Origin of the sequence: Staphylococcus simulans, assembly GCF_047037175.1 — a bacterium.
Lineage (GTDB): Bacteria > Bacillota > Bacilli > Staphylococcales > Staphylococcaceae > Staphylococcus > Staphylococcus simulans_C.
In genome coordinates this window covers 2,015,149-2,072,819 of the sequence record NZ_CP178241.1, presented here as the reverse complement: position 1 = coordinate 2,072,819, position 57,671 = coordinate 2,015,149, and the positions used below count along the sequence as shown (strand labels likewise).

General features: G+C 35.0%; 51 protein-coding genes and 2 tRNA genes (2 of these 53 only partly in view). 26 read left to right on the top strand and 27 right to left on the bottom strand.

Features of this window, described 5'->3' with window-relative positions:
- On the top strand, window positions 1–277 hold the 3' portion of the coding sequence (gene serS, locus ACFCT9_RS10015) for a serine--tRNA ligase (protein ID WP_412519019.1). Its footprint begins 1,010 nt before the window's first position; 277 of the gene's 1,287 nt are visible here — the last part of the coding sequence; its start codon lies off the left edge, out of view; its stop codon occupies window positions 275–277.
- A 277-nt stretch (window positions 278–554) separates the two neighbouring features.
- On the opposite strand, the gene ACFCT9_RS10010 is transcribed toward serS, so the two are convergent.
- Window positions 555–785 carry a hypothetical protein gene (locus ACFCT9_RS10010; RefSeq protein WP_412519018.1) on the bottom strand — a complete coding sequence of 77 codons (231 nt, stop codon included), beginning with the start codon at window positions 783–785 and terminating at the stop codon, window positions 555–557.
- A gap of 138 nt (window positions 786–923) precedes the next feature.
- Window positions 924–1,115: a hypothetical protein gene (locus ACFCT9_RS10005; protein ID WP_412519016.1), complete on the bottom strand. Its 192-nt coding sequence runs from the start codon at window positions 1,113–1,115 to the stop codon at window positions 924–926.
- Between the two features lie 216 nt (window positions 1,116–1,331).
- Here ACFCT9_RS10005 and ACFCT9_RS10000 point away from each other — a divergent pair, with 216 nt between their 5' ends.
- The 5 genes from ACFCT9_RS10000 (at window position 1,332) to ACFCT9_RS09980 (ending at window position 7,782) form a co-directional block, all read left to right on the top strand.
- Window positions 1,332–2,258 carry a DUF2232 domain-containing protein gene (locus ACFCT9_RS10000; RefSeq protein ID WP_412521658.1) on the top strand — a complete coding sequence of 309 codons (927 nt, stop codon included), beginning with the start codon at window positions 1,332–1,334 and terminating at the stop codon, window positions 2,256–2,258.
- 14 nt (window positions 2,259–2,272) lie between these two features.
- The gene (locus tag ACFCT9_RS09995; protein WP_412519015.1) at window positions 2,273–4,240 is read left to right on the top strand and encodes a DHH family phosphoesterase; all 1,968 of its coding nucleotides are present in this window, start codon (window positions 2,273–2,275) and stop codon (window positions 4,238–4,240) included.
- On the top strand, window positions 4,237–4,683 hold the full coding sequence (rplI, locus tag ACFCT9_RS09990) for a 50S ribosomal protein L9 (protein WP_412519014.1): 447 nt from the start codon (window positions 4,237–4,239) through the stop codon (window positions 4,681–4,683). The genes ACFCT9_RS09995 and rplI overlap by 4 nt, the downstream gene beginning before the upstream one ends.
- Window positions 4,684–4,717: 34 nt before the next feature.
- Window positions 4,718–6,115: a replicative DNA helicase gene (gene dnaB, locus ACFCT9_RS09985; RefSeq protein ID WP_412519012.1), complete on the top strand. Its 1,398-nt coding sequence runs from the start codon at window positions 4,718–4,720 to the stop codon at window positions 6,113–6,115.
- 380 nt (window positions 6,116–6,495) lie between these two features.
- Complete coding sequence (locus ACFCT9_RS09980; RefSeq protein WP_412519010.1) at window positions 6,496–7,782, top strand: adenylosuccinate synthase; 1,287 nt, start codon at window positions 6,496–6,498, stop codon at window positions 7,780–7,782.
- Window positions 7,783–7,873: 91 nt separating this feature from the next.
- Here the strand turns inward: ACFCT9_RS09980 and ACFCT9_RS09975 are convergent, their stop codons facing one another.
- On the bottom strand, window positions 7,874–8,767 hold the full coding sequence (locus ACFCT9_RS09975) for a YitT family protein (protein WP_412519008.1): 894 nt from the start codon (window positions 8,765–8,767) through the stop codon (window positions 7,874–7,876).
- A gap of 122 nt (window positions 8,768–8,889) precedes the next feature.
- Between ACFCT9_RS09975 and ACFCT9_RS09970 the strand changes: the two genes are divergently transcribed.
- The 9 genes from ACFCT9_RS09970 (at window position 8,890) to rlmH (ending at window position 16,812) form a co-directional block, all read left to right on the top strand.
- A tRNA-Glu gene (locus tag ACFCT9_RS09970) sits at window positions 8,890–8,964 on the top strand.
- Between the two features lie 5 nt (window positions 8,965–8,969).
- Window positions 8,970–9,042: transfer RNA gene (locus tag ACFCT9_RS09965), tRNA-Asp, on the top strand.
- A gap of 372 nt (window positions 9,043–9,414) precedes the next feature.
- Window positions 9,415–10,113, top strand: a complete 699-nt coding sequence (gene yycF, locus ACFCT9_RS09960) for a response regulator YycF (RefSeq protein ID WP_002480279.1) — start codon at window positions 9,415–9,417, stop codon at window positions 10,111–10,113.
- Between the two features lie 11 nt (window positions 10,114–10,124).
- Window positions 10,125–11,954: a cell wall metabolism sensor histidine kinase WalK gene (walK, locus tag ACFCT9_RS09955; RefSeq protein WP_412519006.1), complete on the top strand. Its 1,830-nt coding sequence runs from the start codon at window positions 10,125–10,127 to the stop codon at window positions 11,952–11,954.
- Window positions 11,944–13,278, top strand: a complete 1,335-nt coding sequence (locus ACFCT9_RS09950; RefSeq protein WP_412519005.1) for a YycH family regulatory protein — start codon at window positions 11,944–11,946, stop codon at window positions 13,276–13,278. Before walK ends, ACFCT9_RS09950 begins: the two co-directional genes overlap by 11 nt.
- The gene (locus tag ACFCT9_RS09945; RefSeq protein WP_412519003.1) at window positions 13,275–14,063 is read left to right on the top strand and encodes a two-component system regulatory protein YycI; all 789 of its coding nucleotides are present in this window, start codon (window positions 13,275–13,277) and stop codon (window positions 14,061–14,063) included. The genes ACFCT9_RS09950 and ACFCT9_RS09945 overlap by 4 nt, the downstream gene beginning before the upstream one ends.
- Before the next feature lie 307 nt (window positions 14,064–14,370).
- Window positions 14,371–15,171 carry an MBL fold metallo-hydrolase gene (locus ACFCT9_RS09940; protein WP_412519001.1) on the top strand — a complete coding sequence of 267 codons (801 nt, stop codon included), beginning with the start codon at window positions 14,371–14,373 and terminating at the stop codon, window positions 15,169–15,171.
- A 149-nt stretch (window positions 15,172–15,320) separates the two neighbouring features.
- Window positions 15,321–15,935, top strand: a complete 615-nt coding sequence (locus tag ACFCT9_RS09935; RefSeq protein ID WP_412518999.1) for a hypothetical protein — start codon at window positions 15,321–15,323, stop codon at window positions 15,933–15,935.
- A gap of 397 nt (window positions 15,936–16,332) precedes the next feature.
- A complete protein-coding gene (gene rlmH / locus ACFCT9_RS09930) occupies window positions 16,333–16,812 on the top strand; it encodes a 23S rRNA (pseudouridine(1915)-N(3))-methyltransferase RlmH (RefSeq protein WP_412518997.1) in 480 nt (159 codons plus the stop codon).
- A 367-nt stretch (window positions 16,813–17,179) separates the two neighbouring features.
- Here rlmH and ACFCT9_RS09925 read toward each other — a convergent pair whose 3' ends face one another.
- The 7 genes from ACFCT9_RS09925 to ACFCT9_RS09895 form a co-directional block, all read right to left on the bottom strand.
- A complete protein-coding gene (locus ACFCT9_RS09925; protein ID WP_412518995.1) occupies window positions 17,180–20,209 on the bottom strand; it encodes a type I restriction endonuclease subunit R in 3,030 nt (1,009 codons plus the stop codon).
- Between the two features lie 12 nt (window positions 20,210–20,221).
- Window positions 20,222–21,559 (bottom strand): restriction endonuclease subunit S, encoded by a 1,338-nt coding sequence (locus ACFCT9_RS09920; protein ID WP_412518994.1) that lies wholly within the window; start codon window positions 21,557–21,559, stop codon window positions 20,222–20,224.
- On the bottom strand, window positions 21,549–23,336 hold the full coding sequence (locus tag ACFCT9_RS09915; RefSeq protein ID WP_217865754.1) for a type I restriction-modification system subunit M: 1,788 nt from the start codon (window positions 23,334–23,336) through the stop codon (window positions 21,549–21,551). Before ACFCT9_RS09915 ends, ACFCT9_RS09920 begins: the two co-directional genes overlap by 11 nt.
- A gap of 142 nt (window positions 23,337–23,478) precedes the next feature.
- Window positions 23,479–23,700, bottom strand: a complete 222-nt coding sequence (locus ACFCT9_RS09910; protein WP_031838347.1) for a hypothetical protein — start codon at window positions 23,698–23,700, stop codon at window positions 23,479–23,481.
- Between the two features lie 13 nt (window positions 23,701–23,713).
- Complete coding sequence (locus ACFCT9_RS09905; protein WP_031797623.1) at window positions 23,714–24,220, bottom strand: DUF1643 domain-containing protein; 507 nt, start codon at window positions 24,218–24,220, stop codon at window positions 23,714–23,716.
- Window positions 24,221–24,233: 13 nt separating this feature from the next.
- Window positions 24,234–24,545 carry a DUF960 family protein gene (locus ACFCT9_RS09900; RefSeq protein ID WP_107519034.1) on the bottom strand — a complete coding sequence of 104 codons (312 nt, stop codon included), beginning with the start codon at window positions 24,543–24,545 and terminating at the stop codon, window positions 24,234–24,236.
- Between the two features lie 95 nt (window positions 24,546–24,640).
- Window positions 24,641–24,979 (bottom strand): SAUGI family uracil-DNA glycosylase inhibitor, encoded by a 339-nt coding sequence (locus ACFCT9_RS09895; protein ID WP_053464901.1) that lies wholly within the window; start codon window positions 24,977–24,979, stop codon window positions 24,641–24,643.
- Between the two features lie 553 nt (window positions 24,980–25,532).
- Between ACFCT9_RS09895 and ACFCT9_RS09890 the strand changes: the two genes are divergently transcribed.
- Window positions 25,533–25,820, top strand: coding sequence for a hypothetical protein (locus tag ACFCT9_RS09890; RefSeq protein WP_412518992.1), 288 nt, complete (start codon window positions 25,533–25,535; stop codon window positions 25,818–25,820).
- A 35-nt stretch (window positions 25,821–25,855) separates the two neighbouring features.
- Here ACFCT9_RS09890 and ccrB read toward each other — a convergent pair whose 3' ends face one another.
- The 6 genes from ccrB to ACFCT9_RS09860 form a co-directional block, all read right to left on the bottom strand.
- The gene (gene ccrB, locus ACFCT9_RS09885) at window positions 25,856–27,484 is read right to left on the bottom strand and encodes a cassette chromosome recombinase CcrB (RefSeq protein WP_248313711.1); all 1,629 of its coding nucleotides are present in this window, start codon (window positions 27,482–27,484) and stop codon (window positions 25,856–25,858) included.
- Window positions 27,485–27,504: 20 nt separating this feature from the next.
- Window positions 27,505–28,854: a cassette chromosome recombinase CcrA gene (gene ccrA, locus ACFCT9_RS09880; protein ID WP_412518990.1), complete on the bottom strand. Its 1,350-nt coding sequence runs from the start codon at window positions 28,852–28,854 to the stop codon at window positions 27,505–27,507.
- Between the two features lie 190 nt (window positions 28,855–29,044).
- Window positions 29,045–29,323, bottom strand: a complete 279-nt coding sequence (locus ACFCT9_RS09875) for a hypothetical protein (RefSeq protein WP_412518988.1) — start codon at window positions 29,321–29,323, stop codon at window positions 29,045–29,047.
- A 68-nt stretch (window positions 29,324–29,391) separates the two neighbouring features.
- Entirely contained in the window at window positions 29,392–31,185 is a 1,794-nt protein-coding gene (cch1, locus tag ACFCT9_RS09870) for a cassette chromosome replicative helicase (RefSeq protein WP_412518987.1), read from the bottom strand.
- The gene (gene ssb / locus ACFCT9_RS09865; RefSeq protein WP_412518985.1) at window positions 31,185–31,478 is read right to left on the bottom strand and encodes a cassette chromosome ssDNA-binding protein; all 294 of its coding nucleotides are present in this window, start codon (window positions 31,476–31,478) and stop codon (window positions 31,185–31,187) included. Before ssb ends, cch1 begins: the two co-directional genes overlap by 1 nt.
- Window positions 31,479–31,660: 182 nt before the next feature.
- Complete coding sequence (locus ACFCT9_RS09860; protein WP_310797022.1) at window positions 31,661–32,653, bottom strand: hypothetical protein; 993 nt, start codon at window positions 32,651–32,653, stop codon at window positions 31,661–31,663.
- A 119-nt stretch (window positions 32,654–32,772) separates the two neighbouring features.
- Here ACFCT9_RS09860 and ACFCT9_RS09855 point away from each other — a divergent pair, with 119 nt between their 5' ends.
- The 3 genes from ACFCT9_RS09855 (at window position 32,773) to ACFCT9_RS09845 (ending at window position 35,906) form a co-directional block, all read left to right on the top strand.
- Entirely contained in the window at window positions 32,773–34,704 is a 1,932-nt protein-coding gene (locus ACFCT9_RS09855; protein WP_204194915.1) for an ATP-dependent DNA helicase, read from the top strand.
- 85 nt (window positions 34,705–34,789) lie between these two features.
- Window positions 34,790–35,569, top strand: coding sequence for a hypothetical protein (locus ACFCT9_RS09850; protein WP_213017850.1), 780 nt, complete (start codon window positions 34,790–34,792; stop codon window positions 35,567–35,569).
- Between the two features lie 202 nt (window positions 35,570–35,771).
- Entirely contained in the window at window positions 35,772–35,906 is a 135-nt protein-coding gene (locus ACFCT9_RS09845; RefSeq protein ID WP_412518983.1) for a hypothetical protein, read from the top strand.
- Window positions 35,907–36,041: 135 nt separating this feature from the next.
- Here the strand turns inward: ACFCT9_RS09845 and ACFCT9_RS09840 are convergent, their stop codons facing one another.
- The 5 genes from ACFCT9_RS09840 to ACFCT9_RS09820 form a co-directional block, all read right to left on the bottom strand.
- Entirely contained in the window at window positions 36,042–37,226 is a 1,185-nt protein-coding gene (locus tag ACFCT9_RS09840) for a thiolase family protein (RefSeq protein WP_412518981.1), read from the bottom strand.
- A gap of 29 nt (window positions 37,227–37,255) precedes the next feature.
- Entirely contained in the window at window positions 37,256–39,517 is a 2,262-nt protein-coding gene (locus tag ACFCT9_RS09835; protein WP_412518979.1) for a 3-hydroxyacyl-CoA dehydrogenase/enoyl-CoA hydratase family protein, read from the bottom strand.
- A 48-nt stretch (window positions 39,518–39,565) separates the two neighbouring features.
- The gene (locus tag ACFCT9_RS09830; RefSeq protein WP_412518977.1) at window positions 39,566–40,774 is read right to left on the bottom strand and encodes an acyl-CoA dehydrogenase family protein; all 1,209 of its coding nucleotides are present in this window, start codon (window positions 40,772–40,774) and stop codon (window positions 39,566–39,568) included.
- 71 nt (window positions 40,775–40,845) lie between these two features.
- Window positions 40,846–42,363 carry a class I adenylate-forming enzyme family protein gene (locus tag ACFCT9_RS09825; RefSeq protein ID WP_412518975.1) on the bottom strand — a complete coding sequence of 506 codons (1,518 nt, stop codon included), beginning with the start codon at window positions 42,361–42,363 and terminating at the stop codon, window positions 40,846–40,848.
- A 29-nt stretch (window positions 42,364–42,392) separates the two neighbouring features.
- Window positions 42,393–43,949 carry a CoA-transferase gene (locus ACFCT9_RS09820; RefSeq protein ID WP_412518974.1) on the bottom strand — a complete coding sequence of 519 codons (1,557 nt, stop codon included), beginning with the start codon at window positions 43,947–43,949 and terminating at the stop codon, window positions 42,393–42,395.
- 374 nt (window positions 43,950–44,323) lie between these two features.
- Between ACFCT9_RS09820 and ACFCT9_RS09815 the strand changes: the two genes are divergently transcribed.
- Window positions 44,324–45,691 (top strand): trypsin-like serine peptidase, encoded by a 1,368-nt coding sequence (locus tag ACFCT9_RS09815; RefSeq protein ID WP_412518972.1) that lies wholly within the window; start codon window positions 44,324–44,326, stop codon window positions 45,689–45,691.
- Between the two features lie 199 nt (window positions 45,692–45,890).
- Here the strand turns inward: ACFCT9_RS09815 and ACFCT9_RS09810 are convergent, their stop codons facing one another.
- From ACFCT9_RS09810 to ACFCT9_RS09800, 3 genes are all read right to left on the bottom strand, one after another.
- Window positions 45,891–47,579 carry a DUF262 domain-containing protein gene (locus tag ACFCT9_RS09810; protein ID WP_412518970.1) on the bottom strand — a complete coding sequence of 563 codons (1,689 nt, stop codon included), beginning with the start codon at window positions 47,577–47,579 and terminating at the stop codon, window positions 45,891–45,893.
- A 606-nt stretch (window positions 47,580–48,185) separates the two neighbouring features.
- Window positions 48,186–49,070 carry a DMT family transporter gene (locus ACFCT9_RS09805; protein WP_412518968.1) on the bottom strand — a complete coding sequence of 295 codons (885 nt, stop codon included), beginning with the start codon at window positions 49,068–49,070 and terminating at the stop codon, window positions 48,186–48,188.
- Complete coding sequence (locus tag ACFCT9_RS09800) at window positions 49,060–49,836, bottom strand: 2OG-Fe dioxygenase family protein (protein ID WP_412518966.1); 777 nt, start codon at window positions 49,834–49,836, stop codon at window positions 49,060–49,062. Before ACFCT9_RS09800 ends, ACFCT9_RS09805 begins: the two co-directional genes overlap by 11 nt.
- 103 nt (window positions 49,837–49,939) lie before the next feature.
- On the opposite strand from ACFCT9_RS09800, the gene ACFCT9_RS09795 reads away from it, so the two are divergent.
- Window positions 49,940–51,376, top strand: a complete 1,437-nt coding sequence (locus ACFCT9_RS09795; protein ID WP_412521657.1) for a PLP-dependent aminotransferase family protein — start codon at window positions 49,940–49,942, stop codon at window positions 51,374–51,376.
- A 73-nt stretch (window positions 51,377–51,449) separates the two neighbouring features.
- Here the strand turns inward: ACFCT9_RS09795 and ACFCT9_RS09790 are convergent, their stop codons facing one another.
- Both ACFCT9_RS09790 and ACFCT9_RS09785 read right to left on the bottom strand, forming a co-directional pair.
- On the bottom strand, window positions 51,450–52,004 hold the full coding sequence (locus ACFCT9_RS09790; RefSeq protein ID WP_412518964.1) for a hypothetical protein: 555 nt from the start codon (window positions 52,002–52,004) through the stop codon (window positions 51,450–51,452).
- Window positions 52,005–52,033: 29 nt separating this feature from the next.
- Complete coding sequence (locus tag ACFCT9_RS09785) at window positions 52,034–52,549, bottom strand: hypothetical protein (protein ID WP_412518962.1); 516 nt, start codon at window positions 52,547–52,549, stop codon at window positions 52,034–52,036.
- A gap of 379 nt (window positions 52,550–52,928) precedes the next feature.
- On the opposite strand from ACFCT9_RS09785, the gene ACFCT9_RS09780 reads away from it, so the two are divergent.
- Both ACFCT9_RS09780 and ACFCT9_RS09775 read left to right on the top strand, forming a co-directional pair.
- Entirely contained in the window at window positions 52,929–53,351 is a 423-nt protein-coding gene (locus ACFCT9_RS09780; RefSeq protein ID WP_412518960.1) for a PD-(D/E)XK nuclease family protein, read from the top strand.
- Between the two features lie 201 nt (window positions 53,352–53,552).
- A complete protein-coding gene (locus ACFCT9_RS09775; protein WP_412518959.1) occupies window positions 53,553–54,143 on the top strand; it encodes a hypothetical protein in 591 nt (196 codons plus the stop codon).
- Window positions 54,144–54,239: 96 nt separating this feature from the next.
- Here the strand turns inward: ACFCT9_RS09775 and ACFCT9_RS09770 are convergent, their stop codons facing one another.
- Complete coding sequence (locus tag ACFCT9_RS09770) at window positions 54,240–55,172, bottom strand: ketopantoate reductase family protein (protein ID WP_412518957.1); 933 nt, start codon at window positions 55,170–55,172, stop codon at window positions 54,240–54,242.
- A gap of 393 nt (window positions 55,173–55,565) precedes the next feature.
- Here ACFCT9_RS09770 and ACFCT9_RS09765 point away from each other — a divergent pair, with 393 nt between their 5' ends.
- The 3 genes from ACFCT9_RS09765 to ACFCT9_RS09755 form a co-directional block, all read left to right on the top strand.
- The gene (locus ACFCT9_RS09765; protein ID WP_412518955.1) at window positions 55,566–56,234 is read left to right on the top strand and encodes a response regulator transcription factor; all 669 of its coding nucleotides are present in this window, start codon (window positions 55,566–55,568) and stop codon (window positions 56,232–56,234) included.
- Window positions 56,231–57,379, top strand: a complete 1,149-nt coding sequence (locus ACFCT9_RS09760; protein ID WP_412518953.1) for a sensor histidine kinase — start codon at window positions 56,231–56,233, stop codon at window positions 57,377–57,379. Before ACFCT9_RS09765 ends, ACFCT9_RS09760 begins: the two co-directional genes overlap by 4 nt.
- Window positions 57,380–57,459: 80 nt before the next feature.
- Window positions 57,460–57,671, top strand: partial view of a DUF2231 domain-containing protein gene (locus ACFCT9_RS09755; RefSeq protein ID WP_412518951.1) — the 5' portion only. 205 nt of this gene lie beyond the right edge of the window; only the first 212 of its 417 coding nucleotides appear in the window; the start codon lies at window positions 57,460–57,462; the stop codon falls past the right edge of the window.

The window sequence follows — 57,671 nt, the reverse complement described above, 5'->3', positions numbered from 1 at the left end:
AGAAGTTTGGCTTCCAAGTTATCAAGACTACAAAGAAATCAGCTCATGTTCTAACATGACAGATTTCCAAGCACGTCGTGCTAACATTCGCTTCAAACGCGACAAAGATGCGAAACCTGAATTAGTTCATACATTGAACGGAAGTGGTTTAGCAGTAGGTCGTACGTTTGCGGCAATTGTTGAAAATTACCAAAACGCTGATGGATCAATTACAATTCCAGAAGCCTTGGTACCGTTCATGGGCGGAAAAGAAAAAATCGGCCCTGCAACAAAATAAATGGGATCATCGAGTAGTTGGAAAAACGAATTAAGATGATCCAACCTCGTTCCAATATATATATTTACCTACCACATGGACGCTATGCCTTACCAACATAGCGTCCTCTTTTTATTATATTTTATTATTTCCCATTTGATTATTTCCTGAAAAACAAAGAAAAACCGACTGCCCTCTAAGGATAATCGGTTGAAATAGAATATTTTGAAAGTGTTGATATTAAAGTGTTTGTAGACGATTGGATGTCTTACTGCAGACAAACGGAAGTCTAACTTGATCACTCTTGATTTCGTGTTTCTGATTTTTCAGCGGTATCGACATAAAGAAATGCGATGACACTCATAATGCTTAGTGACACAAATGCACAACCTAATGGAATCAGAAAATTTCCAGCGTTTAAAAAGATGAGACCTGTAATGCTCATTTTAATTAAGGCATGCAATACGAAACATAAAATGCTTGTGAAGAACAGCGCAAGACTGCTTCCAGCTAAGAAAACTTTCTGCATACTTATGGTACTCCTTCTTCGTTTAAATCATTTTTTATCCTCCTCATTATAACGTGGTTTGCAATATATTACGATAGCGTTTTCGTGAATTAATAAAAATTTAACAAAATAAATTTAGTTTAGGGTACAGACTTTTTGTTAAGAGAGTGACTGAATGAGACTGAGGATAAAAATCATTAAACTTGAAATGAGAAAGAGTGCTAATACTAGAACTGTCGCTTTTTGACTTCTTATTTGTTTTGGCTTTTTTGTTTCGCTGAGAAGAATAGCGATTGCTGCAATTAATAATAGGCCAGCAATACAATATGTAATGATACTTCCAGTAGTCATAGAACCTCCTCTTTTCCTATTATAATATAAGCATTTTATTTATTATTTACCTCATTTTTCCATAGAGAAACATTATAACAGATGGGGAATAGTTGATAAGAAACAAGGGAAGTATTTGAACATAATCTACATACTTGAAAACATGTAGGAGGCTAGTGATATCAAGTAGGTGATTCTTGCCAACTATGTTAAAATAATTCTTATAGTTACTAAAGTATAGGAGTGGCGAATTTGTTTGCAAAAATAGACCTAAAGGCGACGCTACTTGCAACGTTGGCATTGCTGATTGTTGCGGCAGTCACCTATGTTTTACCGGTTGCCGGACTCATCTTATTTTTCGTTGCAACGGTGCCTGGTATTATTTTATGGCATAAGTCTATTATGTCTTTCGGTATAGCCGCACTGATCACAGTTATTTTAGCTGTTCTTTTTGGAAGTGAAGGTGTACTGAGCTATATCATCTTCATTTTGATTTTTAGTTTGATAATAGGGCAATTATTAAAAGAACGTACATCTAAAGAACGTATACTCTATATCGCAACTACATATATGAGTATTATCAGTTTGGCAGGCTTTATGCTGCTTCAAGTGTTTGATAAACTTCCGCTTTCACAAGTACTTGTAAAGCCATTTAAAGATCAGTTGTATCAAGCGATGGCAATGAGCGGACTAGATGCTTCTTCACGCAGTGTGTTAGAAGAGGGTTTTAGACAATTAGCAGTTCAATTACCAAGTTACACAGTTATCGTCATTTTTATTTTGATACTGATTAACTTGATTGTATCGTTTCCGATTTTACGTAAGTTCAAAATAGCAACCCCAGTGTTTAAACCGTTATATGTATGGCAGTTTAAACGTGTACTCGCATATATTTACTTTATAGTATTGCTTTGTGTCATGTTCGCAACACAACCTGGCACGTTCCAAAGTATCGTTTTAAATATGCAGGTTATCTTATCATTTATTATGTTCATTCAAGGTTTGAGTTTCATTGCTTACTTTGCGAAAGTGAAACGCATGCCGACAGGGGTGGGCACTTTATTAATGATTATAGGATTTTTAATGACACCTGTTTTCCCAGTTATCGGGTTACTTGGTGTTGTAGACATTACATTCAATTTAAAACGATTTATCAAAAAATGATTTGAGGTGACAGAATGAATCGTCAATCTACAAAGAAAGCACTGCTTGTACCTTTCTTGCTCATGGTCGTCACTGCAATTGCATTAGTGGTAGTTTGGTTTATCTTCAACCAATTAATTGCCGGTATCGCAACTGCAGTATTACTTGTGATGATTATTGTCAGTGCGTTTACGTTACGTAATGCATTCTTACGATTAGATCATTATGTAGATGATTTGAGCGGACAGATATCGGCCGGTAATAGTATCGCGATTAAAAGTTTGCCGATTGGCATCATTGTTCTTGATGAGAACGAGGATGTAGAATGGATGAACCATTTCATGTCAGAACGATTGGATCGTAATGTTATCTCAGATCCGATAAATGAAGTGTACCCGAACATTCTGAAACAATTAGAGAAGACGCAAGAAATTGAAATTACAGACGGCAATTATCATTACCGTGTACGCTATTCAGAAGATGAACAGGTCTTATATTTCTTTGATATCACAGAAGAAGTACACACATATGAATTATATGAGGAATCTAAACCAGTTATCGCAACCTTATTCCTTGATAACTACGATGAAATCACACAAAATATGAACGATACACAACGTTCTGAAATCAACTCTATGGTGACACGTGTCATCAGCCGCTGGGCTTCTGAGTATGATATCTTCTTTAAACGTTATAGTTCAGACCAATTTGTGGCGTATTTAAACCGCCGTATTCTTGATCAATTGGAAGAATCGAATTTTGATTTATTACGTAATTTACGTGAAAAGAGTGTAGGTTATCGTGCACAACTGACATTAAGTATCGGTGTCGGTGAAGGTTCAGAGAACTTGATTGATTTAGGGGAATTATCACAATCAGGTTTAGATTTAGCCCTTGGCCGTGGCGGTGACCAAGTCGCAATTAAACATATCAATGGCAACGTGAGATTCTATGGCGGTAAGACTGACCCGATGGAAAAACGTACGCGTGTACGTGCACGTGTTATCTCACACGCTTTAAAAGATATCTTGATGGAAGGCGACAAAGTCATCATTATGGGACATAAACGTCCTGACTTAGATGCCATTGGTGCTGCCATTGGTGTATCCCGCTTTGCGATGATGAATAACTTAGACGCATATGTGGTTTTAAACGAAGAAGACATTGATCCGACACTGCGTCGTGTCATGGATGAAATTGATAAGAAACCAGAATTAAAAGAACGTTTCATCACATCTGATGATGCATGGGATATAATGACATCGAAAACGACTTTAGTCGTTGTGGATACGCATAAACCTGAGATGGTGTTAGATGAGAACATCTTAAATAAAGCGAACCGTAAAGTGGTTATCGATCACCACCGTCGTGGAGAAAGCTTTATCTCTCATCCATTATTGGTATACATGGAACCTTATGCCAGCTCTACAGCAGAGCTTGTGACAGAGTTGCTTGAATACCAACCAACAGAACAACGTCTAACAAGACTAGAATCAACGATTATGTATGCAGGTATTATTGTCGATACACGTAACTTTACATTACGTACAGGTTCAAGAACCTTTGATGCGGCAAGTTATCTAAGAGCACATGGTGCAGATACTATCTTGACGCAGCATTTCTTAAAAGATGATATAGATACGTACATTAATCGTTCAGAACTGATTCGAACTGTGAAACTGCAAGACAATGGGATTGCGGTGGCACATGGATCTAATGATAAAATCTATCACCCTGTTACAGTTGCACAAGCTGCAGACGAATTGTTAAGTTTAGATGGTGTAGAGGCCTCATATGTAGTGGCTAGACGAGAAGATGATTTAGTGGGTATTTCAGCCCGTTCACTCGGCTCTATCAACGTCCAACTGACAATGGAAGCTTTAGGCGGCGGCGGTCATTTAACGAATGCTGCGACGCAAATTAAAGGTGTAACAGTAGATGAAGCAGTAGAACAATTACAACAAGCAATAGATGAACAAATCAGTAGGAGTGAAGGACAATGAAAGTAATTTTTACACAAGATGTTAAAGGTAAAGGCAAGAAAGGCGAAGTAAAAGACGTACCAGTAGGTTACGCACAAAACTTCTTATTCAAGAAAAACGTTGCTGTAGAAGCTACACCTGGCAACTTGAAACAATTAGAACTTAAAAACAAACGTGCTGAAGAAGAAAGAGAACAAGAAATCGAAGATGCGAAAGCATTAGCAAAACGTCTTGAAGACATCGAAGTAGAAGTCACAGCAAAATCTGGTGAAGGCGGCAAATTATTCGGTTCTGTCAGCACAAAACAAATTGCGCAAGCTTTACAAAAGCAACACGATATCAAAATTGATAAACGTAAAATGGACTTACCTAATGGTATCCATGCCTTAGGTTATACTAATGTACCTGTAAAATTAGACAAAAAAGTCGATGGTACAATCCGTGTTCACACTGTTGAACAATAATAACCAATGAAATAATTAGAGGTGTAATCAAAAAATGGATGGAATGTATGAACAAAACCAGATGCCGCACAATAACGAAGCTGAGCAATCTGTCTTAGGTGCCATTATTATTGATCCACAGCTCATGGGGGAAACTCAGGGAGTCTTACTTCCTGAGTCCTTTTATAGAGGCGCTCACCAACACATCTTCCGTGCGATGATGCACCTCTTTGAGGAAAATAGTGAAATAGATGTCGTAACCTTAATGGACCAGCTGACATCTGAAGGAACATTGAGTGAAGCGGGCGGTCCGCAATATCTTGCGGAGCTCGCAAGCAATGTACCGACGACAAGAAATATTGAGTACTATCGTGAGATTGTTTATAAATTAGCTGCGAAACGTAACTTAATTCGTGTCGCAGACCAAATCGCGAAAGACGGCTATGATTCAGAATTGGAACTAGATGATATCTTAAGTGATGCGGAGCGTAAGATTTTAGAACTTGCATCTACGAGAGAATCTGAAGGATTCAAAGATATCAGAGACGTTTTAGGACAAGTCTATGAGAATGCTGAAGAGTTAGACCAAAATAGTGGTCAAACACCAGGTATCCCAACAGGGTATCGTGATTTAGACCAAATGACGGCAGGCTTTAACCGAAATGATTTAATCATTTTAGCCGCACGTCCCTCAGTAGGTAAGACTGCCTTCGCATTAAATATAGCGCAAAAAGTTGCGACGCACGAAAGTAATTATACAGTTGGCATCTTCTCATTAGAGATGGGTGCAGACCAATTAGCCACACGTATGATTTGTAGTTCAGGGAATGTAGACTCAAATCGTTTGCGTACCGGAACGATGACAGATGAAGACTGGAATCGATTCACGGTGGCAGTCGGTAAATTATCTAAAACTAAGATCTTTATTGATGATACACCAGGTATCAGAATTACAGACTTACGTTCGAAGTGCCGTCGATTAAAACAAGAACATGGTTTAGATATGATTGTGATTGACTACTTACAGTTGATTATGGGAAGCGGTTCTCGTATGTCAGATAACCGTCAACAAGAAGTATCTGAGATCTCAAGAACATTAAAAGCCATTGCACGTGAACTAGAATGTCCAGTTATCGCATTAAGTCAGTTATCTCGTGGTGTTGAACAACGACAAGATAAACGACCAATGATGAGTGATATTCGTGAATCTGGTTCTATCGAGCAAGATGCGGATATCGTTGCTTTCTTATATCGTGATGATTATTATAATCGTGAAGATGGCGAAGATGATGAAGACGGCGGTATGGAACCTGTCACAAATGATGATAATGGTGAAATTGAAGTGATTATTGCGAAGCAACGTAACGGCCCAACGGGTACTGTTAAGCTGCACTTCATGAAACAATATAATAAATTCACAGACATCGATTATGCACACGCTGATATGATGTAAGTGAGAAATTCAACTAAGAGATAAATGTAAAGAGACCAAACGCGCGTTTTGGTCTTTTTTTATGGAAATATACAAAATAAAGGATAGAAAGGAGCGATTTTAAAAATATTTTTACGTACGATAACATAAATTTATAATTTAATGTACGGCTTTAAGACGATTTAAAAGGGGTATATTGTCAATAAGTATGTGTAGTAAAAGATGGAAAAATGGTTGTGAAACATTGGCGTTGAAGGGTTTATATTGCTTTTTTGGAAGTTTGTAAGTTCACTGAACTGCCAAAAACCTGTAATATTTAATGTTCGTTTTCTATTTGCATTACACGCTTACAATTGATAGAATATTGAATGGTTAATTGAGAATAACTTGGAGGTGCTCTTATGTCATCAATCGTAGTTGTTGGGACACAATGGGGAGACGAAGGTAAAGGTAAAATTACAGACTTTTTAGCAGAACAAGCGGACGTTATTGCACGTTTTTCAGGCGGAAATAACGCAGGTCATACAATCAAATTTGGCGGAGAAACTTATAAATTACACTTAGTGCCATCTGGCATTTTCTATCAAGATAAATTATCTGTGATCGGTAATGGTGTAGTAGTTGATCCGGTTGCATTATTAAAAGAGTTGGACGCATTAAACGAACGTGGCATTCCAACAAATAATTTGCGTATTTCAAATCGTGCACAGGTTATTTTGCCTTACCACTTATTACAAGATGAGTATGAAGAACGTCTTCGTGGTGATAACAAAATCGGTACGACTAAGAAAGGTATCGGCCCAGCATACGTTGATAAAGCACAAAGAATCGGAATCCGTATGGCGGATTTATTAGACAAAGAAACATTCGAACGCTTATTAAAAGCAAACCTTGAACACAAAGCAGCATACTTTAAAGGTATGTTTAATGAAGAAGCGCCAGCTTTCGAAGATATCTTCGAAGAATACTATGCGGCTGGTCAACGCTTAAAAGAATATGTAACAGATACACCTAAATTATTAGATGATGCACTTGTCGCAAACGAACGTGTATTATTCGAAGGTGCACAAGGGGTTATGTTAGACATTGACCATGGTACATACCCATTCGTTACATCAAGCAACCCGATTGCTGGTAACGTTACTGTAGGTGGCGGTATTGGACCAACATCTGTATCTAAAGTTATCGGTGTATGTAAAGCATATACATCACGTGTAGGTGATGGACCATTCCCTACTGAATTATTTGATGAAGATGGTCATCATATCCGCGAAGTAGGTCGTGAATACGGTACAACAACAGGACGTCCACGTCGTGTCGGCTGGTTCGACTCAGTTGTATTACGTCACTCTCGTCGTGTCAGCGGTATTACTGACTTATCTATTAACTCAATCGACGTTTTAACTGGTTTAGATACAGTTAAAATCTGTGTTGCGTATGAGTTAGATGGTGAAGAAATCACAGAATACCCAGCAAACTTAAATGCGTTAAATCGTTGTAAACCGATTTATGAAGAATTACCAGGCTGGACTGAAGATATTACAGGCGTACAATCATTAGAAGAGTTACCAGACAATGCACGTCGTTATTTAGAACGTATCTCTGAACTTTGTAACGTAGATATCTCTATCTTCTCTGTAGGTCCAGACCGTACACAAACAAATATGTTAAAACCATTATGGTCTTAATTTGAATAGAACAGAAAAATGCAATGCGGGCGTAAACCTGCATTGCATTTTTTGTACAAGAAATTATGAAGTTTAAATAAGTGAAACATGATTAATGAATTTTCTTCTTACGATGGTGTCCGCCACGTACTTCAGAGACATTACCGAAGGATAAGAAGGCATTCGGATCGATTTGGATTACGACCTCTTTTAACTTCGCTTCCTCGACACGCGTAATGACCGTGAAGACGACTTTACGCGGATCACCTGTATAGGCACCCTCTGCGTGTAAGTACGTCACACCACGTCCTAAACGGTCGTTAATGGCTTCTCCGATTTCTTTATAGTCATCACTGATAATCCAGACTGCTTTAGATTCATCTAAACCGATTAAAATTAAATCAATCATTTTAAATGCGATGAAATAAGCAACGACACTATACATGGCACTTTCCCAAGTAAATACAAAGCCAGCAACTGCGAAAATAAAGAAGTTGAAAATCATGACGATTTCACCGACTGAAAATGGCAGACGGTTATGAACGAGAATTGACATGATTTCTGTGCCATCCATACTGCCGCCGGCACGGATAACTAAACCGACACCAATACCGACAATCGCTCCACCGAAGATGGTAATCAATAAAGGTTCTCTAACGACTGCAGGAATATCATGAAGCAATGTGGTTCCGATAGATAAGACAGTAATCGCATAAAGTGTAGAGACCGCAAATGTTTTACCGATTTGTTTATAACCTAAAAAGAAAAAGGGTAAGTTGAGAATAAAAATAAATACACCCAGTGATAAACCAGTTAAATGCGATAAGATAATCGAAACACCGACAATCCCGCCATCTAACAATTTATTGGGGACTAAGAAGAGTTCAAGTCCTACTGCCGTAAGCATTGACCCTATCGTTAAAAAAAGAATACGTATTATAATTTGAGTGAGAGACAATCTTTTTTCTTTCTTTGTATGACCCTCAGAGTGCGAAGATTGATTCATAATTTGCCTCCTAAAATGGGTTATGTAAAAATTATACAAAAATTTCTTAAAAATTGCTTGTGTTTTTTTAAAGAGCTGTGCTATAATCTATCTTGTGCTTGAAAAACGGCTCCTTGAAAAACGGCTCCTTGGTCAAGCGGTTAAGACACCGCCCTTTCACGGCGGTAACACGGGTTCGAGTCCCGTAGGAGTCACCATTTTAGGTCTCGTAGTGTAGCGGTTAACACGCCTGCCTGTCACGCAGGAGATCGCGGGTTCGATTCCCGTCGAGACCGTACAATGCTCATCCAATAGGGTGGGCATTTTTATTTTGTCTTTTTTTCATGCCGACGTTTAAATCGTTTGAAGTCAAATTAGATGATGAACGATTAAAAAACAAAATAAAGGTATAAAATGTAATGAAATGTTACAATAACGTAAACATGCATGAATCCTCTCTTATAGACATTCCCTCTTTTGTTATTCACATAGCATTTACAAAACTTTCTTAAAATATGTTTCATCTCCTTGAATAAATCGTCGATAACAGAATAAATTTCAATGAAAAATAGAATTGACGTGCTAGAAATGGTAAATTATATAGTAGATACTTATGTCTAAATAAAATGATTCATGTACGATTATGATTAGAAATGAGGTTTAGGATTATGGCGAGAAAAGTAGTTGTAGTAGACGATGAAAAACCTATTGCTGATATTCTAGAATTTAACTTGAAAAAAGAAGGTTATGAAGTCTTTTGTGCGTATGATGGAAATGATGCGATTGACTTAATTTATGAAGAAGAACCAGATATCGTACTCTTAGATATTATGCTTCCAGGCAGAGATGGTATGGAAGTCTGCCGTGAAGTGCGTAAAAAATATGAAATGCCGATTATCATGTTAACGGCAAAAGACTCAGAGATTGATAAGGTGCTAGGTTTAGAACTTGGTGCGGATGACTATGTGACGAAACCGTTCAGCACACGTGAATTGATTGCACGTGTGAAAGCGAACTTACGTCGTCAATATACACAACCGCAAGAAGCGAACAATGCGCCGAATGAAATTAAAATTAAAGATATTGTCATTTATCCAGATGCGTACTCTATTAAGAAACGCGGCAAAGATATTGAATTGACACATCGTGAATTCGAATTGTTCCACTATTTAGCAAATCATATGGGGCAAGTGATGACACGTGAACACTTACTGCAAACAGTATGGGGCTATGATTACTTCGGTGACGTACGTACAGTTGATGTAACGATTCGTCGTTTAAGAGAAAAAATCGAAGATGATCCGTCACATCCAGAATATATCGTGACACGCCGCGGTGTCGGATACTTCTTGCAGCAGCATGACTGAGGACATAGTCTATGAAATGGCTTAAACAATTTCAATCCCTTCACACGAAGCTCGTTATTGTTTATGTCTTATTAATTATTATCGGAATGCAGATTATCGGATTATACTTTACGAATAATCTGGAACGCGAGTTAACACAGACATTTAAAAACAATATTTCGCAATATGCGAAACAGATAGAGATTAACGTGGAGAAGGTCAATGAAGAAAACAAATCAGTCAATAAGCAAAAAGAGATTCAAGAATTATTAAATGAATATGCGAACCGTCAAGAGATTGAGCAAATCAACTATATTGATAAAGATCAGATTATTGTCGCATCAACGAAACAATCTTCAAACAGTATTATTAATCAAAAAGCCAATGATACCTCAATTCAAAAGGCACTCTCATTAGGTCAAGCGAATGACCATACGATGCTGAAAGACTATGGCAAGGGTAAACAACGTGTATGGATTTATAACTTGCCTGTGAAGTCGTCTAAAGGCGTTATTGGAGATATTTATATTGAAGCGGACATTGATGGTGTGTATGACCAATTAAACAACTTCAACCAAATCTTTATTGTGGGTACTGCGATTTCTTTATTTATCACAGGATTGCTCGGATTCTTTATTGCGCGTACGATTACCAAACCGATTACGGATATGCGTAACCAAACGGTTGAAATGTCTAAAGGGAATTATACGCAGCGTGTGAAAATCTATGGTAATGATGAAATCGGTGAATTGGCATTAGCCTTCAATAACTTATCAAAACGTGTACAAGAAGCCCAAGCGAATACGGAAAGTGAGAAACGTCGTTTAGACTCTGTTATCACACATATGAGTGATGGTGTCATTGCGACAGACAGACGTGGACGTGTGCGTATTGTGAATGATATGGCATTGAAGATGTTAGGCATGGCCAAAGAAGATGTCATGGGTTACAACATGCTGGGTGTGTTAGATTTAGAAGATGAATTTGCGTTAGATGAGATGCAAGAGAATAATAATAGCTTCTTGTTGGATATTAATGAAGCGGAAGGTATTATTGCGCGTGTCAGCTTCAGTACGATTGTTCAAGACACTGGCTTTGTGACAGGTTACATTGCGGTGCTGCATGATGTAACGGAACAACAACAAGTGGAACAAGAACGTCGTGAATTCGTTGCGAACGTTTCACACGAGTTGCGTACACCATTAACATCTATGAACAGTTATTTAGAGGCGTTAGAAGAAGGTGCATGGCAAGATCCTGATATTGCGCCGCAGTTCTTATCTGTGACTAGAGAAGAAACGGTACGTATGATTCGATTGGTTAATGACTTATTGAATTTATCTCGTATGGATAATGATACAGAACAAATCACAAAAGAAATTGTGGACTTTAACATGTTTATTAATAAAATTATCAACCGTCATGAGATGGCAGCGAAAGATGTTACATTTGTGCGTGATATTCCGGATGAAACGATCTTTGCGGAAATTGATCCGGATAAGATGACACAAGTGTTTGATAATGTGATTACGAATGCGATGAAATACTCACGCGGCAGTAAACGTGTTGAGTTTCACGTGAAACCGAATCCGTTGTATAACCGTATGACGATTCGTATTAAAGATAATGGTATCGGGATTCCAATTAATAAAGTGGATAAAATCTTTGATCGTTTCTTCCGTGTCGATAAAGCACGTACACGTAAGATGGGCGGTACAGGTTTAGGTCTTGCGATTTCGAAAGAAATTGTCGAAGCACATAATGGACGCATTTGGGCAAATAGTGTCGAAGGACAAGGTACCTCAATCTTCATCACATTACCGTGTGAAGTTATAGAAGATGGTGATTGGGATGAGGCATAAAGAAGCAGCAAAATCTGTCATACTTACACTATTAGTCTTAATGAGTATTGTGCTCACATATTTAATGTGGAATTTCTCACCGGATCTTGCGAACCTTGAAAGTCAAGATAACAAGAAAACGAATCAGAATGCTATCGGTAAAGCAAATTCAGAAACGATGTCGAGTGTCATCTCTCCTTATCAAGTGGTGTATTCGAATGATGATAAGTTCACAGGTGCTTTAGAAACACGTCCCATTAATCGTAATATCGTGAAGCTGTTAAAGAATAAAGAAGTGGAAGATGCGCATGAGGTTTACCATGCACATAACTTATTTATTCCAGAGTTAAGCGATAACTTCTTAGTGTTGGATTTTGCGTATGATATGCCTTTATCTATGTATTTAGGACAAGTCTTGAATATGGATGCGAAAATCTCAAATAAGTATGAATTCAATCGTTTATTAATTGATGCGGATCAAAAGGACACAGCAGTCATTTATGCCATCAGCAGTGATCATCACCGTGTGATGCGTATGACGACGTCTATTCCAAGTAATCAGGTAAATGATTTAATCAAGAAGATTAAACCGAAGTTAATGCCGTTTACAGATATTATTACGAATAGAAATACGATTGATACCGCAACGCATATCTTTGCGCCGGACAAACCGCAACATTTAAAAACGTATCGTACGATTTTTAATCATATTAGTGTAGAAACAATGAATTCTATACTCTTTAATGATTCTGTGGTGGTTCGCAGTACGAAAAGCGGCAACACTACTTACAACAATAATACGGGTGTCGCAACATATGATTCGAAAAATGAACTCTATCGTTATACGAATTTATCGGAAGATGAATCGAAGTCTAAAAATATGTTAGAAACGATTCCAAGTACGTTTGACTTTATTAATACACATGGCGGCTTCACAGATGATTTCCGTCTCTTTGATACGGATAAAGAGTCTGGAGAGCTCACATATCAAATGTTTTTAAATGGTGTGCCTGTGTTTAATGAAAACAATTTAAGTACGATTCAAGTGGCTTGGGGCGAAAAAGGTATATTCAGCTATGGTCGTTCTTTATTAAAAAGCAATATTACGATTGATAGCGGTGAAGAAAAAGAAAAATTGCCAGGTGCAGAAACCGTGCGTTCTAATCTCGCGAACAATCCAGCAATCGACTTTAAGAAAATCACAAATATAACCATTGGCTATACTATGAAAGACAGAGAAAAAAGCGACATGGAGGTACAGCGTAATAGCGAGTATGTACCCCAGTGGTATGTCCAATATGATGGTGAATGGTATGCTTACGAGAATGGAGGGCTTAAGTCATGAATTGGAAGACCGCAAAGACACTCTTCATTTTCGTGTTCCTCATCATCAATATCATGTTAGCTGTGATGTATGTGAATAAAATCAATAAGTCTTACATCAATGATGCTGAAGGGCGCAATGAGGTCAACTTCAGACAAGAAGAAATCAGTATTCCTAAAGAATTACCAGATGTCAGAGGTTTGAAAGTACAACTCGTAACAGGCCGTTCTAAAGACTTTACCAATTATGCGAAATCAAAAGATGAAGTGAAGACTGAAGATGATGGTAAAGTTGCACAAGGTGAAATCAGTCCACCTATCAGCGTCAGCAATGATCAAGTGACTAGCCTTAAAATGTACATGAAGAAAAATATTTATAAAGGCGAAGATTACCAACTATTTAGTACGGATGATAATGAAGAAGTCTTCGAACAAACGTTTAATGGCTTACCAATTATGAATAATGATAAAGCCATGTTGAAGTTTAAAATCAATGATGATCAAGAAGCAAGCAGTTATCGTCAAACTGCGATGCATGAACTCGATACGTCAAAAGGTGAAAATAATGATGCCCAACAAGTCAATAGTGCACGAAACGCGATTGAAGCATTATACTTTAACCGTTATTTAAAACGTAACGATGCGGTTACTAATATACGTTTAGGTTATTACTCAGTGGTTAGAGAAACTAATGTCCAAGTGTTACAGGCAAGCTGGGAGATTAAAGTGAACCACGCAGGCAGTACTAAAACCAAAACGTATTATGTTGAAGCGACTTCAAAAAATCCGAAGATTATTGTGAGATAAGCAGCACATCAAACACATATAGAATAAAACGTAGAAAGAGGAGTATCATGAGATTAATCTGATGGTACTCCTCTTATACATAGGAATGATCAATGGATGAAATGATTTCTATGGATATGGTGGGCAGAAGCATGAATTAGGTGTACAATATATAAGTAAAAATTCAAAATGATGAGGTCCGGCACTGTTCGGCCACTCAAACGGCAGTATGACCAAGCCATATCTTTAACAAACATCTTAGAATTTGAGATAATAATTAAAATGCATAGCGATAGTTAAAATAGAAACAGTTAGAAACTTAGAAAGGGTGAATCGCTTGATACGTATGAGCGTACTAGCGAGTGGCAGTACAGGCAATGCCACTTATGTAGAAAGTGATAAAGGAAGCCTGCTCGTTGATGCTGGATTAACCGGCAAGAAAATGGAAGAACTCTTCAGTAAGATTGATAAAAATATTCAAGATTTAAATGGGATTTTAGTCACGCATGAACATATTGACCATATTAAAGGGCTTGGTGTACTTGCGCGTAAATATAAATTACCGATTTATGCCAACGAAAAAACTTGGCAAGCAATTGAAAAGAAAGACAGCAAGATTCCAATGGATCAAAAATTCATCTTCAATCCCTATGAAACACATTCATTAGCTGGATTTGATATTGAATCATTCAATGTGTCGCATGATGCGATTGATCCGCAATTCTATATTTTCCATAATGACTATAAGAAATTTACAATGATTACAGACACAGGTTATGTTTCAGACCGTATGAAAGGCATGATTAGAGGCAGTGATGCCTTCATGTTTGAAAGTAACCACGATGTAGATATGTTGCGCATGTGTCGTTATCCTTGGAAGACCAAACAACGTATCTTAGGCGATATGGGACACGTTTCAAATGAAGATGCGGCAATGGCAATGTGTGACGTTATTACAGGCAATACAAAACGTATTTATCTTTCTCACTTATCACAAGATAACAATATGAAAGATTTAGCGCGTATGAGTGTGGGTCAAGTCTTAAATCATCATGATATTGATACAAATAAAGAAGTTTTATTATGTGATACAGATAAAGCAGAACCTACACCGATTTATACAATATAAGCAGTAAAGAGGAAGACTCTTGGGATAGCAATTTATCCCAGGAGTCTTTTTACTTTTAGCTTTTTGTTAAATAAAAATTTTTGAATTTACAAAGAAGAAATATGATATATTAAAATTGTAGAAAAATAAATATAAGGGGATCAACAATCATGAAAAAACTAACACGAAGTTTAAAAGGATGGGTACTAAAGAATAAGTTAATAACAGGTTTAATAATTGGCGGGATTATACTTGTTATAACAATGTATAGCATTTTCTTTACGATACTATTTACAGCATTTACACTTGATAATAAAACTGTAGTAGTAGAAGAAAATGTTTCGAATCAAAAAATGGTTGATAAAGAAAGTACTTCGAAATCTACAAGTAAGATAACGGAAGAAAAAATGAAAACAGTATCTGTAAATGCAGATGAATATGAAGAAATAAAGGACGAAGTAATTAAATACGTGGATAAAGATAATGAAAAAATAGATGATTTTATAACAGATATAGATAATAATGGATTGGAAAATGCTTCAAGCATGGAGGTAGAAAGAGCCTTTATTGAGTATTCTGAGGCTAGTGCAATTATTATGGCAATTGATCCACCAACAGGATATGTATTAGAATATAATCAATTATTAAGTGCTTTGAATGGTTATATGAGAACTATTCAATACTGTAATGAAGCTGTGGACGTTGATAATACAGAAACACTCATTGATGTAATGATTGAATACGCGAAGGCAAGTAATAAAATAGATGAATTAAGAACAGAATAGTTTGTAATGCCTATACTCAACATTTGTATAGGCATTTTTCATAATAACAATTGTATACAATCATGCTATAATTTCTAAGGTAGTGTGCACGTAGGGTAGTTATTCACAATTTTGTGTAAAGAAAGCGTAAAACTGTGAATAACTATGTAAGACTCACCTCTAAGTTATTAACAAAATGAGGACAAGTTACCCACAATTGTGCACAATCCACAGAGAAATACCCACATTATCAACAGAGTTATCCACATATCTACAAGTTAATCACAGAAATGTGGGCAAAATACACAAGAATAGCAGTGAATTTATATACACAAGCCACTTATTAAGACAGTAAGCTGTGAATAGGTGGATAACCTGTGGATAACTAGAATAACTATTCAGAATGAAGGAGAATATGATGAAGATAACTGTACTTGCCGTAGGCAAATTAAAAGAAAAATACTGGAAACAAGCCATTGCAGAATATCAAAAACGTTTAGGTGCTTATACAAAGATAGAAGTCATTGAAGTACCTGATGAAAAAGCACCAGAAAATATGAGCGATAAAGAAATTGAACAAGTAAAACAAAAAGAAGGCCAAAGATTACTAGCGAAAGTTAAACCACAATCCACAGTCATTACACTAGAAATCAAAGGCAACATGTTAACATCAGAAGGATTAGCTAAAAACCTTCAACAACGCATGGTTCAAGGTCAAAGTGACTTTACCTTCATCATCGGAGGATCAAACGGCCTGCATCAAGACGTCTTAGATAGAAGCAACTACGCCTTATCCTTCAGTAAAATGACCTTCCCACACCAAATGATGCGTGTCATTTTACTCGAACAAGTGTATAGAGCATTCAAGATTATGCGTGGGGAAGCGTATCATAAGTGATGCGGTTTTTTCTTGAAAAAGTTAATAAGACATTAGCGTCCTTTAATAATTTGTAAATCAGAAGTGAGTAACAAGAACAAGTGAAATAGTTAGTGCAGTAATTGGAGCTATACGGAATTATATTATTAATAAAATTTCATATAATAAAAATGAAAGATTATCGTGGAGAAATATCAATGGATAAGAAACTAGAGGCATACATACCACAGTTGTTAGAATAATTAGAAAATTTAGAAGGAGTAAATATTAAAAAAACATATCGCATGAAAGTGAACTTAGGATGAGAGCCTACAGCTAAATTAAAAATTTATAAAAAACTAACTTAAAGACTGCAAACAATCTTTAAGTTAGTTTAAAAATAATTAATTTAAGCAAAGTTATCTGCTTTTTGTGATCTTAACCATCTGTAATAATCTTTCGCTAGTAGTTGATACACGGTATCATAAAACTCTCTATTATTGCTGAACATTTTAGAGTATGCAGCTTCTCCTTGATTATATTGATCAATCAAGAAGTCTTGGAATTGTTGCTGGAATAAGCTATTGGCAAACATTTCCTCGCTATTGTTTTGAGCCATGTTTACGAGTTTCGCGTCCGTATTATTCATCAATGTTTCTCGCATATTTTTAACGAGCACCTTATCGCCTTGAGTAAAATCATCTGGGAAACGTTCATTGATTTTGTGTATAATTTCATTTAAAGAATCGTATTCTTCTTCAGGTCCAACCGCTGCATTCACTTCTGAAGGGTGAGCCAATTGCCCACTTTTCATATCTTCATTGACGAGTGCTATATCTCCTTTGAAATCTTCCTGCAATTTATAGTATTCTAACTTTACTTTGTCTTCAATATCGATATAGTTGCGTTGTTTTTTAGGAATAAATTTTAATAAGAAACCAGTAAAAATATTTTCTTCTAGTAACTCTTTGTCGAAAGTACGGTCAATTTGGGCGATATAGTTATACCATTTGTTGAAGTTCCTTAGTGTAACTCTGAAATCGTATTGAACATCTTCTGGAAGATCACTGTATCTACTAATAACGGGGCGTAACACGCTACTCAATCGACCAAGTAATTGATCATTTTGCTTTTGTTTTGCTTGAAGATTTAATTTCATTACTGTTTGAATGTCATCATCATTGTATATATGGAATTTACGGAGTTTACTCTGTGTATCATAAATTAAATTAATATTAATTTCTTCTTTTAGAGAAGTTGCTTCGTAAAAAGGTTGAAATGCTTCATATATTTCTTCTGCTGTATTTATAAAATCAAGAACAAAAGTATCTGTTTTTCCAGGCATAGTACGATTGAGGCGAGACAATGTTTGGACTGCCTTTACTCCGCGTAATCTCTTATCGACAAACATTGTATGAAGTAAAGGTTCGTCAAATCCCGTTTGGTATTTTTCTGCGACAATTAATAAATTAAAGTCTTCACTATGAAATGCTTCTTTCAGTTGATTTTCTTGGATACGTTCTCCAGATTGCGTTAAGTTCATCTTCGGCTCTGTATATTCAATTCCATCATCTTCTACAGTACCTGAAAAAGCGACTAATACATCCATATCCGTGTATCCTTTTTCTTTGATGTACTTTTTGAACTCTTGCATATACCGTACGGCGTGGAGTCGTGAAGCTGTCACAATCATTGCCTTTCCTCTACCTTGGACTGCTTTTTGTGTCACTGATCTAAATTGTTCAATCATAATCTCGGCTTTTTGTCTAAGCACCCAAGGATGAAGAGATTGATATTTAGCGATAGCTCGAACTGCTTCTGTTTTTGGCAATTCCGGGTCTTCTTCAATCGATTTCGCAATTTTATAGGAAGTATTGTATGTCATATAATTTTGTAAAACGTCAAGAATAAATCCTTCTTCAATGGCTTGTCTCATACTATAAATATGAAATGGATGATAGGACCCATCTGCTTGTTTTGTTCCAAACATTTCAATCGTTTTCTCTTTCGGTGTAGCCGTAAAAGCAAAAAAACTTAAGTTGTCATGTTGACCTTGGGACAGTAATGTTTGAACAATTTGATCTTGGTCATCTAACGATTGATTTTCAACGCTTTCTTCAAATTCTTGGTATTCTTTTAAAGAAGCTTCTTTGTCTGCTAACGCATGTTTTAGTTTTTGCGCGCTACTCCCTGTTTGAGAAGAATGCGCTTCATCGACTAAAATCGCAAAACTTCTACTAGCTGTATTATTTATCTCATCATAAATTACTGGGAACTTCTGTAATGTAGTAATAATAATTTTCTTTTGGTCATCTATAGCTATTTTTAAATCTTGAGAAGTTTTATTATCTCCAATAGTTTCGACTTGCCCAGTGGTATGTTCGAAACTCATTAATGTATTTTGAAGTTGGCGATCTAAAACAGTACGGTCTGTAACAATAATGATCGATGAATAAATCGGCTGATCCTCGTCATTATGCAAGGAAGCAAGATGGTATGCCAACCAAGCAATACTATTAGACTTACCCGAACCAGCAGAATGTTGAATGAGATAATTCTTTCCAGGACCATGATGCTGAGTATCTGATACTAATTTTTTCACAACATCCAGTTGGTGATAACGTGGAAAAATCAGTAGTTTCTTTTTTTCTTCTAAATTCATAAATCGTTCAATAATATCCAATAACTGATGACTTGTGAGTACACTCTCCCATAAATAAGAAGTCGGATATCCATCAGGATTTGGTGGGTTTCCTACGCCTCCGACATGACCAGGACCGTTAGATCCCTGGTCAAAAGGAAGAAAGTAAGTTCTGTTTTTTGCAAGTTTTGTTGTCATTAACACATTTAAATGATCTACAGCGAAATATACTAGAAAACGAGTATTAAATTGAAAAATTAATTCTCGTGGATCTCTATCTTGTTCAAATTGTAATCTCGCATGTTCCACATTTTGACCTGTATATTGATTTTTAAGTTCTAATGCAACAAGAGGAATCCCATTAATCATTAACACCATATCAATAGTGCTTCTATGCTTATTACTATATTGAAATTGTCGCACACATTGAAAACGATTAGCTTCATAATTTTTTATATTTTCTGTATTTAAAGATGATGCAGGTTGAAAGTAAACAACTTTAAAAGAGACTCCTCTATCTCTGATACCTTTACGAAGGACATGTAAGATACCGTGAGTTGTGATTTCTTCATTTAGCCGTTTTAAAAATTTCTGTTCTGCATCAGTACGATAAATGGCTACATACCGCTTCCAATTTTTGGGTTGCGTTTGTTTTACAAATTCTAATAATACTGTGGGGTCAAGTGCGATATTTGCATCGTAATGAGTATCTTGAAATCGCACAGATTCCCATCCTCCGTACTGAACTAGACTTGCTTCTATATCTTGTTCAAAATTAATTTCCCTATTTTTTATCACGGATATCACTCCTTACAGTTCTTTTTTACCTGTGCTATACTCGTAAATTAATGATTTCTTATAATTCTCTAACTCTGCAATGACCTTTGTTTTATCTTCAATGAGTCTATCGATAGTAGAAATTTTATTATCTAAATATTGGACGATTTGTTCTTGTTCTTTTGCTGGTGGTTCAAATAGAATCAAAGATTTTAATATTCTTTGTGTAATGCTATAAACCTTAATTCCCTCTACTTTTTTCTGGATTTGAGAGCGAAACAGTAGAGACTCAAATAAATAAGAGAAATAAAAATAATTTATAAACTTTTTTGATTTTAAGATTATAGTATGAGATCCTGCAAAACACATTTCTTCATTAAGGTAACATGTGAAATTACCCGAACCTTCAATATCTTCTGAAGTATCAGCAAATATAAAATCTCCCTGGTTAATAAGTGAATTTTTATATTCGAGATAGTGAGAGTCTACTTTTTGTACGACATCATATCGTAAATCAAAATGAAAACCGTATTTTGAATGAATTTCACCATAATTGATTACGGGAATACCTGTATCTATTAAATTTTTTTTAGTAATGTTTAAACCTCGATATAATTCAAAAAGATATTTAATTTTATTTATTTTCCAATGTTTTGGTACATTCATCATTGGTTCAATACCACTATCTTTCATTTCGACAGTTGAGTCGAGACCTTTTGTAACTGCTTCGGTGATTAGTGATTGTTTGTATTTTTTTAGTTCTTTGATGGATTGTTCGGTCTGATTTATTAATTTATTTACAACTTTTATGTCTTTTGCTAAACTCTTGACAATTAAGTCTTGAACTCTCCTAGGAGGTAGGGGAAGCAATAAACCAGCTAATTTATCCATAGGTATTCTCATTCTAATTGTATTCAATTTACCTGTAGATGACTCTCTCATCATTATTCCATTGCCTAAACCTAAAAGACTTCGTTGGAACTCTCTTGTTCGAAATAAATAATAGTAATAAGTTATATTAATTTCTTCCGAAGTTGTGTATAACGTATAATACACGGGACTAACAACACCCGTGTATCGAGATAGTCCTACTGCACCCGCTAATATATTCATACTGTTAATCACAATATCATTTGGATGAGCTACTTTATAGGCTGTTAGATCCGACTTGGATTTATTTCCGCCACCAGTCTTTTCTGCATAAGGAAAGATTCCTCTTTCGACTGATAATGATAAAATATTATCAGTAATTATTGGATTATTCTTTTCGTTTCTTTCTTCAAGTGTATACTTTAGCTTTCTAATTTCCCAATCTTCTGGTATTTCCCCAATCCACTTAATTCCACTATCCTTCATTTTCCTAGTCAACATTTTCCACATCCTTCCCTGATAGTGCTTGGAAGTTTGCGACAATTGATTCCTCTAATTTTTTGATGCGTTCAGCAATGACTTCTGATGGCTCTGGTGCTGTGTACTTATAGAAAAGTCGCGTAAAGGGAATTTCATAGCCAACCTTATCTTTTTTACGATCCACCCATGCCTCTGAACTAAACGGCAATACCTCACGTTCAAAATATTCGTTAATATCTTCTGTTAACGGAATATCTTCTGTATCTCTAAGGCTCGCGTCTACACTCATACTTCCATTCTTCTTATAAACGATATCACCGTTTTCGTCTCGTTGTGGACGTTCAATCGTGACTCTAGTAAATCCGAATGAGGCGTTCTTAAAGATTTTTGATTCTACTGTTTTATCTCCAAGATGATATTCTTTATTATCAAACTCTCCATAAGCTTGAACAATTAATTCTCTACATTCTTCAGAAATATCTACTCTTTTTTCACCAATATTTTTACGACGTTTTTCATACATATTAGACGCATCAACAAGTTGAACTTTTCCTTGACGTTCTGGAGATTTATTTTTAGTAATAATCCAAATATATGTCGCAATTCCTGTATTGTAGAATAAGTCATTAGGAAGTTGGATTATGCCCTCTAACCAATCATTTTCAATTACGTACTGACGAATTAAACTCTCGCCAGCACCTGGATTTCCAGAGAATAAGGCAGAACCGTTGTGAATAATTGCCATACGCCCAGTTTCTTTTAATTTTGAAATTCCATTGAGTTGAAATAGTAACTGTCCGTCACTAATTCGAGGCAAACCAACTCCAAAACGACCGAGTTCACCAAGTTCGTGTTCTGTTTTTACTGATTTTTGATCTTTCTTCCAATCGACACCAAATGGTGGGTTGGAGATACAATAATCAAACGTAAACCCTTCAAACTGATCGTTAGTTAGAGTACTTCCGAGTGCCATGTTCCCTGGATCTCCACCACGAATCATTGTATCTGCTTTAGCAATAGCATAAGTTTCTGGGTTTAGCTCTTGCCCAAATGTAGCTACCTCTGCAGTATCATTCATATCGTGAATGCGTTCTGTCATTGCTGAGAGCATTTGAGAAGTTCCCATTGTCTGATCGTAAACTGTTTTAAATACATGATCTTTAAACAAAGTATCTTTATCTTCGATGAGCAATAAATCAGTCATAAGATAAATAATATCTCTACTTGTAAAGTGCGCTCCTGCTTCTTCGTTGTAACTTTCTGAAAATTTTCGGACAAGCTCCTCGAACACGTATCCCATATCGGTGCTCGTCATCTTGTCTGGACCTAGATATGCATCTGCCTTGTTAAATTCTTGAATTACATAAAATAGCGCATCATTATCTGCCATTGTCGTAATTTCAACATCAAACTTAAAGTTATCGAGAATATCTTGCATGTTTTCAGAGAAACCGTTGAGATAAGCTCTAAAGTTCGATTCAATATTTGCTGGGTCTGCGAGTAATGTTTCAAAAGTATATAAGCTTGTATTATAAAATGAATACCCTGAAGCGTTCTTCAAAAGGTGTTCTCGCATCACGTCATTCATTGATTGGGTACTTTCTGCGGTCTTAAGAACTTCGTCTCGCGTTTTTAGTAACGTATCATGAAGACGCTTAATGACTGTCATTGGTAAGATGACCTTCCCATACTCATGGGGTTTATATAATCCTCTTAAAATGTCTGCAACGTTCCAAATAAGATTTGCTTGTTTTTGGACGTTGATTGATGTTTGGTGGTGTCTTTTATATTCATTCATTATGTATATCTCCTTTAGTAGATAAAAAGTTGAAGTTCTCTACTTCTATATTATCAGAGATTAAAATAAAAAAAACAGTAATAAGAGCATCCCTCACCGTAAAGTGAAGGATGCTCTGTTTTTATTATAATTAGTATAATGTTCACTTTGATAGGTAATGGTTAATAATTGTCTGTAAATCATTGTTAAGTACCGTTGTTATAGAGTCATCATACATAAAATCGTTATAGATTTTATCAAGTATTTCCTCATCTTCCATCGCTGTAAAATGATGTACTAGTCCTTTTACTATTGAAACGTAATCTTGTGATGCTAAGCAACTAGCAACCGTATGCCAATCTGATTGTGTGGTTTCATGGTTCATAGATAATCCCCTTTTATTTCAATGTCCATTTTTGACGTGCTTTCGGATTAAGGGGGTGCATGATTTCATTGGTTGCTGGGTTCATGAGTTGTTTCACTTTCTTCTTATGTGGTTTCAACATTTCTAATACTTCATTAACACGTGCTTCAACAACGGGCTTTTTAGCGTAAGCACCCCATGCTAATATCACTTCATCTGATTCTTTCACTGCTTTCATAATTTGAATATTTGTATGATTATCATAAGCATTTTCTTCTAAATGTTTGAGATTGATAGGTGTTGTAATATTAGAGTATAGATTCACAAAATAGATGGACCCAAATGCATCCATTTCTGAAACTTTGTTCATAATGAGTTGGGTTGTTAGGTCAATATTGATAATGCCATCATAGTGCGGATACATCGTGATGATTGTAAGTGTTTGTTTTTCACTGTCCCATGTCTTTGTTAGTAAGTAGCGGTGAGTTCTCTTTTCGTCAAATATTGCAGTAGTGACAAGTGTATTTGTGATATTTTCCATTGATTTTATCTCCTTAATATTCATTTGGTAATAACATGACATAATAAGAAAGGCCTACATCATCTTCACGGATAATGTAGACCTTATTGATATTGATAGGTTGATTGATATTTGCCTTTTGAGTTTTCACATACGCTGGTCGTTCTTGTTTGTGTTTGATATATAATTGATTGCGATGTTTATTGAACTGGAATATATGAAAATAATCTACTGAAGTATTATCTTTGGTTTGTTCTTGTTCTCGCTCAGATACGAGTTGCCATAATTGGTGTTGTAAGATATTAGGTAAGTTGTTGGCGATACCCCGGGTGATATATCTATTCATAAGAGACTTCCTTTCGTTCTGACTCTTTCATCCAAATGATGATTTCACTTAGTATTGTAATGACTAATTGTGTAATTTTGATGTATTTATGCATATTATTGTCCTCCTGTTAGTAAGTATCGTTGATCCAAAAGAGGCATGATAGTGTTGTGTAGGTATAAGAAATCCATATCGTGATTTTCGTCGATATAACCGATGGCTATGAGCTGTTTCTGATAGTAGAGAATGAAAGGATAGAGATTGCTTTCGTGAAGTGTGTCAGAGTAGTAGGTATAGGTTTGAAGTATTTTATTACTAAGTGGACCAAGCCTTACATATTGGTCAGGTAGGATATTATCAGCGACTTCCTCGATGGATTCACATTCCCATTTTTCTTCCTTTGGCAGATTGAATAAGTTGGTTATATAATGCTTGAGTTGTTGTTCTAGTGTCATCATTATGACCTCCTAATGTGTTTGATGGATGTATGCATGTGATACATCATTTTGATAATATAAGTTTGAAATACCATTTGTTTCGCCTAGAAATCCCACTGAAATACAGAAAAGATTCCAATAGAAAGTCGTCACAATTGTTGATATGACAAGGAAATCCCGTTATCCCGCTCATTTCTCGGGAAATATAGCTATATATTTATATATCATTTGGATATGTAGATGTAATTACGACTTATTTTTTCTTTTTATATTATTTATCTATAAATAATAATGGGATTTCGGGATTACGCTTGCGTAATCCTTCTCCTACATGAAGTTATCCAATCCCATTGCTATCCCGTTCATATTTTATTTTGGGATGTTCTTTCGTCATACAATATAAGCTTCACATTGAGTTGTGACTTGTTAGTATGTTGAAAAGGTTCGTTAGATGGGTGTTATTGAATGACGAAAGGACACTGAGAAAATAAGTTGAAATACATATAATTTAACTTTGACTAACTTTGACTTTTGGTGTAATATAAAGTGAAAGTCAAAGGAGTTGAAGCTAGTGGTAAGTTTTAGTAAATATGGTTATTATTCAGATGATGACTTGAAGTATGATATGAATGGTTCCATTGATGGTTATCATTTACATGATGGAATATACATTACTGATAGAGTTTGGTTTTACATGCAGGAAAAAGATATGGATTTTGAAGATGCTCTCAATGCATTAGGTTTGAATTATGATGAAGCTATTGCAGATGAGGAGGATATCCCAAAACTAGACGAAAAAAGACAGCGTTTGATGGACGATCTATACAGGTTTCCATTTGAATATGATGAAGATAAGTGATAGGCAAGGTGCATAAATGCATCTTGCTTTTTTTATTAGATTTTAAGGTAAAGAGTTTGAGGCAAAAACAAAGACGAAGTGCTGAGAAGCACTTCGTCGAGCTGAGTATTATTGAAAAGTTGTTTAATAATCTCATTATTGAGCTTGAGTGTGACATAGAATTGCTTTTTATGATTACCATCTTTACGAATATCGATACGATCAATGACCGTAAGGTATAATGCTTTGAGTTGTGATTTATCCATGGATTCTATGTTTTGAAATATTCGTTGTAATAGGAGAGCGATTTGTTTCGTATCATAAGATGGTTTCTCTTGATTTTGTTGCTGCTTTAGTTGATTCATTTGGTTTGTAATGTCATTGAGTTGTGTTTCATATTGATGAATGGTTGGTTTGAGTGCAGATGTTAAGTCTGGATTGTCTTCGATGGTTTGAACTAGATTTTTAAGTTTAGTGTTAATTTCATCAAATTGTTGTTGTTTATAAGCAATATCATGATTGAGCGCAGCTACATCGACTTGATTTTCTTGATTAACACGTTCGACAACTTGTTTGATAACTTTATCACTTTTGACTATTTCGAGTATTTGATCCATAACATACTTTTCGATAACATCAGCTCTAACACTATTGGCTGAACATACCTTTGATCCTTTGTTGCGAAAGTTACTACAAGAATAATAACGTATTCGCTTCTTGGTACCATCTTTCAATGTGTTCGTTGTGTTACTAGCTGCCATTGGTGCACCACATTGTGGACAGTGAATAATACCTGTTAATAAATTGGTTCCTTTCCCATGAACTTGAGGTTTTTGACTGACCTGTTTTTTGCGTGATTGGACTTTATCCCATAATTCTTGACTAATAATAGGAGGGTGTTTACCATCAGCTATAATAGGTTTATCATTCAGTCCTTTACGTCGCTTTTCATTCCAATCTTTGTACTTCGCAAATTGAATTTTACCAATGTAGAATGGATTGACTAAAATATAGGTTATTGAATTGATGCTAAAAGGATTACCTTTTTTAGTAACATATCCTTTGTGATTGAGGGCATTGGCAATTTTACGATAACCATGTCCTTTGGCATAAGATTCGAATATATATTTCACGATATTCGCTTCATGTTGATTAATCATCAGTTCGTGTTTATTATCAGGTATTTTGTCATATCCTAGTGGCAAATTCCCTTGATAGTAGCCTTCTTGTGCACGTCTGGTTTGGCCCATGAATACATTCTCGACAATGTTATTACGTTCGAATTCTGAGAAGCTCGCAAGTATTTGTAACATGAGCTTACCAGAAGAAGTATTGACTTCCATACGTTCAGATAAGCTGAAGAATTCGACATTTTGACGATGAAGGTCTTCAACAATTTTGAGTAAGTCTGATGTATTACGTGCGAGTCGATTTGTTTTATATACCATGACACAATCGATGAGACCCTCATTTGCATCATGTAACATACGTTGAAGTTCAGGACGGTTCATAGACTTTCCTGATATACCACGATCGGCGTATATATCTTTGACCTCGAAATGATGAAAGTTACAATATTCTTTGATTTGATTGATTTGTCCATCGATACTATAACCTTCAGTACTTTGGATTTCCGTTGATACACGAACATAGATACCGACACGTTTTTGTTTGAGTTGTTGCATGATTTTTTCATCCTTTCTGATTAAACAATCGATGATTGCGAGGTTTGGTTCACAATGTTCAATGGTTCATTTTTGAAATAGATCCCAACAAGGGCTTTGTTTTTTGTAATGCGAACTTCATCAATATAGGGATTCAGCATGTTTAACGTGAAACTTTTCTGTATAACCTTTTGTAGTGATGCTTTTATACGAATATCACTTATTGCTTGTATAGGTTTATTCTGTAGATTAATTGATTGGGACTGTTCTCTGAATGTTTCTACATCAATTTTTCCTTGTGCTAAATTTTCAATAAGCTTTTCCTGAGTTAATGTGTTACTAGTATCATGCATCCTTTGTTTTTTGAGTCGTTGTTGAATTGTATGGTTGATTTTTGAATACAACTGTTGATTTTGAAAGAAGTCTTGACATGTAGCTAAGACACTCGCTTCTAATGATTGTGCGTTGATTCCTTTGAATTCACAGACAAAACGAGATGCATTCATATTTTGTGGACAGACATAATAACGTAATGTACGGTGCTTTTTTCTAATGGTTATATTAGTCAACGTTGAACCACAATAAGGACATTTGATTTTTTGTTTGAGTTGATTAGCTGATGATGTCCGTTTGAGTTGCTTTTGTGATCGTATCGCTTGAGCTTGTTCATATATACTTGTCGAAACAATAGAAGGACACATGTTGTCATATTGCCCGTATTGATTAATGACTCGACCACAATAATTGGGGTTCATGATAATATTACGTACTTGATAGGGTTTACGATTGATGAATTTCTCGTCAGCTTCTAAGTACTGTGCAATTTTTTTATAACCATAGCCTTGAAGATAATAACTGAATACAGCTTTTATTGTTGGTGCTTTTACTGTGTCTATCGTGAAAGTACCATTATGATATTGATACCCAAAGGGTGCATGTGTTGTAATCATTTTACCTTGTTTCGCTTTTTCTTTGATTCCATTTTTGACTTGTTCGCCTATATTATCGGATTCTAGTTCGGCCAAGCTGATGAAAATATTGAGTTTGAGCCGATCGAATGCTTTATCCATATCAAAATAGCCATCATGAACGCTTAAGATATGAACATGGTATTTTTGACATAATTTCATGAGTTTTAATGCATTTTTTAGATTACGATGAAGTCGATTCAGACGATAGCAACATAGTACGTCACATTGTCCTTGTTGAATCAGTTCAGTAATTTGTTGATAACCATTCCGCTTATCAGTGCGTCCTGATTGCTTATCGCTATAAAATGTGATGTGTTGAATATTGTGTTTTTCAGCTAATGTCTTGATGGCTTGTTTCTGTGCTGCTAGGGATTGTTGCTTTGTAGTGCTCTGTCGTAAGTAACCTATTGCTTGTTTCATCGTATTTCCTCCTTCCACATTGATAATATATATTTATGAACGAATTTATGCATATGCCCAACGCCATCAGGCGTTGGGCATTAACTTTAGTCATCAGCGTGATTAATTTCTTCAATCACTAAATCAGCGAGTAATGTGATTAATTCGTCCATATTATTCCTCCCAATTGATTATGATAGTAATAAAAGTGTTATACCAACATTGGAAATATTGTAATGAATTCAATTTTTCGCTTTGAGCAGAGTCTATACAATTCAGGATAATCTTCATAAATGCCCCAAAAGACAATACGTTTAGGTTTGATGTTTTTAAGTTTAATGTCATTTATTAATTGGATATCGTCGTCATAATATTTTGTAATTTTACAACCATTTGATTTACAGAATGATTTAATGTCATCAATTGGCATACTTTCTAAAACTTCAGATCTTTCGTCTGTAATATTATGTGCTAATACAATTACATTCATAGTTAATTCCTCCAGTTGATTTAATGAGCTACAACGCATAGAGCGTTGTAGCGGTATAATATTCAAATTTATATTTCTAAATCGTCACTTGCTTCTTTTTCTTTCGCTTGTTTAATAAAATTATTAAGCAAATCTGGATTTGTATTACCATCAAATTGCGGTGATGTGAAAGTTTCTGTATTGGAACTTAAGCCAAAAATAGGGGCAAGTTCTTTATCCAATTTAAGATGATAGAATACAATACTCCTAGATTTTCCTTGAGCATCCTTGACACTCCGTTTGGTCGTTTTTCGGTTACGGTCAGATTGAATATGTCCTTTATCTCGTAGCGCATTGACGACATTTTGTACATCTTGATATTGGTTTTCTTCTAACATGTGTTTAAAAACATCTTTAAGCATCTTGACTTGAATGTGACCATCTTTGAGTTCAATAAGTCCATAATTTTCTGTCATCGTTGATAGTTTATTATCTTCAGAAAATTTGCCTCTATTCTGTGCCACAAACTGAACAATAGTTTCGACTGATTTATCAGCGAGAGACCTTTCATTTACTGAATCTGAATGATAATTCACTAAGTATTCTCTAACTGCGTCCAAATCGATTGGGGTTGCGATTACACGTTCCAATATGCGGGCTGATGTCGTTATTGTTGCGTATCGCTTGAACATGCGAATACCTGTATTGCTGGTTTCATTTTCTAGTCGTGTTTTGAACCATTGGTGCTCAGTGCGGAACCATTGTATGACTTCTTGTTCACGATTGAGTAGATACTCAGCTACTAAGGGCATGACATGACCATAATTCGCTGATATGCCTTTTTTAATGGCATCTGCATTGTCAGCGCTTGTCGTAAAGGCTTCAGATATTTCGATTGTACGTACATTCAAACCATCATTACGTGCAGATTTATTGAATATACTAAATTCTGATGTGCTGATGATTGACGTACCTGATTGTTTGATGGGTTTAATACCTCCATGAATATTTGCACGTTGACGACCTTGCCCTTCAGATAGACTATACAAAATCTCAGTGAATTGACCCAATCTAGAAGTAGAAAGTTCGTCTAAGACGATAGGCACGCCATAATTATTATTTATATAAGCTTCTAAGGCATTAGGTGTACCGTTCCAAGATCGGAACAAACTTTTGCTTCCTTTATTAGGGTTACCACATATAGAGACGGCTAGAGTAGCAGCCGAAGTCTTACCTGAAGAGGATTGACCTCGGAAACTATAGATGGTACCGGAAAACTCAATTTCATGTAAGTTTTTAAGGTAGGCTATGACTAATGATGAAACACCAAAAATCACTGCGAGCTCCAGTAACAAGTTCCCTTTTACTTCATCAAGATACATTTTCCACCAGCCTTCAAAAGTGCCTTTAGGTTGTAGATCGTATTGTATATCGCATAGGATTTCTTCATTTAAGGAACGCTGTATCTTTTTAGATACATAAGGTTCATCCAACGATATGATAGGGTAGTTTTCAGTGTTAATTACACCAACACCTTGATACATTGATGATACAGGAGTTTTAGCTCGCATTTGTTGAAGTATAAACCCTAAATCTCTGACATATTTTTCATTTATATTGAATCCAAATTTGATAATGCTTGGAAGCTTTTGTGATGACAGAATGTCAGCCTCTTCAATTAGTTCGGTATTATTAAAATCTGATAAAATAATTTTTTCAACTTTAGTCTCTGGATCTATGAATCTTGCTGTTATAACAATGGGGCTTGATATGAAAACTTTTTTATCATCATCTTCATTTTTCTTGGCAGGGATAATTAAAAACCAACCGACCATTGTCAAAATCGCATTCCCAAGTTTGAAAGGTAAGTTTGAAGGGTTCATTAGAACCCACCTCCTTTCCAGTTATTTTTGTGACGCATTGGATTCGATCCTGTTTTACGGTAAATTAAATTCCCGCTACTATTTTTACCAATAATGACAAATGGAACATTTGGCGCGTGCTTTACAAAATATGCAAACCAACGACCCACGTCTTGTTGTACTTCAGTTGAACATGTAATGTCCGTTTTTACATTTAAGTCATGAAATGTGAATGTAGTGTCTTCATCTAGATTGAAAGCAGCACCTAAACGTCTTCTTTTAAGTTCGTTAAAATCTTCACCTTCGTACTTCATAATTATTTACCTCCGAATGTATTAATTTGTGTATCGGCCGAATACATATATAACTATATAGGTAATAGTGTGAAGAGTAAGTCTGTAAAATAGACTTGAAAATTCCAGACAAAAATTTTGAAGAAATATATTGACAAAAAAAGAAGTACCAATTTTCATCGGCACTTCTATAATGATGGTTACTATTTTGACTTGATATAAAAATATTCAGAATCATCAAGGTTATTTTTTCCATTGATGTCCTTATTTAAATGATAATTTAAAGCTTTTTTTAATTCAGAGATAAGTTTGTTGCGATTTTCTTTGGTGTACACTGGAGATTCGACTAACTCACTTTGATTTAATAATCTAATTATTAAGTCTTTCGGGGCAGATGCTTGAGTTTCTTTGTTAGTTAAATACTTCGCAAGGTTTACATCAATTTGGACACGGTGCTCTTGCTTTAGATAATCATTGTAGTTATAAGATTGATATGTAGCTAATTTTGAATTAACTTCGTCGCTAAGTTCAGCTAATTCATCAAGATAGTAATCCATTAAATCTAATTTTTGTGAACTATTCACATCTGGAGCTGTTAGTATATCAATAATTTTAGATTTTATACCGATTTCAATGTTTGAATTGACTAAGAAATATAAATAATAATTTGTCATTGCCGTTTCGTAATCAACAAAGTCTGTAACTTCAGTTTTAATAAAATAAAAAAGATTTTCATTAATTTTATTTGTATATTCCAAATCTTTTTTATTGACTCCGTTTTTTAAAAAGTGTATATACTTAGAGTTGTTTAACAATATATCATGTATAACAGATTTACTTTCAGATTTAAATGCATAGGATTTTCCAATTTTAAAGTTTTCAGAATCAATGCCTAGTGCAAGACAAAACTTTTTGAAATTTGCTGAAAAGTTAGTTTTAGTTGACACAAATAAATCATGATCTTCCCATTTTTTTGGTATATTTTCGTCATCTGTATGATGGGTGTAATAAATACGTTCTACTTCAAGTTTAATTATATCATTGAGGTTCAATGTGTAATTTTCTTTATTACGATTGTTGTGATTGCTATCTAATTCCTCATAAGGTTTACTTGCTTGATTCATCACATCTTTTACATCTTTCGTATCCATATTTCCAATTATTGATTGCAATTCACGCCCCCAATTGCTGTTCATCAGATCACTCATTTCTTCATTTTCTTTTAATTATACTCTATTGAAATATAAATATTCATAGGGAACATAGGTTCTTTTTGTGGTATAATATAAGAACTTAAGTTCCGGGGGGTGTGTCTGTGAATTATCAGAGGATTTATCAAGAAATTGATAAAGCAATACAAAATATGAGTAAAATGGGAATGGAGACTAGGGAAGGTCAAGAGAATCTTATGTATAGCGTTGGTGAAGCTTTTGAAAAGCATGAAAATGTTATTGTAGAAGCACAAGTAGGTATTGGCAAATCATTTGGCTACTTAATACCGGGGATTATAATTTCAATGGCTACTAATAAACCACTTATTGTTGCTAGTTCAACTATTCAATTAACTGAACAATTATCTAGTGATATAAAAAAAGTAGAAAATATACTTAACCTTGATATTGATTGTATAGTTGGCAAAGGGATTACAAATTATCCTTGTTTTAGAAAAATCCACGATAATTTAAAATCTGAAAAGTTAAATATAGCATTAGATATTGCTAATCGAGGTTTGACTAAGCAAGAAGTAAATAATTTACCGATAGATTGGGATGATATTAGCACTGATAGATGTATATATGAAAAATGTATTCATAGTAAAGATTGCTCTTTTTTGAAAATGAGAAATCAAATGGTAAAAGGAAATAATCATATTAGACTTAAAGGGTCTAAACCAAAAGTAATAATTGTTAATCAAAACCTACTTTTACAACATTATAAAAACAAAAAGACAGGTAAAAAGGGAATAATTTATGAAAATCCTTGTATGATTATAATTGATGAAGTACATAATTTGGAAGAAAACCAGCGTGCTGCGTACACTACAAGTATTAAATCTTCTTATTGTATTAGTACTTTAAAAAGAGCAATAAATAAGGTTAACGGAAATAAACACGATTTTGAATGTGTGAGTGAGTTAAAGAGTTGGTTTAATAGCCAGTTAACTTATATAAAGTCTCACAATATGTATGAAAGTAATCAAGTTATCAATAGTGGAAGAATACAGATTAATAAAAGTAATATTATTAACTTGGATAAGTTAATAGAAAATTTAGAAGAGTTAAAAAGCATGCTTGAATTAAAAAGTTTAGATACTTTTATTAGAAAACAAAAAGTGAATGATAATGAATTAGATGAAATAGAAAATATTATAAAAGCATTAGAAATTATAGCTACAAATGATGATAATTATGTTATATGGAGTGAAATGTTATTTAATAATCAAATTAGAATATCGTATTGTCCTAGCAACCCCTCTAAAATATTAAATAAAACTTTATTTAATGGTGATAATATAGTTGCTTGCTTTTCAGCAACGATTACAAGTGATTCTAGTGAGATGGACGGATATAACTATATAATAGAAAGTATAGGATTTAATGGCTACCATGAAAATGTCGAAAAAAATGAGTTTCCATATGATGAAAGTAGGTTATACATTCCTTCGCAATTGCCAAATCATAATAAGCGAGATAATGAATACTATAAAGAAATAGCAAAGCATATTTACAATGTATCAATACATAACCCTGGAGGTACAATGGTTTTATTTACGGCCAAAGAAGATATTTCATTTGTATCTAATGAGTTAAAAAAGCTAAATATCCAAAAGTGTCTTTATTTAGATAACGGCGAAGTAAGTCAAAATGAAATAATTCAAAACTTCAAAAAAACACATGGAATAATATTAGGTACAGGAGTGTTTTGGGAAGGGATAGATTTGAAAGAGAAACATTTAACATCACTTATAATAGTAAGATTACCATTTCCAGTTCCTGACCCAGTAATACAAAGAAAGATTGAATTACTGGGTGATAGTGAACAAGTATTAGTACCAGAGATGATTATGAAGTTTAAACAAGGTACCGGTAGATTGATCAGAACATCAAAAGATAGAGGATTATTGACAATATTGGATTCAAGAATGAATAACAAAAATTACCGACATAGAGCATCAATATTAAATTCGATACCAATAAAAAATAAAATTGATGATTCCGATGTGATGAATTTTTTGACATCCTTATAACTTTATTTTTTTATATTGTATTTTACAGAGTGGGATTTATATTTAAAAAATATTATTTGTATCTTAATAAGGAGGTTTAATTGTGATGAATTCTATAAATCTAATGACTCATTACAAAAAATTCAAAAAGGATATTGAAGAAAGGTTTTCAATACCGTTACATTATGTGATTTTTGGTATTTTACTTATTATGTGGTTTTTGAATATTCCGATTGACAAATTAATAAGTTTTATAGATGAAGAGTTTAAATTTAAAATATTATATGCATTTTCTTTAGTGTATAATCATATATTATTATGTACATTAATTATTTTTTTCTTGATTTTTATTATTATTATAATTTTCGATAAGCTTAATATGAATAGATTTGTCCCACCAGATAAAGAATATGTAGATGGAACTAAGGGCTCTATTAATTACATGTCTGCAATTAATAGACTTATTAATATATATATTTCAATATTTACAAAGTATTGGATTTATTACTTTCTCGCCCTAGTACTTATTAATAATGGCAAGTTTATATATTTAAACGAAACATCAATTTACTTAAATAATATTTTAATGATTTTTAATATCATATTATTATTTCTTCATATTATAAGATCTATTTTTGTCTTGAAAATGCCTGTTGATGATTTACTATTTCGGATCAATCAACATGATTTAGAAGAGTATTATAATATATTAAATGAAAAAAATGGATATGTAATTGTGAAGCCAGAATATAGAAAAATGACAAACTACTATTTATTAAAAATAGACGATAGGTATAATGATAGCAAATTTTATAAAGTAATTAATAGGTCCAAAAGTCTTGATGAAATTATATATAATTTTGATTATTTAACCAACAATCTTTAGTTTTGATTGCAAGATGGAACTAAACTGATTAAAAAAATAGTAATTGTAAGAATTTTTTGGACGTATTATATAGTTATAGGAGAGTCTGAGTATTTTTAGAAACCGCATCACTATCTGATACGCAGAAGCTTATCATAAGTGATACGGTTTTAAGTTATAAACTCAAGTGTATGAGGTGTTTGATATTTAAATAGAGATGATTATGATGCTTGAACTTGATTCGGAAAGTAATAAGAAGGTTGTAAGTTATCTTGCATTAGAAGGCATGACGCTTACTAAAGAGCAAAAACAATCACTTTTAGGTGCTATCAACAATAAAGAAGAAAATAATAATTGAACTGGAATAATGAAAAACTAAGCAGAGTTGAGAATTTATGATCTCAATTCTGTTTTTGCTATATTTACTTTTATTAAAAGTTTATCCACAGAAAAAAAGCGAACCGCAAATGCAGTCCGCTTCATCCCCAATCATCTATCTCACATATTCAAATATTCCTGCAGCACCCATTCCTGCGCCAATACACATAGAGACCATGCCGTATTTTGTTTCTGGTCGTTTCTTCATTTCTGAGAGTAAGCGTGCTGTTAAAATAGCACCAGTTGCTCCGAGAGGGTGGCCTAAGGAAATGGCGCCTCCGTTCACATTGGTAATTTCAGTATTTAAGTTTGTTTCTCTGATAGACGCAAGGGTTTGTGAGGCAAAGGCTTCGTTTAACTCAATTAAGTCCATATCATCTAGTGTTAGATTAGTAAGAGATAATACTTCTGGAATGGCATAAGCAGGACCTATACCCATAACTTTCGGATCGACACCGACCGCTTTAAAGCCGACGAATTTTGCGATAGGTGTAACGCCTAAGGCCTTCACTTTCTCTCCTGACATTAAGACCACAAATCCTGTCCCATCTGAGATAGGTGCAGAAGTTCCTGCAGTGACAGTCCCGTCTCTTTTAAAGACTGTCGGTAATGTGGCTAATACTTCCTCGTTTGTATCAGGTCGAATAAATTCATCTTGATCGAATAGCTTTTGACTGACTTTAGGACCTTGTTCTGTATAGGAAACGGTATTGACTTCAATCGGAATAATTTCATCATCGAATTTGCCTTCAGATTGTGCTTGTGCAGCACGGCGATGGCTTTCGACAGCGTATTGATCTTGGTCTTCTCTAGATACTTGGTATTGTTCTGCGACGTTTTCTGCTGTTAGTCCCATTGGATAAGACACCCCGACGTCTTCATTTTGGAGTGTAGGATTGTTCGTCGGTTCATTACCGCCCATAGGCACAGCGCCCATGAATTCAATACCGCCTGCAACTAGCACGTCACCTTGACCGGCTATAATTTCATTTGCGGCTGTCGCAATGGTTTGAAGTCCTGAAGAACAATAACGATTTACAGTCTGACCAGGTACTGTATCTGGCAATCCTGCACGTAGTGCGATAGTACGTGCGGTATTCATGCCTTGTAAGCCTTCTGGGAATGCACAACCGACAATCACATCTTCTACCATGTCAGGTTTGAAATCCCCGTCTACACGTTCTAAGACACCTTTTAATACTTTTGCGGCAACATCATCTGGTCTTTCATGGACGAAAGCGCCACGCTTTGCTTTGGCGACTGCGGAACGTCCATAAGCTACAATATATGCTTCTCTCATGCTCATCACCCTTCCTTAATCAATTCACTTTAATTACGTAATGGTTTTCCTGTTTCAAGCATGTGACTGATACGTTCATAAGTCTTTTCTGTTTTTAAGAGTTCAATGAAGTTCGCTTTTTCTAATGTTTGAATATAACGCTGATTCACGAATGTATTGCGTGGTAAGTCGCCACCAGCTAACACTGTCGCAATACGCAATGCGATATTGTAATCGTGCGGACTGATGAAATGGCCCTTAACTTGAGCATCTAGTTGGCCTTCTGCATTCGCTTTAAAGTCTTCACCTAATGCAATATATTGACGCTTAGGTGTTGGAATGTAGTTCGTTTCTGCTTCGTACTGTGCACGTTTCAATGCGATTTCAACACGCTTTTCTTTATTGAAAATCACAGTGTCTGTCTCACGTAAATAACCTAAGCGGATTGCTTCATACGCATTTGTAGAAACTTTCGCAAATCCAATATTCATCAATACTTTAGACATACTAGCTTGTTTGTCATCTGCTTTATGTGACGTACTTAAGATACGGTCTGCCATTTCAGCTAAGCCGCCGCCGCTTGGTAATAAACCAACGCCAGCTTCAACTAATCCGATATACGTTTCACTTGCGGCTACGACAAATGGAGAGTATAGGACAAGTTCACAACCGCCGCCTAAAGCACGGCCATGTACTGCAGTGACAATAGGTTTCAAACTGTATTTTAAACGGTTGAACGTATAATGCAGCTTTTCAATGGCCTCTGAAATTTCTTCATCAATTCTATCTTCTTCATAAGCTTGTTTCATTTGGTAGAGATTCGCACCGACACTGAAGTTATTGCCATCAGCATAAATGACCATACTAGAATAATCTTCTTGTTCTAAGAGGTCTATCGCTTCAGCTAAGTCATCATTGAAGTCATTGGAAATGACATTGTTTTTACTTTGCAGCTTCAATAACAGCTGATTACCATTAGCAATAGAGAGTTTTGAATCTTGGTGATTCCAAATCTCAGAATCTATAAATTCTGAAACAGGTGTGACATTTTCGATACTCTCATCTTCTTGGTAGAAGTGATCTGTGATGTCATCAATCCAATCTGGTAAGTCTCCAAGTTCATCTTCCATACGTGTCTTCACGCGGTTGAATCCCATTAAATCCCAAAGTTGGAATGGACCGAGTTTCCAATTGAATCCCCATACTAAAGCACGGTCGATATCTCTGAAATCTTTAGTGGCTTTAGGAACATTTTGTGCCGCATAGTAAAAGTTATTGCGCAACGTTTCCCATAAGAATTGTCCTGCTGGATCATCCGCTTCAAAAATCACATCTAAATTATGCTTCAAATCCTTATTGAACTTTGCCAGGATAGGCAATTTAGGCGTTTCAACCGGAAGATAATCACCTGATTCTGGATCAAAGACAAGACGCTGTTTCTTCTCTTTATCTTTTTTATAGAATCCTTGTTTGGTTTTACGTCCTAATGCACCTGCCTCATATAATGTTTGAGGCAACTTCGCTTCTTTGAAGTAGGGTGCTTCTTCTGGTACTTGTTGTAAGCCGTTAATCACAGATACAGCGATATCTAGTCCCACTAAATCAGTTAAGGCGTAAGTACCTGTTTTAGGACGCCCGATAGCCTTACCTGTCAGCGCATCCACTTCTGGAATGGAAAATCCTTGTTGTTCTGCACGATACATCACGTCATTCATAGAATGCGTTCCAACACGGTTTGCGACAAAGCCTGGCACATCATTTGCGATGACAACACCTTTACCTAAAACATCTTGCGCAAAAGCGCTGACTTCCTCAATCGCTTGCTTACGTGTCGTTTCACCTGGTATGACTTCAACCAGCTTCATAATGCGTGGCGGGTTAAAGAAATGAAGACCGAAGAAACGGGCTTTATCTTCTGCATTAAATGTTTGAGCAATCGCATTGATTGGAATACCTGAGGTGTTCGTTGCGAATAACGCATCAGACTTCGCATATTCAGTTACGGCTTGCCACACTTGGTGTTTGATTGCTAAGTCTTCTTTGACGGCTTCCAGGTATAAATCAGCATCATCATGTTCTAAATCGTCATGAAAGTTACCGTACGTTAAATGATCGGCCGACTCTAAGTTAAAGAGTAGGGGACGCTTTTTATCTGTAATTGTTTCATAGGCTTTTCTTGAAATTTTATTCGGATCATTTTCATCTATTACAATATCTAAGAGTTTGACTTTTAAGCCTGCATTGACGAGCATTGCGGCAAGTTGGGCACCCATTGTGCCAGCACCTAAGACTGTTACTTTTCTGATTGTCATAATGCATTCCTCCTGTTTAAAGTGATTTACTTTATTCAACTGCACGTATTAGACAAAGGCTGATTCTCCAGTTAAAGCACGACCAATCACTAACGCATTGATTTCGTGTGTGCCTTCATAAGTGTAGACAGCTTCTGCGTCTGAGAAGAAGCGGGCAATATCATATTCACCAGCGAGAATACCGTTACCGCCTGTAATACCGCGGCCCATTGCGGCTGATTCTCTAAAGCGCAACGCATTCATCATCTTCGCGGCAGATGTCGCAACTTCATCATATTCTCCGTGCTCTTGCATGCGCGCAAGTTCTGCACACATTGCCATTGCTTGTGCGAGGTTCCCTTGTATTAGCGCAATCTTTTCTTGTACGAGCTGATATTGGCTGATAGGACGACCGAATTGTTTACGTTGTTTCACATAATCCAAAGTCGCACGTAATGTACCAGCAATACCGCCTGTTGCCATATAGGCAACACCTGCACGTGTTGAGTAAAGAATCTTCGCGATATCTTTAAAGCTGTTAATATTTTGGAGGCGATCTGCTTCACTGACTTCAACATCTTTTAATGTGATTAAGGCATTCGGCACGATACGCAAGGCGATTTTATGTTGTAAGACTTCAATATCAACGCCTGCTTGTTCTGGACGTACAACAAAGCATGCAGGTTTGCCTGTTTCTTTGTTGATTGCGAATACTGGCATAACATCTGCGACATTCGCACCGCCAATCCACTTCTTAGAGCCATTAATAATCCATTTATCACCGTGTTTTTCGGCTACTGTTTCTAAACCGCCTGCTACATCGGAACCATGATCAGGTTCTGTGAGTGCGAAGCAAGTACGTAATTCATGTGATTGTAATTTTGGAACGTATTTTGCGACTTGTTCTTTACTGCCTCCGAATAAGAAACTGTTATGACCTAAACCTTGATGGACACCTAATAATGTGACGAGTGAAACATCAAAGCGTGCGAGTACGTAAGACATAAAGAATTGGAAGAGTTGACTTGTCGTTTTCGCATTTTCTCGTCCCTCAAAAAGCAAAGGGTTAGAGAAGTATTGTAATTTCCCCATGTCTTCAAAGAACCCTTCTGGGATGGTTGCTTCTGTCCAGTGTTGATTAATGTCTTTGCGATACTTGCTTTCTAATAAGTCATCTAATTGTTTTAAGAATTGGACTTCTCCCTCTGTTAATCCCTTTGAAATGTTCATAATGTCTTCTGGAAATAGTTCTTTTAACACTTGTTCTTTATTGCTCATAGTAAAATCCCCCTTAGTTTGAAGAGCAGCTGCATGACTGATTGTAGTGTGCAGTGTCTCTTGTTTAATTTTTACTGATTCGCTTTTAATTGTGCTTCTGCTATTTCATTCATCATTTCTGAGATTTTGATTTTGTCTGGCTTCTGAGTCGTATTTAAAGGCATAGTATCAACAGATTTATAAAGCTTTGGCACTTTATAAGCTGCTAATGTTTCTCTCATATGAGCATCTAATTGTGCTTCAAAATCAGATGGTTGTTCGCGTAGAATTACAGCTGCTCCTATTGATTCTCCAAATTTTGGATCATTGTAGCCGACAACGACACAACGATCGACAAGCGGATGTTGTGCGAGCACTGTTTCAACTTCAGAAGGCAAGACGTTTTCACCGCCTGTAATGATGAGTTCTTTCTTGCGGTCTACGATATAAATGTCGCCATCTTCATCCTGTTTAGCTAAGTCACCGGTTAATAAATAACCATCTTGAATGATTTCGGCTGTTTTATCTGGTTTATTCCAATAACCGGGTGTGATATTTCGGGCTTTCACTGAGAGCTCACCGATTTCACCTGGTGCTACATCATTGTGGTCATCATCTAAGATACGTGCATCCACAAACATGACGGCTTTACCGATACTCATCGGTTTAACACGCGCATTATCTGGTGTATTAACTACAACCAGCGGCGCTTCGGTTAAACCATAGCCGTTGATGATGTTAATACCGTATTGTTTGAAAGCTTCTTGAATACTAGGAAGTGGGTGAGAACCGCCTTGAATGACATACTTAATAGCCCTGAAATCTTCAGGGTTGAAGTTGTCTTGACGAATGGTGCTGTAATACATCGTTGGAATTAAGATGAGGAAGTCTGGCTGATAGGTCGAAATGAATTCATTCAACATTTGACCTTCAAAGTAACGTTGAATCACCAATGTAGAACCGGCCATCATAGCAGGAAGGACCGTATCATTCAGTCCTAATACATGAAACATAGGTGTCGCAATAATGGTTGTGAAATCTGAGTTGAGGCGATAAGTGAGTTGAATATTGGCACCGTTATTCATAAAGGACTCATATGAGAACATGACACCTTTAGGGTCACCTGTTGTGCCGCTTGTATAAATCAGTGCCGCAATATCATCTGGTTCTACTGAAACAGATTTAAATGCGTGCGGATGTTCTGGGTTGACCACATCATCATAGGCTTTGGAGTCAATATCCATATGAAGTAGATGCGGGTCAACCATTGATAGTGAAGAGACATGTTTTTTGGCATAAAAGAGCAGTTTTAAGCCTGAATCTTGTATAATTTTGTCGATTTCTTTCGGATTTAGGCGCCAGTTTAACGGTAAGAAAATAATACCTGTTTTAAATGAAGCGGCCATTAAGTCAAGAATTGCGACATCATTAGGCGCAAAGATACCGACAACATCTCCACGCTGCATACCTTGTTCAATCAAATGGTTGGCTAAGTTTTCGGCACGAATATTTAATTCTTGATAGGACCATTCTGTGCCTTTAAATGGGTCGATAATTGCAGGTTTTTCTTCATCAAAGTCTGATCTTGTTTTAATCCAATCGAAATTCATAGGTAGAACCCCCTTTGTTTATCTACGAACTACTGAATTGATTGTGTTAATAATCCCCATTGTGCATTGTAAATCGTAGGATCTATGGTTTTCACATCTTTAGCAATTAAAGGTCTGAATCCCATTTGTGCAATGACATCTTGTTCTAAATTAAGACCAGGTGCTATTTCAATCAGGGTTAAACCCTCATCTCTCAATTCAAAAACAGCACGATCTGTTACGATGAATACTTCTTGCTGTATCGTTTTGGCGTAAGCTGCATTAAAGTCGATATGACTGACTTTTTGAACAAACTTTTGTGCCGTACCTTGGTGTTCGACTTCTAAATGACCATCCACAATATTTAGTTGACTTCTAGCAACTAATTGACCAGAAAAAATAATACGCTGAACGGATTGGCTGATGTCGATAAAACCGCCGCATCCATTCATTTTTTGACCAAAGTAGGAGACGTTGACGTTTCCGTATTGATCAATCTCTGCGAAACTGAGACAAGCAATTGAAATACCTCCGTTATAAATAAAGTCCCACGTTTGGTCATGGCGCATGCGAAAATCAACATCCGCATTCATACCAAAATGTTTACCGCTGCCAAGAAACCCTCCGAAAATACCAATATCTTGTATAGGTTGAACAAGATGTTCTGCTTGTTCTTCGTATAACAGATTAGAGAGTTCGTTGTTGATACCAAAACCAATACTAATCGTATCGCCCTTAGTTAAAAACTGTGCCGTACGACGTAAAATCGTTTTGCGTGTATTGAACGGCAGTGGCAAATCGATAGGTTGTGTCATTGGTGCTTCTCCTGAATACACAGGGTCATAATAAGTCTGTATAAGTTGTCGATGGTGTTTAGATGCACCGGCAACATAGACATAATCGACAAGTGAACCAGGTATAAAGACGTGATTAGGGTTTACTTTTGGACGTTTTATAATTGATTTCACTTGAACAATGACAGTACCACGGTTGGACTTTGTATTAAGCGCAATGCTGTAGGCTTCAGTTAAATAAGCTTCTTCTGTGACATAGATATTGCTATCTTCATCTGCATAAGTTCCGCGTAAAAAGGCAACATCTACGGCAGGTAAATGATAATGCAAGTAAGTTTCATCTTGAATGTTGACCAGTGATACGAGGTCTTTAATCGTACGCTGATTGATACGCCCACCTTGATATCTTGGATCTACATGTGTGTGTAAGCCAATTTTTGTGATAACCCCAGGTTGAAGGGTGTTCGTTTGGCGATAATGCGTCGCAATCATACCTTGTGGCAGAAAATAAGCTTCCAACTCATTATTACGAATCGCTTCAGCTGTTTTAGGTGAGGCTGTCATGATACTCATGATGATACGTGAAACCATGCCTCGTTCAACAAAATCATCCAAATCAGGTTCTAGCCCTAAACTGCTGATGTCGTTTGCAAGGATGAAGGTTAAATCTTTGGGTGAACCTGTTTCGTCATAGGTTTCTAGCAAATTACGTAAAAGTTCTGCGGCAAGGTTAGAGACAGATAAGCCGGCTACCCCGATAGTTTGGCCATCTGACACGATCTGTTTTAAATCTTGCCATGTGATTTGCTCCATAAAAAGACCCCTTTTCTTTTTATTTTACAACTCCCCTTTATCGATAATGTAAACCCTTACACAGAAATATAACACAGGACCAAAAAATGTGAAAATAAAAAGTGTTTAAATTCTGAAAATTGTTTTAATTTAAAAGCCGCATCGATTGAGAACACAAGGATTGAAAGATTTAGAGTAACTTTACACAAAGGTGTGACTTATCCAAAAGTTTGCGCATATGAGATTTTACAGTTGTTCTAAGGTAATGTTTGTTTAGTTGAAAATTATCAACTAAATGCTTAAAAATACATTGCTATACCAAGTTAAAAAAGTTATGCTTATGAGGAAATAAGAGTGTACCCATTTCATAGATAGAAATAAGGGGATGAGGTCTGATGAAACAAGGATTCTCAATGGGTAAATATGTATACAGTATTTTATTAATTTTAATGCTGGTGGGTTGTATATTAGTGCTTCAAAATAGCAGTGTATATGCATCAGAAATGAATCAAAAAGTAGAGGAACAAGTTGATCAAAACAATCTGAAAGCAACACCTCCAACAACAAATCAACAAGTAACGGTAAAACCTCAAGCAGTACCAACAAAAGCGGTACAAAAGACATCAATCGTACCAAATAAAATACCAAAAAAGTCATCTAAAGTTATCACAACACAGAATAAGCAAGTAATGTCACCGGTTAAAACACAACCCGTCAAAGCAACCAAAACAGTTGCCAAAAGTATTCAACAAACGAAGGATAAACCAGTTTATACAAGCCCAAAAGGTATCAAGCCACAACACTTAGCAAGTACAGTTAAAAAGGCTAAACCTACAGCTAAGACTGTAAGTAAGAAAAAGGCAACGGTTGTTTCTAAGAAGAAAACTATAGCCGTTCCAACGAAACCGAAACCAAAACCAAAACCTGTACCGAAAGTTGCGCCAAAAGCAACGGTAAGTAATTATTATAATCAAGCGCCAAACCTTTGGCCAAAAGGAATACCAGGAAGTGAGAATGTTCGAGACTTCGGTCAGACTACCTATGCTTCAGGCATTAATGATGCATTAAAAATTATGAAGGCGTCTGGTAATAAAGGTGTAACGATTAACCATACAACAGCTAAAGCAGCGAACATTGCGACGGTATTTAATTACAATCCAACGACTCAAAAACTGACTTATGGGACAGGTACCGCGATTGGAAAACATACAATTTTAACTGCGAATCATGTCGTGAATGATTCACAAGCAGGTAAACCGATGACGCCGTCAAAAACACAAAACCTTAGAATTGATTTATTAAGAGAGGGTTCAAAAGTAGCACGTACAGTTAATGTGACAGGTATTAAAATGCTTCAATATGGAGATGTCGCATTGTTATATACAAATGAAGATTTATCTCAATATATGACAGTACGTAAAATCGCACCAGAAGCATCTATCACAAACATTAAAGCGAATTCGCCAATTCAGATGTACCATTATGGTTTGCCTGCTGGAACATTTAAAAATGATCCAATGGGTACGATGTACTACTCAACAGGTAAATATTCTATGATGGCACGCAATGTGAATCCTGTCGGCTATTATCAAATGATGGCTGAACCTGGTTCTTCAGGCGGCGCAGTATTAAACAGTAAAAATGAAGTATTAGGTGTACATGCATTCAGAATTGCTTCTGGAGAATATCAAACGTACAACTTAAATACGATGGCAGAGTTAAGAGGAAAACTACGTCAAGAAGTCATTAAGAATATCAAATAAATGTAATGGGAATTTTGATTCTAATAAATGTCTTTTAAGCTATGAACAATATGAAATTGTTTGTAGCTTTTTTAATTATAGACGGATTATGAATTATTGTGTATGCGTAATGAAAGAGAATTATAAAAGCCCCATATCTTTGCTGTTAAAGGCTTTACAGCAAAGATATGGAGCAGTTTTTTAGTTAGGCCAATTGAAATTAATTCTTTTTCCAAATCTGTATAATTTTATTCGCTAAATACTTAGTTCTATCTTCGATTTCTTTTTTTCCCCAAGAATCATTATCAGCAATTTCGTGGTTTTGAGAGATTTTACTCTCTTTTAATAAGACTCTCTTTTCAAAGAACTCTTTGTTTCCAAGAGAAGAATTCTTTTTACCAAGAATTAATGTAAGATTCCCAAGAGAATTAATATAATCGTCTAAGGTTTTCTTATCAAAGATTTTTAACCATGTACTTTCCTCTTTTGGATTTTGAGGTAGAATATGTTCTAAGTTTACATACTGCGTATTACTATTAACAATGATTTCATTATCAGTATCAAGATCATAGATTGTTTTGAGAATATATCTTATTTTTTTACCATCACTTTTTGATATGCGTAGTTGCTTAGCATACTGTATTGTTTGGTTATCTGAAATGATTTTATTTTGTAAGTCTGAAATGATGGATGAGGTAATATTTTTATTGCTTTCGTATATCTTTTTCGCTAAATCAGGGTAAAAGTTTTCGAGTTTATTAGGGCTGACATTTGCAATAAAAATATTTCTGATTTGAATGGTTAAACATACTTGTAAAACTTGATTAATATCCTTTAAATTATAACGCTTTAGATTCATCGCTAAAATAACTGGTCTATATTGTATAGCTTTAAAAATCTTTAAGCTTTCTACTAATTTAATATAATCTAATAAATCATTTTCTGAGTCATTTGGATTTTTACGTTGTTCAGGCTCATGAAGCTCAAAAAAGTACTTAGATACATTTTTCATATCCTCCAATAATTCTCGCACAGCGTGAGGATTTTTTAGTTTTTTTAATCTTTCAATGGTTTCATAAACCTTTTGATTAGATGTTTTACCGTTATAAATTGAGATAAATTGTGTTAAAAACTTTTTCTTGTCTAATAAATCTGTATTGGCTTCAATTTCATTCCAGTATCTAGAGGTTTCACTTTCAGATATCTGTTTCACACATTCATTTTTTAAAACATAAAAATCTACTAATTTTTTTCCGGTATTATTCAGTGTTTCAAACATTTGATTAGCAATGTCTTCGTTAGGTGTCTCTAATATGATTACATACATTTTCTCGGTCATATTTTCAATAATTAGTGGCAAATCTGTTACAGTCAGCCGGTTTTTTTCAACATAATCATTAATCAATTTTTTTAAATGATCATAATTAGATTTCAAGTACTTTTCATGATCTGAAATATTGATATCTATGCTTTCTTGATTATCAATAATATAGTTTTCAAAAAATTCATTTGTTTCATTTTTGTTGAAAATGATTTTAGTATTGTTCGCTGAATTATGTCTCCAATCATCTTTTTTTATAAATTCTTCTTTCAATTTATTAGCGGTAGAGACATCACCCATTTTACTGATTTTATCGATAATTGCACATATAAATAATAAAAGTGTAACGGTTCTTTGTTGGCCATCGTAAATATTTTGATGATCATCTTCTAGATAGATGGTTATAAAGTTTAAGATATGTTGTTCTTTATCGCCTTGATGAATAGCAATTATGTCATTAAAAAGTCTCTCAACTTGTGAATTACTCCATTCATAAGGTCTTTGAGTATAAGGAATGTTAAACTTTCCGTTTGATAGCAGTAAATACTCATTTAATTTTTTGTCATCAGCTTTTAGTAAAGAATCCATATTACACCTCTTTATGCGAATTGTATTTCGTTATTTTAATTGTATAAATACAATCAAAGAAGATCAAGAATCTTTGCTGCATTTAAATATATTTTCAATTTGTACACAAAATAATATTTAAATGCGTTAAATCTAATTGGTGGTTAACATAGAAATATTTAGTTGATGATTTTTAGTAACTGCATGATTTTGGTGATTATTAACAATTTAATTAAAACTGAACAACTTCACGCAAAACAATATGAATTAGATATAATAGAGAAGGGAGTACCGAAGAAACACTCAGTCTAATGAGGATGGTTATTAAGGGAACTCAGAAAGGAATTCTCTATTCATGAACACTACTTTAACAGTTGTCATCATTGGTTTCACCATATTTTTCTCAACAATGATTAGTAGTACGATTATTAAGAAGTTTTTCAACACACTCTCATGGCCAGCAAAGATGATTTTGAATTTTGTGTTATTTTTTACTCTTTACGCCACAACATTCGCGATAATTTACTATTTGATTTGGCATTTATAGATTCATAGAAAGTGAAAGAGATTAAGCAATGTCACTTGGCTTAATCTCTTTTTAATTTATTTATTAAGGTAAAGTGTCATTTACTTTAAATCAAGTTCATCTTCTGAATAAGCAGATGTAATTGCGACACCTACTAAGGTCACAATCCCGCCTAAAATCGCAATGAGTGTAGGGATTTCACCTAACATCAAATAAGCTAATAGTAAGGAAACTGCTGGCGTTAAATAAAGTGAAATCGTCGCATCAGATACACCTATTTTTTGGATCGTATAGGCTAATGCGATATAAGGCAATACTGTTGGAAAAATGCCTAAGTACAAGACAGCTATCATTGTGTTTATATGTGCATGTTGTAATTCGTGAAAACTATTAGGTAGAAATAAAGTCATGAATAAAGCTCCGGAAACAATCGTATAAATAGTTAAAGGCATGAAGCCATACTTGTCTAACAGCTGCTTTTGAAAAGAAAAATAAATACTTTCTCCTAATGATGCTAATAATATAAGCACAACACCAAGTAGCGCAGCTGCACGTTGATCTCCATTTCCCAAAGATATTAATGCGACACCGATAAAAGCGATTATGGAGCCTAACCATGCCAATTTTGAAAATTTCTCTTTTAAAAAGAAAGTTGCAAGCAAGGCAGAAAAAATCGGTGTTGTAGATACGATTAAGCTTGCGACACCTGCACTTACGTAGTATTCTCCAATACTTAATGCCACATGATATACAGTAAAGCCACAAAATCCTAATAATAAGATAAAAGGAATATCTTTGATATGTGGAAATGCTATTTTCTTTATGATACCAACTATACATAAAATAATTGCCGCAATGAACAACCTTAATGCAGATAAATCTTCGGCTTTAAAATCTTGTAATGCTAATTTAATAGCAGGAAATGCTGAAGCCCATAATAAAATCGTAATGCCAAATGAGAAGTAAATGGATTTATTATATTTCATATGATTCCCCATTACTTAATATCAATGTTGGCTGATAATCTAACAAGAGTAAGGAAAAAATAGTAGGGGTGTGATTGCATTTCTTATTGATAGGGCTTACGTAATGACTGACTGCTGAATCATCAACACCATAAGACTCTAAAGGCTGAGAGATTTCGAAGGTTTCTATTATATTTTTATCAGCAATATCTTCAGGTTTATTTCCAGCAGCACTTGGCACAGCAATAACATTTGTGCCTCCGATAACATTTGTGCGTTCAATTAAATGTGCAAAAGTAAAAGGCTCTCCATCTTGATGTAAACAATCTGGAGAAGATACAGCTTTGTCTCCTTCGTTTTCTACAAAAAGTTTTACGAAGTGGACACCGACATGAATCGGTAGTATTTTATCTTCTTCATTCCAAAATGTTTCTTTATAGTCAGCTAAGATAATTTTATTTAATAATTTATTATTTTTAATTTTACTATCTAGTGCATGAAATTCTCTATAAGCACCCGGGTGTTCAGGGTTGAATTTACCTTGGAAGTAAGCTGAGTATTCTTCATTATCTTTCTTTAAGGTAGGCAGCCAAAATATTTCCATTGTACCTGGCAGAATGATGGCTCTAGAATATTGTCTGTATCGATTTAAACCTAAAGCATAAGTATCTTCAGGTAAATTTTCAAAGCTGTTTAGCAATTCCTTATAATCATAATCAATACCTTCGTATTGTAAGTCTTGCATCAAATTATACTTTGCATAGCCTCTTTCCTTAATTTTACTCATATTGAATCCCCCTAATTTTAATATGTTTTCATATTAGGGAATATAGATTACAATGAGTACAACCAATTAATAAAGAAAATACACAACCAATTTATAGAATGAGCTGATTACTATTAAGTATAAAAAAATTGCATCTTATATTAGGGACAAAATTATAGCTGGAGATTGGTATTTCGGTATGAGACTTCCATCACATAGGAACTTAGCCACTCAATTTAATGTGAATAGAGTGACAATAATTAAGTGTATAGAGGTCTTAGAAGCGGAAGGTTTTGTTTACACAAAGCAAGGCAGCGGTACATATGTTAATAATTATCTGGATGAAGATTATATTAGTAATAAATGGGCAGAGATGATGGATTGGTCGTCTAGAGTTAGAAGTGAATATACTGTTCAACTTATAAATAAGTTAGAAACAGATTCTACTTATATTCATATTAGTAAAGGAGAACTGGGCGAAGACTTAATTCCTCATCTGGAGTTAAAAAATGCGATGTCTCGAGTTGCACATTATATAGGCGAACTGGCATTTGGATATAACAACGGCTATGGTTACCTCAAATTGAGAGAACTGATTGCGGAGAGGTTAAATGCAGAGGGTATGAATATAACCAAAAATAATGTTTTAATCACTTCTGGTGCGTTACATGCAATCCAACTTGTTACGACTGGCTTTCTGAGTAGAAATACTACGGTTTTCTCTAACACCCCATCTTATATTAACTCTACTCATGCCTTTGAATATGCCCATATGAAACAAATTAAGATTGATTATAAAGATTTTGGCCATTTTAGCAATATTGTTAATAAGTATCCTAGCTATAAAGATAAGGCTTTATATATAGAGCCGATGTTTAATAACCCAACAGGACAATCATTATCTATGAAAGTTAAAGAAGATGTCATGCACTATTGTAAATTACATAATATACCTATTTTAGAAGATGACATATATAAAGATATTTGGTTTGAAAAACCTACCCCTGCTTTAAAAACAATAGATACAACAGGAAATGTAATTCATATCAGTAGTTATTCAAAGTCGATTGCGCCAGCTATTCGTATCGGTTGGGTAATTGCTTCTGAAAAGGTCATTGAGCAATTAGCAGATATTAGAATGCAAATTGATTATGGATCTAGCATCTTATCGCAAATGGTAGTATATGAAATGTTGAAGAGTGAGGCGTATGATTATCATATCGTTAGGTTAAGAAAAATATTGAAAGAAAAGCGAGACTATATGTTATCGCTCTTAACAAAGAATTTTACAGATATAGCGAAATGGGAGATACCTGAAGGCGGTTTCTTTATTTGGATCACATTTGAAAAAGATATTAATATTAAATGGCTATTTTCAGAACTGGTTAAGAAAGAAAAAATATTAATAAATCCAGGATTTATCTACGGTAGCCAAAAAAATACGATACGTTTATCTTATGCATTTGAAAACAGAGAAAACATGAAAGTGGCAATCAGAAAAATTCGTGAGTATGTAGATATATTTATAAACAAAACCAACGATATTAATAGTGAATCATAAATACTAAATGAAACACGGAAGTATATATTTGAACTGAAAAAAGGATTGAGCAATCACACTCAATCCTTTTTTATTAAGGTAAAGTCACATGTTCTTCATGAAACTTATCGTTCATCATACCATACCAAAAAGAAACAGTTCCATCTTGTTCAACTAAGAAAGTATATGAACCATGTCCAGATTTATTGTTCGCAGGGATTTTCCATACACCTTCTCCTTGGGCAGAGAATTCTGGTTGTTGAAATTTAATTTTTGAAGCGTCGCCGTCTTCACTTTGATTAATGGCAGCGATTAGATAATCGAAGACATTGTCTCTGTTGACTCTTAAATGTGCAAACTCATCTTTACTAGTCATTCGTTGTGAAGAACCTTCATGCACTTTAACAGTTTCACTTCCATCAGTAGCTTGTGCCTCTTGTTCATTATTTGTTGTGTTTTCAGTGTCATTAGACTCGGTTTCTGACTCATTATGTGTGCTATCATCATTTTCTTTATTGTCTTTTAATTGTGCTTCTAGTTTCTTTTTCTCTAGTTCAACTTCTTGATATTTGTTGTATCCAAAGAAACCCACAGCACCTATGATTCCGAGTACTAATACTACGGATAAAGTTATTAAAAGTTTGTTCATATCTTAGTTCCCCTTGTAACGCGGTTAAATTATTGTCCATCAGCTTCCATAGCGTCTAATCTTCTTTGGCGTTGGTTAAGTTCATCATTCGTAAGTGTACTTGGATCACGTTCCATTAATTTTGAATTGTCACCAGAAAGTTGTGCACCTGGCTCAGGGATTTCTCCTCTGGCAGCTTTTTCATACATTTCTTTTTGTTTAGCATAAGCCTCATCTGGATCATAAGATCTGTCTGGTGATTCTGATGTATTTTTAGAAGATGCTTGGTTATCATTATTTTGATCTTGTGCTGGTTGTGTTTCTTTTACAGGTGCTTGAGGTGCTTGTGAAGAAGCAGTTTCAGTTTGTGTTTGGTCATACGCTTCTTGAGTATTGCTTTGTTCATTATTAACGGATTCTGTATTACTTTCTTTTTCTGCTTGTTCTTTTTTCTTTTGTTTCTCTTTTGCTTTTTTCTCTTTTTCTTCAGCTACTTTAGTTTCTTCTTTTTTCAGTTCTAAATCTTTATAGCTGCCATATGCGAAGAAAATCGCAATACCTAACACAGCTACAAGTGCTACAAGTCCTAAACTAATAAAAATCTATTTCAATACACTATCTCCTATCTTTAACGGTGTTATTAATAGAGTAATCTATTTACTAAACATTTCATAGAACTATTTTAATAAATTGAGAACATTTTAGTTTTTGGTAATAAAATTGGGTTAGTTAAATTGATTTAACAAACAAAGTAGGTGTTTTTCTTTATTAGGATGTGTGGGAATAAGTGGGAAAATCAGGTTAAATAACTTGGGAAATGTGATGCTTAAGTTGATAAATTTAATGATATAATAAATGAATAAATTAGAACTTATGTCTATAGTTGGCATTGTTGACTAAGTGAAGTTTTAAACTTAGATATAGAAATCATCAAGGAGTAGTTGAATGAATAATGATGAACAAGCATTAATGGAGTTTTTGAAAGACATTGACTCTTTGAAGGAAATTGAAAAGTATTCCAACCAGTTTAATTTATTTGAGATACTCGGTGTTGTGAATACGGAAATACGCCACAGTAATATGTTGGCTTGGTTACTGAATCCAAACGAGATTCATGGACTGGGTGATGCTTTTATTAAAAGTCTGGTTCGAGCGTATATTGAATTTTCGGAGTCAAAAAAAGATCAACAAACAATGTTTAAGTTATTATTAAATGACTTTGACGATGCGAAAGTATTAAGAGAGTGGAATCATATTGATTTATTAGTCGTATCAGAACAAAATCAAACGTTGATTGTGATTGAAAACAAGATATGGAGCAAAGAATCTAAACATCAATTAAAGACGTATCAAGATAAGGTAGAATAATTCTATAGCGACTACGAGAAACTGTTCATATTCTTAACACCGCATGGTGAGGAAGCAAGTAATGTGGAGGTATGGTCCACTATATCGTATAGTCAAATCATTGAATGTATTGATGAAACTATAGTGAATAAAAAACCAATGATGCATCCACAAGCAACAGATTTTATTGAGCAGTATATTGATATTTTAAGGAGGCACATCGTGGGAGACGAAGCATTAGAAAAAATTTGCGGTGAGATTTATGCAAAACATAAGAGAGCATTGGATTTAATCTATGAATATAAACCAGATACGTTAAGTGAAATTTCTAAAATGCTGCAAGCGTATATACTTGAAAATGATGACTTGATTTTAGATCAAAGCAGCAAAGGATATATCAGATTTACGACTAAAAAGTTAGACCGTATCATGCCTCAAAATAACACTGAAATTCCATGGACCGATAGTGGTAGAATACTTTTGTTTGAGATAAAAAATAATAATTATTTAACAGGAATTACTTTATTGATTGGGCCAGGAGAAACTGAAGTAAGAGCTGATATGCTTAATATTGCATTTCAACATAGCAAGGTATTTAAAGTTTCTAGAAAAAAATTAACACGTAAACATCATACGATTTACTCTAAGAAATTTTTTACACATTCTAATGAAGAAGTAATGAGCCATGAAGAAGTGCTAGAAAAAGTTAAACAAGCGTTTGATAAATTTATTAAGAACGACTTAAATAAATTAGAAGAGAAGTTAATAGAAGGATATATGAATGATAATGAAGAATCCGACAATAATGTCTAAAAATCATCATACTATTGTTGTATCCTCCTTAAATAAAAAAGCAGAGATGCATTTCAAAAATTGAAAGTCATCTCTGCTTTAAGTTTATTGTTATGCTTATTGGATTTTCATTTCTAATTCATGAATAAGGTGTGTGATCAAAGTGTTCAGTGGTGTAGGAATATTAAGTTCTTTACCATACGCTGCGATTTGACCATTAAGGTAGTCGATTTCTGTAAGTCGACCGTTTGTATAGTCTTGATGCATAGAAGGGTAATGTAAGCCTTGTGCTTCTTTAGGATAAGTTGATTCCACTTTATCCATTAATGCTTGCGCATCAAGGTCGATTCCTTTCGCTATGCCTACTGCGACAATCTCTTCAACGAGAGGACGAATCATTTGGTTAGATGCTTCGTACGAACCGACTTCATAAATAGTTTTATCTAAGATTGTGCAAAGTGGGTTTAATACACTATTCACAGTGGCTTTAGCCCAAATAGATTTGAAGACATCTTGACTGATTTGTGCATTAAGTTTTGCCTCGTTGAATACGTTTAAAATGAAGTCTGTTCGTTCATCATTTTGACCATCTGCACGTTGTAAGTCGATAGACCCTTCACCTTCTAGCAGTAATTGGCCTGGACCACGTAATCCTGCAGTCCACATTGTTACTGCAAGGTAGATTTGTGATAGTGGTACGTATTTAGATAAGCGTTCCTCATGACCTAACCCATTCATCATACTTAAGATTGCGGTATCTTCATGAATACAGCCAATCTCTTGTAAGTGTTGCAGCATGTCTTCTGACTGCATTGATTTTGTAAGGATAACAATAAGATCAAATTTTTCTGAAACGTCTTTTGTTAATACGGCTGGAATTTCAACTGTATATGTGTCCGTTTCTGTTTGGATTTCCATGCCATGTTCATTGATACGATTGACATGTTCTTCCCAGTTATCGATTAATGTTACATCATAACCTGCTTGTTTAATGGCAGTTCCAATTCGACCGCCCATAGCACCTGCGCCTGCTATTCCAACTTTGTACATAAATATACACTCCTTAGTTATTTCTCATCTCTTTTTTTACGCTATTGTAAGAAGATATATCTTTGAATCAGAATAAAGACTTAAGATATTAAGAATAGATGGCTCTCATGTTGCCGTATTCTGTTTAAATTATTAAAAATTACTTGAGCAACTATTGCTAATAAAATAAAGTATCTTAACAACTATCTTTCATTACTATTTAATTGTATTATCTTCAAAAGATTAAAACAAGAAATACCCAGATTTTTAAAAATATTGTGACTTTAAAGTGGATAAAGCTTATAGATTACTTACAACATCTATACATACTGTTAAGTTGCGTTTTCTAACATTTGATAATTTTGGTATTTAAGCATAAAATTTAACTAAATTAATGAATAAAGGTTGGATAATATGAAAGTCTTGCTGATAGAAGATAATCAAATGATGGGTGAACTGACACAGAAAATGTTGAAACTAAAACACTACCAAGTAGATTGGTTAAAGACAGGGGATGAAGTCTTAGAGTATTTAGCACAAACGACTTATGACATCTTACTGGTCGATTGGATGTTGCCGAATCAAAGCGGTATTGAAATTATAGAATCCATTCGTAATCAACAAATTACTGTACCCATTATTATGTTGACCGCAAAGTCACAAACTGCTGATAAAGTGACAGGGCTAACAGTAGGTGCAGATGACTATGTGACGAAGCCGTATGAGTTTGAAGAATTAGAAGCACGAATGTTGGCAGTGATGAAACGTTCCGCAGCAATTCCTTCTAACACGAAACAACTTGGCAATGTGGTATATGATTATCAAAAGCGCCAGTTTACTGTAGAAGGACAGCTCATTGATTTCTCGCAGAAAGAATATCAATTATTGGAGTTGTTATTTTTAAACCCAGTAGTAAGTAAAGAATTAATTATTGAGAAAGTATGGAGTATTGATCAAGTGGTCACAAATAATAATGTCGATGCCTTAATGCGTTTGCTGCGCAAGAAACTAAAGAAGATTCATGCGACGTTAGAAGTTAAAAGCATGCGTGGCGTCGGCTATAAATTGGAAGTGAAAGCATGAAGGAATATCATTTTTGGAAAGCATTTATACAATATGCCAGTTACTTATTGGCATTGTTAATTGTGTTATTTGTCTCAATTATTTTAGTATTCAGCTTCAATGTAAATCGAGAAATCGATGAGACGGCACAAGCACAAACAGATAGTGTGAAACATGCGTTAACGCATCAAGACACAGTGAACCAAGGTCACGACTACTTTATTGTGAAGGACCAAAAGGTTACAGAAAATCATACGCCTTTTAAAACAGAGACATTAAAATCACGTTTTGTTGGACAAGTGAAACAACCGCATGTGGATGAAAGTAAAACAGGCATCTTTGATGTGAGAACGGTGAAGTTGTCTAATCACAAAACATTATATAGTTTAACGAATGTGAAAGACTTTCATGAAACGAAACAGTTCTTAATGCGAGAACTCTCTTTTGGTTTTATCTTTGCGTTTATTTTAATGATGGTGATGGCGTATTACTTAGCACGTCGACCAGTCAAAGTCTATGAACAACTTATGCAAGAACAACAGACCTTTATTCAAAATGCCTCACATGAAATGAAAACACCTGTCGGTTCTCTCTTATTAGGAACGCAGTATCTCGATATGTTGGAACAAGATCAGTTATCTAAAGAAGGGAAAGAGACGTTAGCACAAATGAAGTCTGAGACTAAATACCTTCAACAACTAGTTAACACCATGATGCAGGACAAGCTTCAAACTGAAAATTTAAAACCGATTAATCTTTCTCAAAGTTTTGATGAAACGATTATGAGTGTTGAAAGGGTTCACCAAACGACCATACATAAACTCTATAAACCCGACTTAATGTTTGCGATACATCCCATGCATGCAAGACAGCTGTTAAATATATTGTTAGAGAATGCATATCATCATAATGATGAAAGTGTACAAGTGCGTGTGAGTGCGTTTAAAACGGTGAATGGAGTTCAAATTGAAGTGTCAGATGATGGTAAGGGGATTGAAGAAGCGGAACAAGATAAAATCTTCCAGCGCTTTTACCGCATCAATCAAGACACAAGAGGTTCTGGTATCGGCCTTTCATTATTACGTCATATTGTCTATCAATATGGCGGCACGATTGAAGTGAAATCAAAATTAGGTAAAGGGACAAACTTTATTATAAAACTTTAAAAATTTCAGTTTCATTTCAGTTTCCTCCTCTATATTTAAGACATCAAGAAAAACAAAGTATTCAGAGGAGTTGAAAAGAGATGCCATTACATCCATTATTCGTCCATTTTCCAATCGCATTATTATCATTAGCAACTATTATCGCCATTATTCATGTCTTTATTAAGAAATTTGATTTATCCATTACCCTTGCAGTGTTGTTAGGTTCAGGTATTATCTTCGGCGCAATCAGTTATCTCTTAGGAGATAGCGGAGAGGCCTATGCGGTGCAGCACTATGGTGCGAGTCACGT

What these genes read in the sequence shown, in the direction of transcription:
- ssb (WP_412518985.1), bottom strand. Translation starts at nt 31,478, where the DNA reads ATGAAGTACGAAGGTGAAGATTTTAACGAACTTAAAAGAAGACGTTTA.
- rplI (WP_412519014.1), top strand. Translation starts at nt 4,237, where the DNA reads ATGAAAGTAATTTTTACACAAGATGTTAAAGGTAAAGGCAAGAAAGGC.
- ACFCT9_RS09805 (WP_412518968.1), bottom strand. Translation starts at nt 49,070, where the DNA reads ATGAAATATAATAAATCCATTTACTTCTCATTTGGCATTACGATTTTA.
- ACFCT9_RS09935 (WP_412518999.1), top strand. Translation starts at nt 15,321, where the DNA reads ATGAAAAAACTAACACGAAGTTTAAAAGGATGGGTACTAAAGAATAAG.
- ACFCT9_RS09905 (WP_031797623.1), bottom strand. Translation starts at nt 24,220, where the DNA reads ATGGAAAATATCACAAATACACTTGTCACTACTGCAATATTTGACGAA.
- ACFCT9_RS09980 (WP_412519010.1), top strand. Translation starts at nt 6,496, where the DNA reads ATGTCATCAATCGTAGTTGTTGGGACACAATGGGGAGACGAAGGTAAA.
- cch1 (WP_412518987.1), bottom strand. Translation starts at nt 31,185, where the DNA reads ATGAACCCTTCAAACTTACCTTTCAAACTTGGGAATGCGATTTTGACA.
- ACFCT9_RS09825 (WP_412518975.1), bottom strand. Translation starts at nt 42,363, where the DNA reads ATGAATTTCGATTGGATTAAAACAAGATCAGACTTTGATGAAGAAAAA.
- ACFCT9_RS09780 (WP_412518960.1), top strand. Translation starts at nt 52,929, where the DNA reads ATGAATAATGATGAACAAGCATTAATGGAGTTTTTGAAAGACATTGAC.
- walK (WP_412519006.1), top strand. Translation starts at nt 10,125, where the DNA reads ATGAAATGGCTTAAACAATTTCAATCCCTTCACACGAAGCTCGTTATT.
- ACFCT9_RS09995 (WP_412519015.1), top strand. Translation starts at nt 2,273, where the DNA reads ATGAATCGTCAATCTACAAAGAAAGCACTGCTTGTACCTTTCTTGCTC.
- ACFCT9_RS09815 (WP_412518972.1), top strand. Translation starts at nt 44,324, where the DNA reads ATGAAACAAGGATTCTCAATGGGTAAATATGTATACAGTATTTTATTA.
- ACFCT9_RS09850 (WP_213017850.1), top strand. Translation starts at nt 34,790, where the DNA reads ATGAATTCTATAAATCTAATGACTCATTACAAAAAATTCAAAAAGGAT.
- ACFCT9_RS09895 (WP_053464901.1), bottom strand. Translation starts at nt 24,979, where the DNA reads ATGACACTAGAACAACAACTCAAGCATTATATAACCAACTTATTCAAT.
- ACFCT9_RS09915 (WP_217865754.1), bottom strand. Translation starts at nt 23,336, where the DNA reads ATGAATGAATATAAAAGACACCACCAAACATCAATCAACGTCCAAAAA.
- ACFCT9_RS09770 (WP_412518957.1), bottom strand. Translation starts at nt 55,172, where the DNA reads ATGTACAAAGTTGGAATAGCAGGCGCAGGTGCTATGGGCGGTCGAATT.
- ACFCT9_RS09845 (WP_412518983.1), top strand. Translation starts at nt 35,772, where the DNA reads ATGATGCTTGAACTTGATTCGGAAAGTAATAAGAAGGTTGTAAGTTAT.
- ACFCT9_RS09975 (WP_412519008.1), bottom strand. Translation starts at nt 8,767, where the DNA reads ATGAATCAATCTTCGCACTCTGAGGGTCATACAAAGAAAGAAAAAAGA.
- ACFCT9_RS09830 (WP_412518977.1), bottom strand. Translation starts at nt 40,774, where the DNA reads ATGAGCAATAAAGAACAAGTGTTAAAAGAACTATTTCCAGAAGACATT.
- ACFCT9_RS09920 (WP_412518994.1), bottom strand. Translation starts at nt 21,559, where the DNA reads ATGTTGACTAGGAAAATGAAGGATAGTGGAATTAAGTGGATTGGGGAA.
- ACFCT9_RS10005 (WP_412519016.1), bottom strand. Translation starts at nt 1,115, where the DNA reads ATGACTACTGGAAGTATCATTACATATTGTATTGCTGGCCTATTATTA.
- ACFCT9_RS09840 (WP_412518981.1), bottom strand. Translation starts at nt 37,226, where the DNA reads ATGAGAGAAGCATATATTGTAGCTTATGGACGTTCCGCAGTCGCCAAA.
- ACFCT9_RS09835 (WP_412518979.1), bottom strand. Translation starts at nt 39,517, where the DNA reads ATGACAATCAGAAAAGTAACAGTCTTAGGTGCTGGCACAATGGGTGCC.
- ACFCT9_RS09765 (WP_412518955.1), top strand. Translation starts at nt 55,566, where the DNA reads ATGAAAGTCTTGCTGATAGAAGATAATCAAATGATGGGTGAACTGACA.
- ACFCT9_RS09810 (WP_412518970.1), bottom strand. Translation starts at nt 47,579, where the DNA reads ATGGATTCTTTACTAAAAGCTGATGACAAAAAATTAAATGAGTATTTA.
- ACFCT9_RS10010 (WP_412519018.1), bottom strand. Translation starts at nt 785, where the DNA reads ATGCAGAAAGTTTTCTTAGCTGGAAGCAGTCTTGCGCTGTTCTTCACA.
- rlmH (WP_412518997.1), top strand. Translation starts at nt 16,333, where the DNA reads ATGAAGATAACTGTACTTGCCGTAGGCAAATTAAAAGAAAAATACTGG.
- ACFCT9_RS09860 (WP_310797022.1), bottom strand. Translation starts at nt 32,653, where the DNA reads ATGAACAGCAATTGGGGGCGTGAATTGCAATCAATAATTGGAAATATG.
- dnaB (WP_412519012.1), top strand. Translation starts at nt 4,718, where the DNA reads ATGGATGGAATGTATGAACAAAACCAGATGCCGCACAATAACGAAGCT.
- ccrA (WP_412518990.1), bottom strand. Translation starts at nt 28,854, where the DNA reads ATGAAACAAGCAATAGGTTACTTACGACAGAGCACTACAAAGCAACAA.
- ACFCT9_RS09910 (WP_031838347.1), bottom strand. Translation starts at nt 23,700, where the DNA reads ATGAACCATGAAACCACACAATCAGATTGGCATACGGTTGCTAGTTGC.
- ACFCT9_RS09900 (WP_107519034.1), bottom strand. Translation starts at nt 24,545, where the DNA reads ATGAATAGATATATCACCCGGGGTATCGCCAACAACTTACCTAATATC.
- yycF (WP_002480279.1), top strand. Translation starts at nt 9,415, where the DNA reads ATGGCGAGAAAAGTAGTTGTAGTAGACGATGAAAAACCTATTGCTGAT.
- ACFCT9_RS09820 (WP_412518974.1), bottom strand. Translation starts at nt 43,949, where the DNA reads ATGGAGCAAATCACATGGCAAGATTTAAAACAGATCGTGTCAGATGGC.
- ACFCT9_RS09945 (WP_412519003.1), top strand. Translation starts at nt 13,275, where the DNA reads ATGAATTGGAAGACCGCAAAGACACTCTTCATTTTCGTGTTCCTCATC.
- ACFCT9_RS09875 (WP_412518988.1), bottom strand. Translation starts at nt 29,323, where the DNA reads ATGAATGTAATTGTATTAGCACATAATATTACAGACGAAAGATCTGAA.
- ACFCT9_RS09760 (WP_412518953.1), top strand. Translation starts at nt 56,231, where the DNA reads ATGAAGGAATATCATTTTTGGAAAGCATTTATACAATATGCCAGTTAC.
- ACFCT9_RS09790 (WP_412518964.1), bottom strand. Translation starts at nt 52,004, where the DNA reads ATGAACAAACTTTTAATAACTTTATCCGTAGTATTAGTACTCGGAATC.
- ACFCT9_RS09800 (WP_412518966.1), bottom strand. Translation starts at nt 49,836, where the DNA reads ATGAGTAAAATTAAGGAAAGAGGCTATGCAAAGTATAATTTGATGCAA.
- ACFCT9_RS09950 (WP_412519005.1), top strand. Translation starts at nt 11,944, where the DNA reads ATGAGGCATAAAGAAGCAGCAAAATCTGTCATACTTACACTATTAGTC.
- ccrB (WP_248313711.1), bottom strand. Translation starts at nt 27,484, where the DNA reads ATGCAACAACTCAAACAAAAACGTGTCGGTATCTATGTTCGTGTATCA.